General features: G+C 73.2%; 42 protein-coding genes (1 of these 42 cut by a window edge). 24 read left to right on the top strand and 18 right to left on the bottom strand.

Going from position 1 to position 57,671, the window contains the following annotated elements:
• On the top strand, positions 1-415 hold the 3' portion of the coding sequence (locus ACZ6BB_RS24015) for an Lrp/AsnC family transcriptional regulator (RefSeq protein ID WP_471617214.1). It extends 77 nt beyond the left edge of the window; only the last 415 of its 492 coding nucleotides appear in the window; its start codon lies off the left edge, out of view; the stop codon is at positions 413-415.
• Positions 416-718: 303 nt separating this feature from the next.
• Here ACZ6BB_RS24015 and paaE read toward each other — a convergent pair whose 3' ends face one another.
• The 5 genes from paaE to paaA all read right to left on the bottom strand — a co-directional run bounded on the left by paaE (position 719) and on the right by paaA (position 4,613).
• Complete coding sequence (gene paaE / locus ACZ6BB_RS24010) at positions 719-1,894, bottom strand: 1,2-phenylacetyl-CoA epoxidase subunit PaaE (protein ID WP_471617213.1); 1,176 nt, start codon at positions 1,892-1,894, stop codon at positions 719-721.
• Positions 1,894-2,400 (bottom strand): 1,2-phenylacetyl-CoA epoxidase subunit PaaD, encoded by a 507-nt coding sequence (paaD, locus tag ACZ6BB_RS24005; protein WP_471617212.1) that lies wholly within the window; start codon positions 2,398-2,400, stop codon positions 1,894-1,896. Before paaD ends, paaE begins: the two co-directional genes overlap by 1 nt.
• Complete coding sequence (gene paaC, locus ACZ6BB_RS24000; protein ID WP_471617211.1) at positions 2,394-3,221, bottom strand: 1,2-phenylacetyl-CoA epoxidase subunit PaaC; 828 nt, start codon at positions 3,219-3,221, stop codon at positions 2,394-2,396. Before paaC ends, paaD begins: the two co-directional genes overlap by 7 nt.
• Positions 3,222-3,231: 10 nt before the next feature.
• A complete protein-coding gene (gene paaB, locus ACZ6BB_RS23995; protein ID WP_028796737.1) occupies positions 3,232-3,498 on the bottom strand; it encodes a 1,2-phenylacetyl-CoA epoxidase subunit PaaB in 267 nt (88 codons plus the stop codon).
• Between the two features lie 110 nt (positions 3,499-3,608).
• Entirely contained in the window at positions 3,609-4,613 is a 1,005-nt protein-coding gene (gene paaA, locus ACZ6BB_RS23990; protein WP_471617210.1) for a 1,2-phenylacetyl-CoA epoxidase subunit PaaA, read from the bottom strand.
• Positions 4,614-4,810: 197 nt separating this feature from the next.
• Here paaA and paaK point away from each other — a divergent pair, with 197 nt between their 5' ends.
• Positions 4,811-6,142, top strand: a complete 1,332-nt coding sequence (gene paaK / locus ACZ6BB_RS23985; RefSeq protein WP_471617209.1) for a phenylacetate--CoA ligase PaaK — start codon at positions 4,811-4,813, stop codon at positions 6,140-6,142.
• A 389-nt stretch (positions 6,143-6,531) separates the two neighbouring features.
• Here the strand turns inward: paaK and ACZ6BB_RS23980 are convergent, their stop codons facing one another.
• Complete coding sequence (locus ACZ6BB_RS23980; RefSeq protein WP_471617208.1) at positions 6,532-8,103, bottom strand: amidohydrolase; 1,572 nt, start codon at positions 8,101-8,103, stop codon at positions 6,532-6,534.
• Positions 8,104-8,160: 57 nt separating this feature from the next.
• Positions 8,161-9,654 (bottom strand): APC family permease, encoded by a 1,494-nt coding sequence (locus tag ACZ6BB_RS23975; protein ID WP_471617207.1) that lies wholly within the window; start codon positions 9,652-9,654, stop codon positions 8,161-8,163.
• Between the two features lie 140 nt (positions 9,655-9,794).
• On the opposite strand from ACZ6BB_RS23975, the gene ACZ6BB_RS23970 reads away from it, so the two are divergent.
• Together ACZ6BB_RS23970 and ACZ6BB_RS23965 are read left to right on the top strand one after the other, a co-directional pair.
• Complete coding sequence (locus ACZ6BB_RS23970; protein WP_471617206.1) at positions 9,795-10,412, top strand: TetR/AcrR family transcriptional regulator C-terminal domain-containing protein; 618 nt, start codon at positions 9,795-9,797, stop codon at positions 10,410-10,412.
• Positions 10,413-10,489: 77 nt separating this feature from the next.
• On the top strand, positions 10,490-12,661 hold the full coding sequence (locus ACZ6BB_RS23965; protein WP_471617205.1) for a TerD family protein: 2,172 nt from the start codon (positions 10,490-10,492) through the stop codon (positions 12,659-12,661).
• Positions 12,662-12,775: 114 nt separating this feature from the next.
• Here the strand turns inward: ACZ6BB_RS23965 and ACZ6BB_RS23960 are convergent, their stop codons facing one another.
• Positions 12,776-13,639, bottom strand: a complete 864-nt coding sequence (locus ACZ6BB_RS23960; RefSeq protein ID WP_471617204.1) for a fructosamine kinase family protein — start codon at positions 13,637-13,639, stop codon at positions 12,776-12,778.
• A gap of 895 nt (positions 13,640-14,534) precedes the next feature.
• Here ACZ6BB_RS23960 and ACZ6BB_RS23955 point away from each other — a divergent pair.
• From ACZ6BB_RS23955 to ACZ6BB_RS23945, 3 genes are all read left to right on the top strand, one after another.
• The gene (locus ACZ6BB_RS23955; protein WP_471617203.1) at positions 14,535-15,962 is read left to right on the top strand and encodes a family 2B encapsulin nanocompartment shell protein; all 1,428 of its coding nucleotides are present in this window, start codon (positions 14,535-14,537) and stop codon (positions 15,960-15,962) included.
• Positions 15,959-17,023 (top strand): family 2 encapsulin nanocompartment cargo protein terpene cyclase, encoded by a 1,065-nt coding sequence (locus tag ACZ6BB_RS23950; protein WP_471617202.1) that lies wholly within the window; start codon positions 15,959-15,961, stop codon positions 17,021-17,023. Before ACZ6BB_RS23955 ends, ACZ6BB_RS23950 begins: the two co-directional genes overlap by 4 nt.
• A 103-nt stretch (positions 17,024-17,126) precedes the next feature.
• Positions 17,127-20,720, top strand: a complete 3,594-nt coding sequence (locus ACZ6BB_RS23945; protein ID WP_471617201.1) for a tetratricopeptide repeat protein — start codon at positions 17,127-17,129, stop codon at positions 20,718-20,720.
• Between the two features lie 61 nt (positions 20,721-20,781).
• Here ACZ6BB_RS23945 and ACZ6BB_RS23940 read toward each other — a convergent pair whose 3' ends face one another.
• Positions 20,782-21,747, bottom strand: coding sequence for a peptidoglycan-binding domain-containing protein (locus ACZ6BB_RS23940; RefSeq protein ID WP_471617200.1), 966 nt, complete (start codon positions 21,745-21,747; stop codon positions 20,782-20,784).
• Positions 21,748-21,960: 213 nt separating this feature from the next.
• Between ACZ6BB_RS23940 and ACZ6BB_RS23935 the strand changes: the two genes are divergently transcribed.
• Positions 21,961-23,358: a phospholipase gene (locus ACZ6BB_RS23935; protein ID WP_471617199.1), complete on the top strand. Its 1,398-nt coding sequence runs from the start codon at positions 21,961-21,963 to the stop codon at positions 23,356-23,358.
• Here ACZ6BB_RS23935 and ACZ6BB_RS23930 read toward each other — a convergent pair.
• From ACZ6BB_RS23930 to ACZ6BB_RS23910, 5 genes are all read right to left on the bottom strand, one after another.
• On the bottom strand, positions 23,302-23,610 hold the full coding sequence (locus ACZ6BB_RS23930) for a hypothetical protein (protein WP_471617198.1): 309 nt from the start codon (positions 23,608-23,610) through the stop codon (positions 23,302-23,304). The genes ACZ6BB_RS23935 and ACZ6BB_RS23930 overlap by 57 nt on opposite strands.
• Positions 23,611-23,745: 135 nt before the next feature.
• Positions 23,746-24,936, bottom strand: a complete 1,191-nt coding sequence (locus ACZ6BB_RS23925) for an XdhC family protein (RefSeq protein WP_471617197.1) — start codon at positions 24,934-24,936, stop codon at positions 23,746-23,748.
• Positions 24,929-27,049 carry a xanthine dehydrogenase family protein molybdopterin-binding subunit gene (locus tag ACZ6BB_RS23920; protein WP_471617196.1) on the bottom strand — a complete coding sequence of 707 codons (2,121 nt, stop codon included), beginning with the start codon at positions 27,047-27,049 and terminating at the stop codon, positions 24,929-24,931. Before ACZ6BB_RS23920 ends, ACZ6BB_RS23925 begins: the two co-directional genes overlap by 8 nt.
• On the bottom strand, positions 27,046-28,038 hold the full coding sequence (locus ACZ6BB_RS23915) for an FAD binding domain-containing protein (RefSeq protein WP_471617195.1): 993 nt from the start codon (positions 28,036-28,038) through the stop codon (positions 27,046-27,048). The genes ACZ6BB_RS23920 and ACZ6BB_RS23915 overlap by 4 nt, the downstream gene beginning before the upstream one ends.
• Positions 28,035-28,601 carry a (2Fe-2S)-binding protein gene (locus tag ACZ6BB_RS23910; RefSeq protein WP_471617194.1) on the bottom strand — a complete coding sequence of 189 codons (567 nt, stop codon included), beginning with the start codon at positions 28,599-28,601 and terminating at the stop codon, positions 28,035-28,037. Before ACZ6BB_RS23910 ends, ACZ6BB_RS23915 begins: the two co-directional genes overlap by 4 nt.
• 210 nt (positions 28,602-28,811) lie before the next feature.
• On the opposite strand from ACZ6BB_RS23910, the gene ACZ6BB_RS23905 reads away from it, so the two are divergent.
• Entirely contained in the window at positions 28,812-29,396 is a 585-nt protein-coding gene (locus tag ACZ6BB_RS23905; protein ID WP_471617193.1) for a TetR/AcrR family transcriptional regulator, read from the top strand.
• Between the two features lie 314 nt (positions 29,397-29,710).
• On the opposite strand, the gene ACZ6BB_RS23900 is transcribed toward ACZ6BB_RS23905, so the two are convergent.
• Positions 29,711-30,901 carry a right-handed parallel beta-helix repeat-containing protein gene (locus ACZ6BB_RS23900; protein WP_471617192.1) on the bottom strand — a complete coding sequence of 397 codons (1,191 nt, stop codon included), beginning with the start codon at positions 30,899-30,901 and terminating at the stop codon, positions 29,711-29,713.
• A gap of 318 nt (positions 30,902-31,219) precedes the next feature.
• Here ACZ6BB_RS23900 and ACZ6BB_RS23895 point away from each other — a divergent pair, with 318 nt between their 5' ends.
• Complete coding sequence (locus ACZ6BB_RS23895) at positions 31,220-32,356, top strand: GDSL-type esterase/lipase family protein (protein WP_471617191.1); 1,137 nt, start codon at positions 31,220-31,222, stop codon at positions 32,354-32,356.
• A gap of 165 nt (positions 32,357-32,521) precedes the next feature.
• Positions 32,522-34,198: a cellulase family glycosylhydrolase gene (locus tag ACZ6BB_RS23890; RefSeq protein ID WP_471617190.1), complete on the top strand. Its 1,677-nt coding sequence runs from the start codon at positions 32,522-32,524 to the stop codon at positions 34,196-34,198.
• 30 nt (positions 34,199-34,228) lie between these two features.
• Here ACZ6BB_RS23890 and ACZ6BB_RS23885 read toward each other — a convergent pair whose 3' ends face one another.
• Positions 34,229-35,713 carry an MFS transporter gene (locus ACZ6BB_RS23885; RefSeq protein ID WP_471617344.1) on the bottom strand — a complete coding sequence of 495 codons (1,485 nt, stop codon included), beginning with the start codon at positions 35,711-35,713 and terminating at the stop codon, positions 34,229-34,231.
• A 299-nt stretch (positions 35,714-36,012) separates the two neighbouring features.
• Between ACZ6BB_RS23885 and ACZ6BB_RS23880 the strand changes: the two genes are divergently transcribed.
• The 13 genes from ACZ6BB_RS23880 to ACZ6BB_RS23820 all read left to right on the top strand — a co-directional run bounded on the left by ACZ6BB_RS23880 (position 36,013) and on the right by ACZ6BB_RS23820 (position 51,899).
• Positions 36,013-37,473, top strand: coding sequence for a hypothetical protein (locus tag ACZ6BB_RS23880; protein WP_471617189.1), 1,461 nt, complete (start codon positions 36,013-36,015; stop codon positions 37,471-37,473).
• Positions 37,474-37,590: 117 nt separating this feature from the next.
• Positions 37,591-38,853, top strand: a complete 1,263-nt coding sequence (locus ACZ6BB_RS23875; RefSeq protein ID WP_471617188.1) for an AAA family ATPase — start codon at positions 37,591-37,593, stop codon at positions 38,851-38,853.
• Complete coding sequence (locus ACZ6BB_RS23870) at positions 38,850-40,184, top strand: vWA domain-containing protein (RefSeq protein ID WP_471617187.1); 1,335 nt, start codon at positions 38,850-38,852, stop codon at positions 40,182-40,184. Before ACZ6BB_RS23875 ends, ACZ6BB_RS23870 begins: the two co-directional genes overlap by 4 nt.
• Before the next feature lie 141 nt (positions 40,185-40,325).
• Entirely contained in the window at positions 40,326-41,582 is a 1,257-nt protein-coding gene (locus tag ACZ6BB_RS23865; RefSeq protein WP_471617186.1) for an ATP-grasp domain-containing protein, read from the top strand.
• The gene (locus ACZ6BB_RS23860) at positions 41,579-42,457 is read left to right on the top strand and encodes a Rossmann-like domain-containing protein (protein ID WP_471617185.1); all 879 of its coding nucleotides are present in this window, start codon (positions 41,579-41,581) and stop codon (positions 42,455-42,457) included. The genes ACZ6BB_RS23865 and ACZ6BB_RS23860 overlap by 4 nt, the downstream gene beginning before the upstream one ends.
• Positions 42,454-43,545: a PLP-dependent cysteine synthase family protein gene (locus ACZ6BB_RS23855; protein ID WP_471617184.1), complete on the top strand. Its 1,092-nt coding sequence runs from the start codon at positions 42,454-42,456 to the stop codon at positions 43,543-43,545. The genes ACZ6BB_RS23860 and ACZ6BB_RS23855 overlap by 4 nt, the downstream gene beginning before the upstream one ends.
• Complete coding sequence (locus ACZ6BB_RS23850) at positions 43,542-44,705, top strand: mandelate racemase/muconate lactonizing enzyme family protein (RefSeq protein WP_471617183.1); 1,164 nt, start codon at positions 43,542-43,544, stop codon at positions 44,703-44,705. The genes ACZ6BB_RS23855 and ACZ6BB_RS23850 overlap by 4 nt, the downstream gene beginning before the upstream one ends.
• A complete protein-coding gene (locus ACZ6BB_RS23845; protein ID WP_471617182.1) occupies positions 44,689-45,951 on the top strand; it encodes an MFS transporter in 1,263 nt (420 codons plus the stop codon). The genes ACZ6BB_RS23850 and ACZ6BB_RS23845 overlap by 17 nt, the downstream gene beginning before the upstream one ends.
• Positions 45,948-46,730 (top strand): class I SAM-dependent DNA methyltransferase, encoded by a 783-nt coding sequence (locus ACZ6BB_RS23840; RefSeq protein ID WP_471617181.1) that lies wholly within the window; start codon positions 45,948-45,950, stop codon positions 46,728-46,730. Before ACZ6BB_RS23845 ends, ACZ6BB_RS23840 begins: the two co-directional genes overlap by 4 nt.
• Positions 46,731-46,772: 42 nt before the next feature.
• Positions 46,773-48,356, top strand: coding sequence for an ABC transporter substrate-binding protein (locus tag ACZ6BB_RS23835; protein ID WP_471617180.1), 1,584 nt, complete (start codon positions 46,773-46,775; stop codon positions 48,354-48,356).
• Between the two features lie 83 nt (positions 48,357-48,439).
• Entirely contained in the window at positions 48,440-49,372 is a 933-nt protein-coding gene (locus ACZ6BB_RS23830; protein ID WP_471617343.1) for an ABC transporter permease, read from the top strand.
• Positions 49,369-50,262, top strand: coding sequence for an ABC transporter permease (locus tag ACZ6BB_RS23825; protein ID WP_471617179.1), 894 nt, complete (start codon positions 49,369-49,371; stop codon positions 50,260-50,262). The genes ACZ6BB_RS23830 and ACZ6BB_RS23825 overlap by 4 nt, the downstream gene beginning before the upstream one ends.
• The gene (locus ACZ6BB_RS23820) at positions 50,259-51,899 is read left to right on the top strand and encodes an ABC transporter ATP-binding protein (RefSeq protein ID WP_471617178.1); all 1,641 of its coding nucleotides are present in this window, start codon (positions 50,259-50,261) and stop codon (positions 51,897-51,899) included. Before ACZ6BB_RS23825 ends, ACZ6BB_RS23820 begins: the two co-directional genes overlap by 4 nt.
• A 135-nt stretch (positions 51,900-52,034) precedes the next feature.
• Here the strand turns inward: ACZ6BB_RS23820 and ACZ6BB_RS23815 are convergent, their stop codons facing one another.
• Both ACZ6BB_RS23815 and ACZ6BB_RS23810 read right to left on the bottom strand, forming a co-directional pair.
• Positions 52,035-55,415, bottom strand: coding sequence for a pyruvate carboxylase (locus tag ACZ6BB_RS23815; protein ID WP_471617177.1), 3,381 nt, complete (start codon positions 55,413-55,415; stop codon positions 52,035-52,037).
• Between the two features lie 121 nt (positions 55,416-55,536).
• Positions 55,537-57,189, bottom strand: a complete 1,653-nt coding sequence (locus ACZ6BB_RS23810) for a serine/threonine-protein kinase (protein WP_471617176.1) — start codon at positions 57,187-57,189, stop codon at positions 55,537-55,539.
• Between the last annotated feature and the right edge of the window lie 482 nt (positions 57,190-57,671).

Genomic DNA, 57,671 nt, shown 5'->3' with positions numbered 1-57,671 from the left:
CCGCATCCTCGGCGTCGCCCGGGGCACGCTGCAGGCCCGCCTCGACCGGCTGGAACGCGAGGGCGTGATCACGGGGACCGGGCCGTCCCTCTCCCCCGCCGCGCTCGGCCACCCCGTGCTGGCGTTCGTGCACATCGAGGTGACACAGGGACACCTGGACGACGTGGGGGACGCGCTGGCGGCCGTACCGGAGATCATCGAAGCCTTCTCGATCACCGGCGGCGGCGATCTCCTGACCCGGGTCGTGGCCCGGGACAACGCGCATCTGGAGGACGTCATCCAGGCGCTGATCAGCCTTCCGGGGGTCGTGCGCACGCGCACGGAGGTCGCGCTCAGGGAGCGGGTGCCCCACCGGCTGTCGCCGCTGGTGGAGTCGATCGGCGCGGCGGCGGGCCGGGCGGCGACGCGGAACTGAGCGGCCGCGGGCGGGGGTGAGGGGTGGTGGGTTCGTTCGTTCGGGTGCGGGTCCGGTGGGGGCTGGTCGCGCAGTTCCCCGCGCCCCTGAAAAGCAGGGGCTGCGCCCCGTGTCTTTCGGGGCCCGTAGGGCCGTGTCTTCCAGGCCCGCAGGGGCCTGGGCTTCCAGGCCCGCAGGGGCTGATGCTTTTAGGGGCGCGGGGAACTGCGCGAGAAGCCCCACCGGACCCGCACCCGAACCACGACCGGATCCACCACCACCGACCCGACCCGCCCCGCCCCCGCCCCCGACCCCGCCCCACCCTCACGTGTCGAAGTCGACCGTCAGCGTCTCCGACACCGGGTACGACTGACAGGTCAGGACATACCCCGCCGCCACCTCCGCCGGTTCGAGCGCGAAGTTGCGGCGCATGTCGGCCTTCCCGTCGGTGACCAGCGCCCGGCAGGTTCCGCAGACGCCGCCCTTGCAGGCGAACGGCAGGTCGGGGCGGGTGCGTTGGGCGCCTTCCAGGATGCTCCGCTCGCGGGGCAGCGCGGCGGTGGTGGAGCGGCCGTCGAGGGTGACCGTGACCTCGCTGACGGGCCCCTCTACGGCGGCCTCCTCGTGCCGGGCCTCCCGTACGGGCTCGTCGTCGGCGTAGAACAGCTCCTGGTGGACACGGTCGTCCGGCACTCCGAGTCCGGCCAGGACCTCCTGGGCGTCACGGACCATGCCGTGCGGACCGCACAGCCACCAGTGGTCGGCGGTGCCGACGTCGACCAGGGAGCCGATCAGCGCCGAGAGCCGGTCGGCGTCCAGGCGGCCGGAGAGCACCTCGGCCTCACGGGGTTCACGGGACAGGACGTGCGCGAGCTGGAAACGGGCCGGGTACAGGTCCTTCAGGTCGGCCAGCTCGTCGGCGAACATCACCGTGCCGCTGCGGCGGTTGCCGTAGAAGAGGGTGACGGCCGAGGAGGGGTCGGCGGCCAGCACGGACTCGGCGATGGAGACCATGGGCGTGATGCCGGAGCCCGCCGCGATCAGTACATGGTGGCCCGGGGTGGCGAGGTCGGGGGTGAAGGACCCGGTGGGGCCCATGACCTCGACGGTGTCGCCGGGCCGTACGTCGCCGACGAGCCACGACGAGAACAGCCCGCCCGGCACGACCCGTACACCGATGCGCGGCGTCGTACCGGCCGGCGAACAGATCGAGTACGAGCGGCGTTCGTCGCGTCCGTCGATCTCGCGCCGCAGGGTCAGCGACTGTCCGGGCGCGAACGCGAACTCCTGCGCCAGTTCCGCCGGGATCGCGAACCCGACGGCCACGGCGTCCTCGCAGAGCGGCTCCACGGAGGCGACCCGCAGGGCGTGGAAGGCCGGACGGCGGCGGGTGCGTACCGCCGGGGTGACGGAACCGGCCGGCACCGGCGCGGAGGGAACGGCCGGGGCGGGCGCCCCGGCCCGCGGGCCTCCCGTCGGTTCTTCCTTGAGGCCTTCCATCAGATCTCCTTGACGTGCTCGAACGGCTCGCGGCAGGCGCGGCAGCGCCACAGGGACTTGCAGGACGTGGCGGCGAAACGGGAGGTCTCCTCGGTGTCCGCCGAGCCGCAGAGCGGGCAGGCCACCGACCGCCGGGTGGGTGACAGCAGGAGGGGGACCGGGCCCCGGGGTGCCGCGCCGGGTGGGGCGATGCCGTGTTCGGTGAGTTTGCGGCGGCCCGTGTCGGTGATCCAGTCGGTGGTCCACGGGGGGTTCAGGACCGTGCGGATCTCCACCCGCGCGTACCCGGCGGCGCTCAGCCGGGCCGCCACGTCGGCGCGCATCTCGGCCATGGCCGGGCAGCCGGAGTAGGTCGGGGTCAGACTCGCGACCACCGTGCCGTCCTCCGTCAGCTCGACGTCCCGCAGGACGCCGAGGTCGGCGAGGGTCAGCATGGGCAGCTCGGGGTCCGGCACCTGCTCGGCGATGTGCCGGGCGCGCCGTGCCTCGGTCGGCGTGGTCACCATGTCGCCTCCGGATGGGCGCGGGCCACGCTCTGCAACTCGGCCAGCAGCGGCGCCAGATGCTCGGTGTGGTCGCCGGCGCGTCCCGCGCCCGACAGCGGCCGGTACACCGGCATGGGCAGCCCGGCCGCCTCGGTGACCTGGCGGAGCACGTCGACGACCTCGTCCCGTACGTCGTGGGCGGTGAACAGCTCGCCGAAGTACGGGGCGGCCTGCTCCATAGCCCGGCGCATCCGCCGGTGCGACTCCTGCGTGCCGTCGCCCAGGCGAACGGCCCATTCGGCGGCGTACTGGCGGTGGTAGGTCAGCTCCTTCACGCCCTTCGCCGCGATCGCCGCGAGCACCGGGTCGGGGTGCTCCGCCAGTTGCTCGAAGTGCGCGAGGCGCCAGCTGGACAGCACGAGCAGCCGGACGATCGAGAACGCGAAGTCACCGCAGGGGAGTTCGGCGAGGCGGACATTGCGGAAGTCGCCGGCGTCCCGGAAGTAGGCGTACGCGTCCTCGTCGCGGCCGGTGCCGTCGACCTGGCCCGCGCGGGAGTACAGCAGACGGGCCTGGCCGAGGAGGTCGAGGCCGATGTTGGCGAGGGCGACCTCCTCCTCCAGTTCGGGCGCGCGGGTGGTCCACTCGGCGAGCCGCTGGGCGCTGACCAGCGCGTCGTCGGCCAACGACACACAGAGCGCGGCCAGTTCCCCGGCGTCCACGCCCTCGGGCACCGTGGTGTCCACGCCGTGCAGCGGGTCCTCGAAACCGGTCCCGTACGCCCAGCGGGCGTCGTCCTCGTGTCCCTCGGCGAGGGACAGGTAGACGTGGTCGTCACTCATACCCTGCTCCTCAGATGTGCGGGACGTCGTCGGGGATGTCGTAGAACGTGGGATGGCGGTACACCTTGTCGGCGCTGGGCTCGAAGAAGGGATCCTTCTCGTCGCGGGTGGAGGCGGCGATGTGCTCGGAGCGCACCACCCACAGGGAGACGCCCTCGTTGCGGCGGGTGTAGAGGTCGCGGGCGTGGGTGAGGGCCATCTGGTCGTCGGCGGCGTGCAGCGAGCCGACATGGACGTGGTTGAGGCCGCGCTTGCCGCGCACGAAGACCTCGTACAGCGGCCAGTCGCCCTTGTCCGGGCCGGCCGCGCCCGCGTCGTTCGCGGGGGCTGTGCCACCGTCGCCCGTACGGGCCGCGCCTTCGCCGCTCGTACCGGTCGTGCCGCCGTTCATGCCGCCGTCCCCTTCCGGGCTCGTTCGTTCTGCCGGGCCGCGTGGGCGGTTGCCGCCTCGCGGACCCAGGCACCTTCCTCGTGGGCGGTCCGCCGCCGTTCCACCCGCCGCTCGTTGCACGGCCCGTCACCGGTGATCACGCGCTTCAGCTCCTCCCAGTCGGGGGTGCCGAAGTCGTGCCGGCCGCGCTCCTCGTTCCAGCGCAGTGCGGGGTCGGGCAGGGTCACGCCGAGCTTCTCCGCCTGCGGGACGGTCATGTCGACGAAGCGCTGGCGCAGCTCGTCGTTGCTGTGCCGCTTGATCTTCCAGGCCATGCTCCGGGCGGAGTTGGGCGAGGCGTCGTCGGGCGGGCCGAACATCATCAGCGAGGGCCACCACCAGCGGTTCACCGCGTCCTGGACCATCTCCCGCTGGGCGTCGGTGCCGCGCATCATCGTCAGCAGCAGCTCGTACCCCTGCCGCTGGTGGAACGACTCCTCCTTGCAGATCCGCACCATCGCACGCGCGTAGGGTCCGTACGAACTCCGGCACAGCGGCACCTGGTTGCAGATCGCCGCGCCGTCCACGAACCAGCCGATCACGCCCACGTCGGCGAAGCTCGCCGTCGGGTAGTTGAAGATCGACGAGTACTTCTGGCGGCCCTCGATCAGCCGCCGGGTCAGGTCCGCACGGTCCGCGCCCAGGGTCTCGGCCGCCGAGTACAGGTACAGCCCGTGGCCCGCCTCGTCCTGGACCTTGGCGAAGAGGATCGCCTTGCGGCGCAGTGAGGGCGCCCGGGTGATCCACTCGCCCTCCGGCTGCATGCCGATGATCTCCGAGTGGGCGTGCTGGGCGATCTGCCGGACGAGCGTCCTGCGGTAGCCGTCGGGCATCCAGTCGCGCGGCTCGATCCGCTGATCCCGCGCGATCGTCGCCTCGAAGTGCTCCAGCAGCGCGTCCTGGGCGTCCGGGGCTCCCTCGGCGTCCTGGGACGTCGCCCCGATGGAGTCTGTCGTCGTCATCGATACCAGCTTCCCAACCGACCATTCGTTCGGGAACAGTGTGACGTGATTCGAGCGGGCAGGCAAGACCCGTCCGCCTCTCGCCCGCGATCAGTGCCCTTCTTGACAGGCCCCGGCGCCCCTGGATTACATGACCGTGACGCACAGCAACCGAATGGTCGGTCGGCTCACGGGGCGGTGGGCACGAAGGAGTCGCGATGAGCAGCAGCCTGGGCGAACCACTCCCCCGCGACCTGCTGGACGAAGGCGAGCGCCTCACCCCCGAGCAACTGCGGGAACTCCAGCTCGACCGCCTGCGGGCGACCCTGCGGCACGCCTACGACAACGTCGAGCTGTACCGGAAGAAGTTCGACGCGGCCGGGGTCGGCCCCGACGACTGCCGGTCGCTCGACGACCTCGCCCGCTTCCCCTTCACCACGAAGGCCGATCTGCGGGACACCTACCCCTTCGGCATGTTCGCGGTGCCCATGTCCGAGGTACGGCGCGTGCACGCCTCCAGCGGCACCACCGGGCGCCCCACGGTCGTCGGCTACACGGAGAACGACCTCTCCTGCTGGGCGGACGTGGTCGCCCGCTCGATCCGGGCCGCCGGCGGGCGCCGGGGGCACAAGGTGCACGTCTCCTACGGCTACGGCCTGTTCACCGGGGGGCTGGGTGCGCACTACGGGGCCGAGCGCGCCGGCTGCACGGTGATCCCGGCCTCCGGCGGCATGACCGCCCGCCAGGTCCAGCTCGTCCAGGACTTCCAGCCCGAGATCATCATGGTGACCCCGTCCTACATGCTCACGCTGCTGGACGAGTTCGAGAAGCAGGGTGTCGACCCGCGCTCCACCTCCCTGGAGGTGGGCATCTTCGGGGCCGAGCCGTGGACGGAGGAGATGCGCCGGGAGATCGAGGAGCGGGCGGGTCTGCACGCGGTCGACATATACGGCCTGTCGGAGGTGATGGGCCCGGGTGTCGCGCAGGAGTGCGTGGAGACCAAGGACGGTCTGCACATCTGGGAGGACCACTTCTACCCCGAGGTGGTCGACCCGCTCACGGACGCCGTCCTGCCTGAGGGCGAGGAGGGCGAGATCGTCTTCACCTCCCTCACCAAGGAGGCCCTGCCGATCATCCGGTACCGCACCCGCGACCTGACCCGGCTGCTGCCCGGCACCGCCCGCCCCGCGTTCCGCCGGATGCGCAAGGTCACCGGCCGCTGCGACGACATGATCATCCTGCGGGGGGTGAACGTGTTCCCCAGCCAGATCGAGGAGATCGTGCTGCGCACACCCGACGTGGCCCCGCACTTCCAGGTCCTGCTGACCCGGCGGGGCCGTATGGACCACATGACGGTCCGGGTCGAGGCACGGCCGGGCACGGGCGCCGACGGCCGGGATGCCGCGGCCGCGGCGATCGGCCGGGCGGTCAAGGACGGGGTGGGCGTGACGGTGGAGGTGACGATCGTGGACCCGGAGACCCTGGAACGCTCGGTCGGCAAGATCAAACGGGTGAAGGACCTCCGCGACGTCCCCGGCTCGCCTGGCTGACGACTCCGGGCCGGGGGTGAGGGGCGACGGGTCGTTCGTTCGAGTGCGGGTCCGGTGGGGGCTGGTCGCGCAGTTTCCCCAGGCCCTGGAAGCCCAGGCCCGGCGAGCCTGGAAGCCCAGGCCCTGCGGGCCTGAAGGACACGGCCCTTCGGGGCCTGACAAGACAGCGGCCCTTCAGGCCCGGAAGACGACGGCCTTCAGGCCCGGAGGACGACGGCCTTCACGCCCGGAGGACGACGGCCTTCGGGCCTGAGAAGCACGGGGCGCAGCCCGCGCTTTTCAGGGGCGCGGGGAACCGCGCGACCAGCCCTCACCGACCCGCACCCGACCCGCACCCGACCCGCGACCGGATCCGCCCCCGCCCCGCCCGACCCCGCCCGCCCCCTCGCTCAGAGCCCCCGGTGCACCACATGCCCGCCCGTCACGGTCAGCAGCACGGGCGCCTCCCCGACCTCGTCGGCCGGCGCCTCCACGGGGTCGACCCCCAGCGCGGTGAGGTCGGCCCGGAAGCCCACGGCGATCCGGCCGGCGACATCGGCCTCCCCCGCGGCCAGCGCCGCGTGACTCGTGCAACCTTCCAGCGCCTGCATCCCGGTGAGCCCCGCCGCGGAGGACGCCGCGCCCCGCGGCTCGCGGGCCGTCGCCAGCACGGCCCGCGCGTCGTAGTGGGCGATGGGCCAGTCCGACCCGAGGGCGACGACCGCGCCCGCGTCCCGCAGATCCCGCAGCCGCCACGCCCGCACCGCGCGTTCCTCACCGAGCCGCAGGGACCACTCGTCGCTCAGGTCGGCCCGCGTGTAGTCCGTGTGCGGGGGCTGCATGGAAGCGATGACCCCCACCTCCGCGAAGCGCGGCACCAGTTCGTCCGGCACCGACTCGATGTGCTCCACCCGGTGTGCGAGCCGCCCGCTCGGTCCCAGGGAGGCGACGGTGTCGAGGACGTGCCGCACGGCGGCGTCCCCGATCGCGTGGGTCGCCGTGCGGACCCCGGCACGGTGCAGTTGCCGTACCGCGTCGCTGTAGGCGGCCGGGTCGGGCCAGAACGCGTCGGTGCCCTGGCCGTGGCAGTCGGGGTGGTCCAGCCAGGCGGTGCCGCCCTCCACGGTGCCGTCCATGAAGAACTTCACGCCGCCGACCTGCCAGTGCCGTCCGCCCCTGCCCTGGAGCCCGACGAGTTCCGCGAGGTCGTCCGCGTCGGCGCCGGGCATGCACCAGGGTGCGAACCGCAGCCGGAGCGGCAGCACCGACTCCTCTGCGACCGCGGCCACCAGGTCGAGGTCGCCGAGATCCATGACATGGGCGCCGGTGAGGCCGGTGGCGGCCATCGCGCCGAGCAGCTCGGCCAGCCGGGCGCGTCGCTCGGCGTAGGAGGGCCGGGGCATGACGGGCTGGAGGAGTTCCATCGCGGCGTGCTCGACGAGGTGGCCGGTGAGCCGTCCGTCGGCGTCGACGACGATGTGCGAGCGCTGCTCGAAGGCGCGCGGCCCGGTGATGCCGGCGGCCTTGAGGGCGGCCTCGCTGACGAGGGCGGAGTGCCCGTCGTACAGGCGCAGGAACGCGGGGGCGCCGTCAAGGACGTCCTCGACGAGGGCGCGGTCGACGCTGCGGCCGCCGAAGACGTTGTGGTCCAGGCCGTGGCCGATCACCCAGCCGTCGAAGCGTTCTCCCGAGGCGAGCGCGGCGCGCAGTCCGTCGAGGTCGCGTACGGCGGTGAGGTCGATGCCGGTGGCCATGTCCAGGCCCCACACGGGGTGGCTGTGGCTGTCCACCAGACCCGGCACCAGCCGGGCGCCGCCCAGGTCCACGATCTCGGTGCCCGGTCCGTGCCAGTCCCGCAGGTCCGTCTCCTCGCCGACGGCGGCGATCAGTCCGTCGCGCACGGCCAGCGCGGTGGCGTGGGGCCGCCGGGGGTCGAGGGTTCGGATTCGGGCGCCGGTGATGACGAGGTCGGCGGTGGGCATGGAGAGGTTCTCCTCCGATGGTGGTGGCGAAGGTGGCGGCGGTCGGCTCGGGCGTGGTCAGGGCCCGGTGTCGGCCGGGGGTTCGGCGGCGAAGTTCGCGTAGACCTCGGGGCGGGCCCGGCGCAGCCACCGGGCGAGGACGAGGCCGATGACGAGGACCGCGGGGACGAGGGCCGCCAGGACGGTGTTGACCGTGGCGGAGGCGCCGGTGAACTGGTCGAGGTGGCTGACGACGAGGGCGATGGCGCCCGCCAGGAGCACCGCCGCGACCACGGGGGCGACGACCGTGCGCAGGACGCCCTCGGAGTGGGTGATCCGCCGGAAGTAGAAGGGCACGGCGAGCGCGGCGAGCAGTTGCAGCAGCATCAGGGCGAGCATCCCGGGGGTGTTCACCCACAGGAGCAGCTGCATGTACGGGTCGGCGCCGGCCGCGGCGAAGGCCAGGACGACGATCGCGCCGAGCACGGTCTGGGCGATGCCCGCGACGTACGGGGAGCGGTGGCGCGGGTGGACGCGGGCCAGGGCCTTGGGCAGGATCCCTTCCTCGGCGAGGGCGAGTCCGTAGCGGTTGATGGCGTTGTGGAAGGCGAGCAGGGAGGCGAGGACGCTGGTGACGATGAGGATCCGCATCAGGTCCGCCGCCCAGGGGCCGACGTAGGTCGTGATGGCGGAGAAGAACAGGGCCGCCGGATTGGTGCCGGCCGCCGCGATGACCTGGGCGTCGCCGAACGCCTGGATCACGGTCCAGACGATGAAGGCGTAGAACAGGCCGAGGAAGCCGATGGCGAGGTAGGTGGCGCGGGGCACCGTGCGGGCCGGCTCGCGGGCCTCGCGGCGGTAGATGACGGTGGACTCGAAGCCGGTGAACGCGGCGAACGCGAAGGCCAGGACGGCCACCATGCCCGGGACCATGACGTTGTCCGGCGCGAAGGAGGCCACGGAGAGGCCGCCGGCGCCGCCCTTGACCAGCACCGCCCCGGCGAGCAGGACGAGGATGCCGGTCTCGGCGACGAGCAGGACTCCGAGGAGTTTGGCGCCGAAGTCGATGGACCGGTATCCGGCCCAGCCGATGAGCACCAGGCCGACGAGGGAGACGGGGAGCCACGGGACGCGCGCGCCGAACAGGGCGTCCGCGGTGTCCCGGGCGGCGGTGCCGAGGAGGCCGTAGACGCCGATCTCCATGCCGTTGTAGCCGACGAGCGCGAGGAGCGCGGCGCCGATGCCGGCCCGGCGGCCGAGGCCCCGGGTGATGTACGCGTAGAAGGCGCCGGCGCTGCGGACGTGGCGGCTCATCGTGGTGAAGCCGACGGCGAAGACGGCGAGCGTGAGGCCGGCGACGAGATAGCCGACCGGAGCGCCGATGCCGCCCATCAGGATGGCGAGCGGGGCCACGCCGGCCATCACCGTGAGCGGGGCGGCGGCCGAGACGACGAAGAAGGCGATGTCGGTGGTGCCGAGCGAGCCGGAGCGCAGGGACGGCGCCGGGGAGTCCGCGCCTGCGGCCGAGGCGACGGTCGCGTCGGGGGCGGTCGCGTCGGGGGTGACGGTCATGGGAAAGCCCTTCTGCTGCGGGCGGGGGCGGGATGGCGGGCCGTGCGGGATGACCTGGACCCGTAAACCTAAAGGCTTTCGGTTTTTGCAATGTAGCCTTCACATGGACCGCTGGGAAGACCTCGGAGGGGACGGACGACATGGGACGGCCGCGCACACCCCTGCTCGACAGGGAGCGCATCACCACCACCGCGCTGGAACTTCTCGCCGCGCAGGGCGAATTCAGCGTTCCGCAGATCGCACGACGGCTCGGGGTGCAGACCGGCTCGGTGTATCACCATGTGGACGGCCGGGACGGCATCGTGGAACTGCTGCGCGAGCGGGTCGCGGAGGGCATCGACGCCGCCGCCCTCGACCTCCGGCCCTGGGACCGCGCCCTGGAGACCTGGGCCCGCTCCTACCGCGCCGCCTTCGCGGCCCACCCCCGGGCCATCCCTCTGCTGACGACCTCGCCGGTACGGGCTCCGCACGTCCTCGAACAGTACGAGCGGGCCGTCACCCTGCTCCTCGACGCGGGCTTCCCCCTCCCGGACGTGATGCCGGTACTGGTCGCGCTGGAGAACGTGGTCCTGGGCTCGGCACTGGACCTCGCCGCCCCCGTGGCCATGTGGGAGATCACCGACGAGTCCGCGGCTCCGCGCCTGGCGCGGGCCCTGGACGCGGTGGGCGACGGCCGCGCGGACGCCGCCTTCGAGTTCGCCCTCGACGGCTTCCTCGCCCACGCACGGAGAAGGCTGGAGGCGGCCGCACAGGTCTGACGGGACCCGTTGCGGGCCGGGCGGCGCACGGCGAAACTCCGGTGCGCCGATTCGCACACCTCTGCGATCATCCCGCAATGACGCAGAGTCTCGCATCGCTGGTCATCCGGCACACCCACCGCCTGCCCGCCCCCGAAGGGTCCGCCGGCGACGGCACCGCGGCCGCGCGGCAGTTCGACGCCGCCCTCATGGGCGTGGGCTTCAAGCTCTCGGCGGAGCTGCTGGAGCGGCTGTCGGGACTGTCCGAGGCGGCCGTCCTGCACACCGCGCGGCGGACGCTGCGGACCGTGCGGGAGATGGTGGGCGACCACGTCCGCCACAACTCCTACTTCATCGACTTCCCGGCGAACGTGCCGGACACCGAGGAGTTCTGGACGCGGTGCGTCGCGCAGGCCCTCGGCGACGAGAAGTCGCGCGAGAACGTGCTGACCCAGCTGGCGAACGGGGTGCTCGACCTGCTGAGCCTGCCCACGTACGGCCGCTACCAGCACACCTACGAGGAGATGCTGGCCTCCCAGGACGAGCTGATCGCCTCGGCCGGCGACCGGGTGACCGTCCTGCACGCCGGCCGGGCCCTGGACGACGAGCTCACCGACCTGTACCTGGCCCTGGCGGGCAGCACCACCCCGCTGGGCGAGGAGCACCTGGCCGACCTCCGGCTGCTCGCGGAGCGGTGCGCGCCCGGCCCCCAGCCCGAGAGGATCCCGGTGCGGGAGAACCGGGCGGTCGTCAACACGGCCCGGCTCGGCGTCGGCGCGGACCTCCTCCTCGACACCGTCACCGACGTGCTGCGGCTGGCCTGCGCGCTGTCCGGCGGTGACGTGACGCTGCAGGAGCCGACCCGGTTCCGGCCGCTCGCGCGTCCGGTGCGCCGGGCCCTGCTCGCGGGCCTGGACGCCGTGGTCGCGGCGAACCCCGCGAAGCTCGCCGACGTGCATGCGCACCGGGAGCCCTTCAAGCGGCTCGGTGAGCGCCTGCACCCGCACGAGTACCCGCGCTGGCCGCACGCCGCCGACGTGTTCGCCGTCGCGCGGGGCGAGAAGGAGGCACGGTCCTTCGGCAGCCGGTTCGAGCAGCTGCTCGACAGGTCCGACGTGCTCGGCGCGGTGAGTCTGCTGGAGTCCGCTCCCGGCAGGCTGTTCCGCGCCCTGGACCTGCTGCTGCGCGCCGCCGCCGACCAGACGGAGCGGGACGCGGTGGTGGACGCCGCGGTGCGGGCGGCGCCCGGGGTCTCCGCCCGGGTCGTGCTGTCGGTGCGCGAGCACCTCCACAACCGCGAGCGGGAGAGCGACCGGCCGCGCATCTTCGTCAACCGCCGGGGCCGCGCCTGGGTGACTCCGGACCTGCGGCCGCCCGTCCCGGCCGCGGACCGCGACCGGCTGATCGACGCGCTCGACGCCGAGATCCGGCGCCGGCTGCCGGTGCCCGGCCGGCTGCTGGTCGACCCCGACGTCGTCGATGTCGCGCTGCCGCTCAGCGGCCGGGCGACCTCGGCCGGGCTCGGGGTGCTGCCGCGCGGGTCGGTCTCGGCGGTCGAGGGCGAACTGCTGCGTTTCTTCGTGTACTGGAAGGAGACCGAGCGGCGGACCGACTACGACCTCTCGGCCCTGCTCCTCCGGGCCGACTACAGCACCGACTCCTGGCTCTCCTACACCTCCCTCACCGCCGTCGGGGGCGAGCACTCGGGCGATGTCACCGAGGCGCCCGACGGGGCCTCGGAGTTCATCAACCTCTCCCTGGACCGGGTGCGCACCCCCTTCGTCGTTCCGCAGGTCAACATCTACGCGGGTGAGGGGTTCGAGGAGGCCGAGGAGTCGTTCTTCGGGTTCATGCTCCGCGACGGCGAGCAGAAGGGCCGGCCCTTCGAGCCGCGCACGGTGCGGATGAAGTCGGAACTGCGCGGAGTGGGCCGGGTGGCGCTGCCGCTGGTGTTCCGGCGCGGGGACGACGGCCGGTGGCGCGCCAAGTGGCTGCACCTGTATCTGAAGGGCATCACGGAGGCCAACCGGGTCGAGGAGAACCAGGTGTCGGTGTCCAAGGTGGTGCGGGCCGTCGTGGAGCGCGAGCAGCTGACGGTGGCGTATCTGATCGACCTGATGTCCGACGGCGACACGGTCGTGGACCTCTGGGACGGCCGGTCGGTCCCGGACGAGCCCGTGACCTACCTCGGTCTCGAACGGCCCGAGGGGCTGCACCCGGACTCCCGGATCATCACCCTCGAAAATCTGCGCGACCTGATCCCGGACTGAGTGCTAGCGTTGGCCGCGGCGAGGCCATGGAGGGGCTTCCTTCTCATTCACTCCAAATGACTCAAGTCCTTCCGCTCTCCTCGCCACCGACGTCGGACCGGGCGGCGCCCGCGCTCATCGCGCGAGCGCCGCCCGTGCCGTTGCCAGGGCCTGTTCCGCGTAGCCGCGGCCGAACAGCACCGCGTGCACCAGCAGCGGGAAGAGCTGGTGCAGGCCGACGCGCTGCCGCCAGCCGTCGGCGAGGGGCGCGGCCCGCTCGTAGCCCTCCAGCACCCGGTCCAGGTGGGGGCAGCCGAAGAGGGCGAGCATCGCCAGGTCGGTCTCGCGGTGGCCGCCGTGCGCGGCCGGGTCGATGAGCCGGGCCCGTCCGTCGGCGCCCCACAGCACGTTGCCGTTCCAGAGATCGCCGTGCAGCCGTGCGGGCGGCTCGGCCGGGCCCGCGAGGGCGGGCAGCCGCGCGCAGACCTCCTCGACGGCAGCGGCCTCGGCCGCGCGGATCGTGCCGTCGTCGACCGCGCGGCGCAGATACGGCAGCACCCGGTGCTCGGCGTACCAGGCCGGCCATGCGGTGCCGGGAACGTTCCGCATGGGGGCGCGCCCGATGTACGCCTCCCGAGGGCCGCCGGGGGGCGGCGCGCCGAAGGAGGGCGCGCCGCAGGCGTGCAGGGCGGCCAGATCGGCGCCGAGACGGGTCGCCGCCGCACCACTCGGTGCCCCCTGTTCCACCCGGCCGATCACCAGCCGGTCCTCGTCGTGGCCGTACACGGCCGGCACGCGGACCGTGTCCGTCGCGGCGAGCCAGCGCAGTCCGGCCGCCTCGGCGCGGGCCGCGCCGGGGCCCTCACCCAGCTTGACCACCACCAGCCGGCCGTCGTCGAGGGTGACCTCGACGAGCGTCCCGGAGAGCCGGCGCTCACCGGTCGCCGAGCGGCCCGTGAGCCGCGCCGCCAGGGCGCCGGGTGCCGTCCGTTCGGTCACGGCGCATCACCTCCGGATCTCGGGTCCTCGGCCGGCCGGCAGCATGCCTACCCTGCCGGCCCCACCATCCTGCACACCTGCCCGGAGACCGGCCGGGGCCGGGTGCGCCGGTCAGGGCCGGGTACGCCGGCCGGGGCACGGTACGCCGGCCGGGTGCGCCTCGTTGGTGCGCGGGGCCTCGGGCGCGCGCCGTTCAGCCGACCGAGGGCGCCCGGCCGGTGAAGGCGCCGAGGATGCCGCGTCGGCGCGCCGAGCGCACGCGTGGCACCGGTGAGCCGTCGGGGAGCGGAGCGCCGGTGCGTCTGGCGAGAGCGCGGCTGCCTGCCGGCCCACGGCCGCGAGCAGGGTGCCGCGCTTGCGCAGAGACCGTCGCCGGGCGGGCGCCGCCGATGAGCAGAGACCACCGCCGGGTCGGCGCCGTTCCGTTCGCGTCGGGTCGCGCGCGCCCTGCACGCCGGTCGCGCGGGACGGACGACCGGCGCGGAAGCACGCGACAGCCGATGGCCCGCCCCGGTCGACGGTTCGCGCATCCCGGGGCCGCGAAGCCGCCCCCTCCGCGCGGTACCCGAGGGGCCGTCCCACCTGCTTGGCTTGGACCTCGACGCGCCGCCCCTCGTACGCGCCGCCACCTCGTCGCCGCACGTGCCGCCTCGCGTCACCGTTCCGGCGTCCACGCCTCGGAATCCGCCCACGACCAAGTCGTCAGCGCGCCGACCGAGTTCCGCGCCACCCCAGTTCCGCGCCACCCCAGTTCCGCGCCACCCCAGTTCCGCGCCATCCGCGTTCCGCCGCCTCAGCGTTCGACGTCACCGGATATTTCTCGTCTCGACAGCACCAGCCGCACGCCCGTGTCCGGGCGCGCCCACGCACATCCGCTCACCCCTCGGGAGGAAATGTGACCGCCCCCGTAAGCTCCTCCGAAAGCGCACCCGAACCCGCCGACGAACACCGGTTCACCAGCCTCAGCACCCGGGCCGCGCGGCAGCTCGCGACGACCACCAAGTCCGAACCGCAGATGCAGGCCATCACCTCGCGGTGGCTGCTCAAGGCCCTGCCGTGGGTGGACGTCAAGGGCGGCACCTACCGGGTCAACCGCCGTCTGCAGCTGCGGATCGGCCGGGGCCGGGTGCAGTTCGACCAGAACGGCGCCGACGACGTCAGGGTCATCCCGGAGACACTCACCGAACTCCCCGCGCTGCGCGGCTACACCGATCTCGCGGCCCTGCGCGAGATCTCCACCCGGTTCCGGGTGCGTGAGGTACGCGCCGGCCAGGTGCTGGTGGACGCCGGCCAGCCGGTGACCGAGGCGTATCTCGTGGTGCACGGCCGGTTCACGCGCTACACCACCGGCAAGTACGGCGAGGAGGAGGTCCTCGGCGTCATCAGCGACGGCGACGGGCTGGGCGACGAGGCGATCGGCCACGTCGACCCGCTGTGGCTCAGCTCGGTGCGGGCCGACACGGCGGGGGTGGTGCTGGCGCTCAACTGGGACGTGCTGACGGCGTTCGTGGAGCGTTCGCCGTCCCTCGCGGCCCAGTTCGCGGCGTTCGCCGAACGGCAGAGCATGCCCATGAACCGCAAGGGCGAGGCCGATGTGCCCCTGGAGGCCGGGCACGTGGGCGAGCTGACCCTGCCGGAAGGCTTCGTCGACTACGACCTCGCGCCACGCGAGTACGAACTCTCCCTCACCCAGACGGTGTTGCGCGTCCACACCCGGGTCGCGGACCTCTACAACCACCCGATGAACCAGACGGAGCAGCAACTGCGCCTGACCATCGAGGAGATCCGTGAGCGCCAGGAGTGGGAGCTGGTCAACAACCGCGAGTTCGGTCTGCTGCACAACATCGACTACGGGCAGCGCGTCAGCACCTTCTCCGGCCCGCCCACCCCGGACGACATGGACGAGCTGCTGTCCATGCGCCGCAGGACCAGGCTCTTCCTGGCCCATCCGAAGGCGATCGCGGCCTTCTTCCGGCAGTGCAACCGGCGCGGACTGGTACCCGGGACCGTGAACGTCGACGGACACGAGGTGCCCGCGTGGCGCGGGGTGCCGCTCTTCCCGTGCAGCAAGATCCCGATCACCCCGGAGCACACCACCAGCATCATCGCGCTGCGCACCGGAGAGAAGGACCAGGGTGTGGTCGGGCTCCACCGGACAGGGCTTCCGGAGGAGTTCGAGCCGTCGCTGAACGTGCGGTTCATGGGCATCGACACCACCGCGATCATGAGCTATCTGGTCACCGCGTACTACTCGTTGGCGGTCCTGGTGCCCGACGCGGCCGGGATCCTGGAGAACGTGCAGGTCGGGTGGACGGCGGAATGAGCGAGCCGTCAGTGGCCGACGCGCCGCCCCGCACCCGGCTGCCGGGGCCGCCGAGTCCGGCCCGTTCGCGGCGGGCACGTGAGGGGGGCGCGGTCCCCGGGCTGCGGCACCGCCCCGCCGTGCCCGCCGATCCGGCCAAGGCCGCGGAGGTCGACCGGAGGCTGGAGGCATGGGCCGAGCGGCTGGACCTGTTCCCGCGGGAGTGGCAGGGGCAGTTCGCGCGCTTCGCACTGGGCCGGGCGATCGTCCTCGCGCATCCGGGCGGCGTCGGCCTCGAACACCTCACCGCCGCCGGGAAGTTGCTGCTCGCCGAGCACCTGGTCGACAACCTGTACTGCGAGGTCGACGAGGGCAAGGGCGGATCGCCGCGCGGCCTCGGGGCCCGGCTGCTGATGGCGCAGTCGGCACTCGACCCGTTGCACAGCACCCCCGAGACGGAGGAGGGGTGGAGGCGCGGCGTACGGGCCGACGGGCCGCTGCGCTCGTACCACCACGCGCTGCGCGACTACGCCGTCCTCGCCACCCCCAGTCAGACCGACCGGCTCGTGCACGATCTCGCCCGACTGCATCTGGGGTATCTCGGCGAGGCCGCCTGGGCCGAGACCGGTCACGTCCCGCAGGTCTGGGAGTACCTGGTGATGCGGCAGTTCAACAACTTCCGGCCCTGTCTGGCGGTCGTCGACGCCGTGGACGGCTGGGAGCTGCCGGCGGCCGTCCACGCCCGGCCCGAGGTCCAGCGGATCACCGCGCTGGCCGGGAACGCGGCCACGATCGTCAACGACCTGTACTCCTTCACCAGGGAGATGGCGAACGACCCCGGCCACCTCAATCTGCCCATGGTGATCGCCGCCAACGAACGGTGCGGGCTGAAGGCGGCCTATCTGGAGGCCGTGGAGATCCACAACCGGATCATGGACTCGTTCGAGGAGGAGTCCGCGGCCCTGTCCGCCACCTCCCCGCTGATCGGGCGCTACGCCACCGGTCTCGCCGCCTGGATGGCCGGCAACCACGAGTGGCACGCCACGCACACCGACCGCTACAGCCTGCCCGACTACTGGTGAGCCCCCGCCCCGAGGCCCGGAATTGCCGCCGCGGTGTTCCGGGCGCACGCTGGAACGAGGAGGGGGTGGCGGACAGCGGGCGCCGGCAGAAGGGCGCGTGGTCATGCCCTCGTTCAAGCATCTCGTCCGGGAGACCGGCCGTGTCGTCCGGGCCTGGCCACCGGCGGGAGCCCGTCGGGGTCGGCGGATCGCGGGACTCCTCAGAGCGGCGCTCAGTGCCAACGCGGCGTTCCTGCCGATCGCCGCCGCACTGATCGCGCTCGCCGTGACGGGCGTGGTCCACGACCTGTCCGGGAAGTGGTCCCTGGCGGAGTGGGTCACGCTCGTCCTGGCCCTGGTCCTCGTCCTGCTGGCGGTCAGCCGCAGGAGGTCACGGCCGGTGCGGATCCTCTCGTTCAAGAACCTGGTCGCCGAGGACGACGTCGGTGAGCTGGACCGGGTGGCGGCGGGCTTCGCCGAGTTGCTGCACAGCGAGATCGAGCGGATCTCGGAGCTGGTCAGACAGGAACCGTTCATCACCCCCGCCGACGTGCTCAATCCGGCCGGGGAGCGCGGCGAGATGGTGCTGCGGTCGTCGACGCGGGTGCCGTTCAAGTCCGGTGTCGCGGCGACCGGGCTGCACGGGGACATCAAGGTGACGGAGATCGGCACGGTCGCCCTCGGACCGCTCCAGCTCCAGGTCGGCACCCTGCTGACGCTCGTGGAACGCACCTTCGGCCGCACGCTCCAGGGTTCGCTGGTGGAGGCCGAAGGGGTCCTGCGGGTCGTCGCCTCCCAGTCCGGGCACGGCGGCCGCACCTGGTCCGCGCAGACGGACATCGTCTCCGGCGACGTACGCCGGGCCAGCGCGTCGCTCGCCCGCGAGCTGGCCCACCGCATCGAACTGGAGCGGCCGGGGGCCGCGGAGTCGGGGGCGGACGTCGACAGTTTCCAGCGTCTGGTGGACGGTCTGGAGAGCTATCAGCGCTTCCAGCGGGAAGGGCTCCTGCATCATCTCGACGCGGCGGAGGAGCACTTCCGCGCGGCCCTCTCGCACAGCCCCGGTTACGCGGCCGCCTATCACAACCTCGGCCTCGTCTACCGGGAGCAGCGCCGGATCCGCACCGACATCGGGCTCCGGGCGTCCACCGTGGTGCGCAGCGCGGCCACCCTGATGTGGCAGAAGGCGGTCGCCCTCGATCCGGCCCTCGCCCCGGCCCGGGTCCAACTCGCCCGGGCGGCCCTCGAACAGGCGGAGCATCCGGACGTCGACGCGGCGAAACGCGCCGAACTCCTCGACCAGGCCGCCCAGTCGGCCCGTAGTGCCCTGCGGCACGCCTGCGGCGGTCATCCCATGGACGGCGCGCTCGCCGCGTACTGGCTCGGGGTGGCGTTGCTGCGGCAGGAGGCGGAGACGGGCCGCACGGCGGAACGGGGCCGGAGGCCGGAGCCGTTGCGCGGGGCGGAGCCGGGCCGGCGGCCCGGGCCGGAGCCGGGAGGCGGGGCGGGAAGCGAGGCGACCCGCGGGGCCGAAGGAAGACGGGCCGACAGCAAGGTCCGGGAAGCCCTTCGTCTCTTCCAGCGCGCCGAGCGGGACCTGATCGACGAACGGGCCCGCCGGCTGGTCGAGGAGGGCGACGAGGCCGCGGTACGGCCGTTGACGGAGCGGATCGCCCATGTGGTCGCCATGCGGTCCGAGTGCTGGTTCCGGCTGGCCAGGGACGCGGACGACCGCCCGGGGCGCCGCGCCCGCGCGAAGGCGGACCGATGCCTGCGTACGGCCATCCGCTGGGCCCCCGACATGGCCGAACTGCACGCGCTGCGGGGCCGCATGCTGCAGCGGCACAACCGTGAGGGCGCGCTCTTCGCCTGTCTGGAGGCGATCCAGCGGGACCCGCAGAACCATCATGTCGCCGTCCGTGACGTCGGCCTGTTCGCGGTGGGTTCGCCGGAGTCCGGGGACACGCACGAGCTGGCCACCGCCCTGTTCACCGTCGCCGCGCACCAGCATCCCGACGACGCCGAGGCCTGGCTCCTGCTGGCCGTCAACCAGATGTTCTGGCGGGGGAACAGGACGGCCGCCCGGGCTCTCGCGGGCATGGCACTGACCCTTGAACCCGGCCGGGAGGACGTGCGCCGGATCGTCGACGCGTACTGGCCGTCGCCCAACGGCTCCGGCGGCGCGGACAGCAGGCCCTTCGTCCTGCGCTGGGCCCGCGCCTGGGTCCATGCCCGGGAGGCGCAGCAGCATTTCGACGAGGTCGGGCTGCGGGAGGCGTTGTCGGAGATCGACTCGCTGCGGGGCTCGCCGGGGGCGTGCGCCTCCGAGGTCTCCCTGGCCGCGCGGGAGATCGGTCTGCTGCACGGGGCGCTCGCCGGTCTGATCCTGCCCTCGGACCGGCAGCGCCGGCACTGGGCGGCGGCGGTCGAGGAGCTGACCCGAGCGGTGCGCGCAGGGCTGCCCGCCGGGCTGGAGAGCCCACCGCAGTGGAACGTCGAGCTGGGTGACGCGCACGCGGCCCTCGGCGACTCCCTGGCCGAGGCGGATCACCGCGGTCCGGCCGGGCCGAGCTACCGGGACGCGGTGGCACAGTACGACCTCGTTCTCGACCGGCCGCCGAAGACGGTCTGTCCTCGGTACCGTTCGGGGCGGCGTGGCCAGGAGCGGCTGACGGTGCTGTCCGCCGAGCCGCCGGACCTGCCCACGCGGGCCCGGGCCCTGGCGGGGCGCGCGGCGGTGTACCTACGGCAGGGGCGGACGAGCGACGCGGTGCGGGACTGCCGGGACGCGTTGAAGCTCGCGCCCCTGTACGCGTATCCCCGCTTCACCCTGGCCCGGCTGTACCGCGACCACCGGGCGCAGTACGACCTCGCCGAGCAGACGCTGTTGCGGTTGATCGAACTGCTCCCGGCCGGGGAGCAGCGGGACCTGGCACGTCTGGAGCTGGCCGTCACTCACCGCGAGCAGGCGGAGACCGCGCAGGGCGACGAGCGCGCGGGGCTGCTGGAGCGGACCCGGGAGGAGTTGGTGGACGCCACGCGGGAGGCCTCGCTGAGCGCGGATCTGGAGGCCCGGATGCACGAGGAGCTGGCCAACGTCCTGGATCTGCTGGGCCGTTCGGACGACGCGGTCGTCGCGCTGCGCTCGATCGGCGGCTCGGTCCGGCAGCCGGGCGCCGGACGGCACCATGAATGGATCGCCCATCTGATCGCCGGGCGTGAGCAGCCGTGGGAGGTGGAACAGGAGCTTCTGGAGGCCCAGGACGCCTGCGCGGCCCGGCTGACGACGTTCCGCGGCACGGACGAGGAGACTCCCCTGCGGGCCGCGCTGGTCATCCTCACGGCACGGCTCGCCATGTTCTACGCGGAGCAGGGCATCCGGCTCGACGAGGCGCGTCTGCTGGCGGAGGGCGCGCTGAAGAGTGCACGCCGGGTGCTGGAGCCGAGCCGGATGGCCGTGTGCGAGGACGCCTGCGGCTGGGTCGCCTTCCGGCAGGGCCGCCTGGACGAGGCCGTCGACCTCCTGGAGGACGCCGTCGAGCACTCCGGCGGCCATGCCCAGCAGTGGGCCCACCTCGCGCAGGCCCTGGAGGCCCGCGACGATCCCGAGGGCACCGACCACGCCCGCGACATCTGGCAGCAGATCGCCGAGCAGTTCCCCCACAGCAAGACGGCGGAACAGGCTCACCGCCATCTCGGCCTGCTCGCACAGGACTGAGCCTCCGCACAGCGCGGTGCCGTCCGGCGCGGGGCGGGCGACGGGCCCGGGGCCCGCGAGGTCAGGGGGAGGGTTCCGAGGTCTCGGATTCGAGCGAGGCGCGGGTCGCCTCGCCGTAGACGCCCGACTCGTCCTCCAGGAGGACGCGGGTCAGCTGGTAGCCGCGGACCGCGCTCTGGACCTCGCGGTCGTAGTCGCCGTCGGCGTCACCGTTGTAGAAGCCCACCTGGTTCAGGCGGAGTTGGAGTTCGGTCACCTCCGCTCCCCGGTCGCCGAGGCCGAGGACGGGCGGCGCCGTGTCGGACGGGGTCGGCGCGGGGGCACCGGTGACGGTGGCGTCGCTGCCGGACGAGGTCCTGCTCGGGGTTCCGGAGCCGGTGGGGGTGGCCCGGCTCTCGGTCGGGGTCGCCTCCGGCGAGGTGGACTCACTCGCGGACGGGGACGCCGAGGACGTCGTACGGGAGGGGGCCACCGACGAAGGGACCGTGCCGGCCGCCGCCTGCGGGAGGTCGGCCCTGATGTCGCCGGGGCCCGAGCCGTCCCGCGAGGGGGCCTCGTACGAGAAGAGGCCGCCGATGACCCCCGCCGTCACGAGGACGGCAGCCGCCGCGACGCCCGCCCCGGCTGCCAGCAGCACCCGTCGCCGCCTGCGGCCGCCCCGGGCGGGGGCGGCGGGAGGCTCGTCACCGGGAAGGGGCTCGTCGTCGTGCAGGAACTCGCCGGCCAGGGGCTCGTCGTCGAGAGGGGGCTCGTCGAACGGGGCGGTCCGCGTGTGGCGCGGCTCGGTGGAGGCGGGCGGCTGCGGTGTGTCGCCGTCCGCCGAAGGGCCCGGCGGCGGTCCGTCCTCGCCGACCTTCACGAACGGCCGAATACGTACCGGGTCGAAGTCCTCCGCGGCCTCCGCCTGCGCGGTACGAATGTCTCGGTGAGCTTCCGACGCGAGCCGGCCGCAGGAGCAGGCCGGGGTGCCGTCCGTCGCCCGGGGCGTACCGCACTGCGGGCAGGCAGGGGCTGTCGGTTCACTCACGCGTGGTCCTCTTCGAACGGATTCCAGAATTCAAACAGGTCTTCTGCACAGAATCCCCAAGACTTGCTTGAATCTCAAACTTTTGTCGGCCAAGTCCCGTGGTGTGCGTGCGAGTTCGGACAGGTCTTCATGCGACAGGGCTGGTGCGCGACCCGGCGCTCGGTGTGTCATGCCTCTGACATCAATCCGGTGTGCCGGAGTGGAAGGAACCCCGTGAGCCTGTCCCGTCCCCATCCCCGTCCCCGTACGCGCCCTCGCGCCCGCGCCCGTGCTCTGGGCACGGTCGCCGCGCTCGCCCTGGGCGTGCCCTTCGCGATGCCGGGGACCGCCACCGCGGCGGCCCCCACGCACTCGGTCTATCTGCAGAACTCCGTGACCGGGCTCAACGCGGCGGACAGCGGCGGTACGGTCGCCGCGCACGATCCCAAGGGCAACGAGGACCACCAGCAGTGGACGCCGGTCGCCGTCGGCGGCGGCCACCAGCTGCGCAACGCCGACGAGCCGGGGATCTGCCTGGGCCGAAACGGCGCCTCGGCGGTGACGGCGGCCTGCGGCGCGGACGGCACCACGTGGACGGTCACCGAGGCGGCGAACAGCACGTACACGATCGGCGTGCCCGGCACGGCGCAGTACCTGACGGGCGTCTCCTCGGACTCCTCCCTCGTACGGATCGGGTCGAACGGGGACCAGGCCCGCTGGTACCTCACGCCGGTCGCCCACGCCACGACGGCCATGCCGTCCCCCGGCACCCGGACCCTCGACCAGGTCTCGTTCCTCACCTCGCACAACGCCTTCGCCAACGGCGCCGACGGGAACTTCGCCTCGTTCCCCGTCAGCCTCTTCCCCAACCAGTCACGAGGCGTCAGCCGTCAACTGGCCGACGGCGTCCGGGGGTTCATGCTCGACGCGTACACCGTCTCGGGTCAGGCCGTCCTGTGCCACAACAGCTGTGACGGGGTCGGCAGCCCGGTACCGCTCGCCACCGACCTGCAGCGCATGGTCGATTTCCTGAAAGCCAACCCGGGCCAGTTCGCCACCGTCTTCCTGGAGGACTACACCTCCTCCGACGTGCTGAAGGCGTCCCTGGCCTCCGTCCGCGGCCTCTCCGACGTGCTGTACCGGCCCGACCAGGAAGGCGTGGCCACGAACGGCTGGCCGACCATGGCCGACCTCGCCGCCCGCGGAAAGCAGTTGCTGGTCTTCAGCGACCGCACCCGCGCGAGCGACACCTCCGCCGGCCAGGCCACCCGGAACACCTTCGGGGTGATGTACCAGCGCGAGTGGACCGTGGAGAACTACTGGTCCATGGGCGGCGGGCTCGGCGGCTCCGACTGGTCCTGCTACAGCCGCTGGGGCACGAGCAGACCCCTCACCACGGACTCGGCCGCCTTCCACCCGCTGTTCGTCATGAACCACTTCCGCGACTACACGATCAGCGGAACCGCCGAGACGGACAACGCCAAGCTGGGCAACCGGGCGCAGAACTTCTGCACCCCGGCCGCCCGCAAGAAGCCCAACTACCTCGCCGTCGACCGCTACGAGCTGGGCTCGCCGTCACCGCTGACGACCGTCGCCAACCTCAACACGTACGTCCTCTCGGCGGGTCAGTAGCCGCCGACCCCACCTGCGGGGCACCGTAGGGATGCCCCGCAGGACGGGCAGATGGCTCCGGGACAGCTTCGCCCGCTCCCCGCCGCCCGCGATCAGGGCGTTGACCGACGCCATCGGGTCACCGCCGGCCGACCGCGCCACCAGCGCGCCGACCACCAGTGGCAGCAGCACCACCGCGAGGGCCGAACCGGTGGCGGTGGCCGTTGCGGTGACGTTGCGGAGGGGGCGCGGGCGCGAGGAGTGCGTGTCCATGAAGACAGTGCACCAGCGAGCGGCGGGACCCGGCATCGGACCGGGTACTCAGTCACCCCGGCCGACGTACTCAGACCCGCGTGCACACGGACCTGGGGATGCCCGGCCCCGTGCGTCCCGCCCGCCCGCGCGTGGTCAGGCCGCCGCCACGGCCCCCCGCTCCCCCGCCTCGCGATGGATCGGCGTCCCCGACCCGGTCAGCGGTACACCCGTGCCGCCGCGGCGGGCCGCGACGATCTCCGCCGCGATGGACAGGGCCGTCTCCTCGGGCGTACGGGCGCCGAGGTCGAGCCCGATCGGGGACCTGAGCCGGGCCAGCTCCCGTTCGGTGAGGCCGGCTTCGCGCAGGCGCCGTTCGCGGTCGGCGTGGGTACGGCGCGAGCCCATCGCCCCCACGAACGCGACCGGCATCCGCAGAGCCGCCGTCAGCAGCGGGATGTCGAACTTGGCGTCGTGGGTGAGCACGCACAGGACCGTACGCCGGTCGGTCCCGGTGCGCCGCAGATGGCGGTGCGGCCAGTCCACCACGATGTCGTCGGCCTCGGGAAAGCGGGCCCGCGTGGCGAAGACGGGACGGGCGTCGCACACGGTGACGTGGTAGCCGAGGAACTTGCCCGCGCGGACCAGCGCCGCCGCGAAGTCGATCGCCCCGAACACGATCATGCGGGGCGGCGGCACCCTCGTCTCCACGAGAAGCGTGAGACCGCCGGGGCAATGCGATCCGTCCGCCGACAGCTCGACGGTGCCCGTGCGTCCGCCGTCCAGCATGGCCCGCGCCTCGGCGGCCGCCGTCCGGTCCAGGTCGGGGTGCCCGCCGAGCCCGCCCTCGTGGCCCGCCTCGGCCGTCCCGTCGTACGCCTCGCCGACGGGCCCGTCCCCGGCCCCGTCGGCCCGTACGAGCAGGGCCTGCCCGAGGAGTTCGGCCGGGCCCCGGACGACGCGGGCGACGGCCGTCGGTTCGTCCCGGGCGGCCGCCGCGAGCGCGGCGCGCAGGACGGCCCGGGCCGGTGACGCGGCGGTGACGGGCGTGACCAGGATGTCGATGACGCCGCCGCAGGTCAGGCCGACGGCGAAGGCGTCCTCGTCGCTGTAGCCGAAGCGCCGCAGCACGGTCTCGCCGTCCGCCAGGGCCTGTCGGCACAACTCGTACACCTCGCCCTCGACACAGCCGCCGGAGACCGAGCCCACGGCCGTGCCCCCGCTGTCGACGGCGAGGGCCGCGCCGGGTCCGCGCGGGGCGCTGCCGCTCACCGCCACGACGGTGGCGACGGCGAAGTCGCGGCCCTCCTCGGCCCACGCGCTCAGCTCGGTGGCCGCGTCAAGCATCCCGGCCCGCCGTCAGGACGCGATCGGGCCTGATGGGCAGATGGCGGTGGCGTACGCCGGTGGCGTGCCAGACCGCGTTGGCCACGGCGGCCGCCGCGCCCACGATGCCGATCTCGCCGATGCCCTTGATGCCGACGGGGTCGTCGGGGTCGAGGTCGTCGACCCAGTCGGCCTCGACGGCGGGCACGTCGGCGTGCGCGGCCACGTGGTAGCCGGCGAGGTCGGCGCCGTAGTGGCCGCCGGACGCCCGGTCGCGTACCGCCTCCTCGTGCAGGGCCATGGAGATGCCCCAGATCATGCCGCCGACGAGCTGGCCTCGGGCGGTGAGCGGGTTGACGATCCGGCCCGCCGCGAAGATGCCGAGCATGCGCCGTACGCGGACCTCGCCGGTGGCGGGGTCCACGGCCACCTCGGCGAACTGGGCGCCGTAGGAGTGGCGTTCCTTCTGGGCGAGGGCGCCGATGGCGGCGGTGGTGTCGGAGCGGACGGTGATGCCCTCCGGCGGGATGTCGGCGCCGAGGGCGAGCCTCTCCCGCACATCGCGGGCGGCGAGGGTGACGGCCCAGGCCCAGGAGCGGGTGCCCATCGAGCCGCCGGCGATCATGGCGGGCCCGAAGTCGCTGTCGCCGATCCGTACCCGGACCTGATCCGGTGCCACCTCCAGCGCGTCGGCGGCCACCAGGGTGAGCGCGGTGCGGGCGCCGGTGCCGATGTCCGCCGCGTTGATCCGCACGGTGAAGGTGCCGTCGGCCTCGGCGGTCACGGCCGCCGTGGACGGCGCGGCGCCCGCGCCGAAGGAGGCGGCGGCCGTGCCGGTGCCGAGCAGCCAGCGGCCGTCCCGGCGCAGGCCCGGGCGCGGGTCGCGGTCGGCCCAGCCGAACCGGCGCGCGCCCTCACGGAAGCAGGCGTGCAGGTTGCGGCCGGCGAACGGCAGCCCGGAGACGGGACCCCGCTCGGGTTCGTTGCGGACCCGCAGCTCGATCGGGTCGATGCCCAGTTTCTCGGCGAGTTCGTCGACCGCCGACTCCAGCGCGAAGGAGCCCGGCGCCTCGCCGGGCGCGCGCATCCAGGTCGGGGTCGGGACGTCGAGCCGTACGATCCTGCTGGCCGTGTGGTGGGCGTCGGCGGCGTACATCACACGGGCGGGGCCCGCGGCCGGCTCGATGAACTCGTGGACGGTCGAGGTGAGGCTCTGCGAGCGGTGCTCCAGGGCGCGCAGCCGTCCGTCGGCGTCGGCACCGAGCCGCACCCGCTGGGCGGTGGGGCTGCGGTAGCCGGCGAGGGAGAACATCTGACGCCGGGTCATGACCACGCGGACCGGGCGCTGCAGGACGGTCGCGGCCATGACGGCGGCGACCTGGTGCGCGCGGACTCCCTTGCTGCCGAAGCCGCCGCCGACGTGCTCGGAGCGGACGCGCACCGAGGCCGGGTCGAGGGAGAACAGGTTGGCCAGTTCGCCCGCGACCCACATGGTGCCCTGGTTGGAGTCGAGGACGTCGAGCCGGCCGCCGTCCCAGCGGGCCGTCACCGCGTGCGGCTCCATCGGGTTGTGGTGTTCCTCGGGGGTGGAGTACTCGGCGTCCACGACGACGGCGGAGGCGGCGAGTTCGGCCTCAAGGTCGCCCTTCTCGATCACCGCGGGCCCGAAGGCGTCCAGCGCGTACGCGTCCGGGTCCCCGGCGGTGAAGGCGATGTCGTGCGTCTGCTGTTCGTAGTGCACGACCAGCGCCTCCGCGGCCTCCCTGGCCTGCTCGGAGGTCTCGGCGACGACCAGCGCCACCGGCCAGCCCCGGTGCGGCACCCGGTCGTGCTGGAAGACGGCGGTGGTGGGGTCGGGCTTCGTCCCCATGAGACCCGCGTAGTCGGTGTCGACGCGCGGGGCGTTCTCATGGGTCAGGACGGCGAGCACGCCGGGCATCCCGAGCGCGTCGGCGGTCTCGATCGCGCGGATCCGGCCGCGGGCCACCGTGGACAGCGCGAGCCAGCCGTGGACGAGTCCCGTGAAGGGGATCTCCCCGGCGTAGCGGGCGGCGCCGGTGACCTTGTCGCGGCCCTCGATGCGGGTGTGCGCGGTGCCGACGGCGCCCTGGCGCGCCGTGGGGGCGGTGGTCATCGGGTGGCCTCCTCGGCCAGTTCGGACAGGACGGCCACGACGAGGTTGCGCATGAGGGTCACCTTGTATCCGTTGTGCGGCAGCGGCTCGGCGGCGGCCAGTTCGGCGTCGGCGGCGGCCGCGAAGGTCTGTGCGTCGGCCGGGGCACCGGTCAGCGCGCGCTCCGCCGCGTGGGCCCGCCACGGCCGGGACGCGACCGCCCCGAAGGCCAGCCGTACCTCGTGCACGAGGCCGTCGCGGACGTCGAGCGCGGCGGCGATCGAACCGATGGCGAAGGCGTACGAGGCGCGTTCGCGGACCTTGCGGTAGCGGGAGTGCGCGGCGACGGGGGCGGGCGGCAGGACGACGCCGGTGATCAGGGCGCCCGGCGGCAGGGCCGTCTCGACGTGCGGGGTGTCGCCCACCGGCAGGTAGAGGTCGGCCAGGGGTGACTCGCCGCGCCCGTCGGCCGTCTCGTAGGTCACCACCGCGTCGAAAGCGGCCAGCGCCACGCCCATGTCGGAGGGATGGGTGGCCACGCAGTGCCCCGACGCGCCGAGGATCGCGTGGTTGTGGTGCTCGCCCTCGATCGCGGGGCAGCCGCTGCCGGGCAGGCGCTTGTTGCAGGGCTGGGTGACGTCGGTGAAGTAGCCGCAGCGGGTGCGCTGCAGGAGGTTGCCGCCGACGGTGGCCATGTTGCGCAGCTGACCGGAGGCGCCGGCCAGCACGGCCTGGGTCAGGGCGGGGTAGCGGCGGCGGATCTCGGGGTGGGCCGCGAGGTCGCTGTTGGTGACGGTCGCGCCGATGCGCAGTCCGCCGTCCTCGGTGGACTCGATCTCGTCGAGGGGGAGTTCACGGACGTCGACGAGCCGGGCGGGCCGCTCGACGCCGGTCTTCATCAGGTCGACGAGGTTGGTGCCGCCGCCGAGGAAACGGGCCTCGGGGTCGGCGCCGAGCAGGGCGACCGCGCCGGAGACGTCGTACGCCCGCTGGTAGTCGAACTCCTTCACGCCACGCTCTCCTCGGTCCTCGCGGTGCTGCCGGCGGCGGCGCGGGCGACGGCCTCGACGATCGACACGTAGGCGCCGCAGCGGCACAGGTTGCCGCTCATCCGCTCGCGGATCTCCTCGGGGCCGAGCGGTGGCGCTCCCGCCTCGGGGCGTACGTCATCGGTGGCGGCGCTGGGCCAGCCCGCCGCGTGTTCCTCGATGACCGCGATGGCCGAACAGATCTGGCCCGGGGTGCAGTAGCCGCACTGGAAGCCGTCGAGGTCGAGGAACGCCTGCTGTACGGGGTGCAGTTCGTCGCCGTCGGCGACGCCCTCGATGGTGGTGATCTCGCGCCCCTCGGCCGCGACGGCCAGTTGCAGGCAGGAGACGGCCCGGCGTCCGTCGACGAGGACGGTGCAGGCGCCGCACTGTCCCTGGTCACAGCCCTTCTTGGTGCCGGTCATGTCGAGCCGCTCGCGCAGGGCGTCGAGCAGGGTGGTGCGGTGGTCGACGGAGAGCGTGTGCTTCTCGCCGTTGACGTTCAGGGTGATGGCGCTGTACGTCGAGGAGGTGGCTGGGGACATGATCAGCCTTCTTTCGCGTATCCGGAGCATGTCGAAGAGACTCGCTCCGGCCGGCGGTCTGGTCAGGTATGTGGACAGCAGAGGTTGCCTTCGCCGGCCGGGCCGACGCTACGATGACACAACCGGACAGCTGTCCCCTCCGGAAAACCTAATGGACACCTGTCCGCTTAACAAGCACGGGTTTCGGCCAGGGACCCGCGAGGAGGACCCGTGGAACGGAAGAAGGACGCCTCCCTGCGCTCGGACGCCCAACGCAACCGAGAGCGCATCCTGGCGGTCGCACTGACCGAACTGACGCGCTGCGCGGACGCACCGTTGAGCGGGATCGCCAGGAAGGCGTGCGTCGGGCAGGGCACGTTCTACCGCCATTTCCCCACCCGGGAGGACCTGGTCATGGAGGTCTACCGGCACGAGATGCGGCAGGTCGCCGACTCCGCTGTCGAACTGCTCGCCACGCGCGAGCCGGACCGGGCGCTGCGCGAGTGGATGGACCGCCTCGCCCGGTTCGCCATGACCAAGGCTGGTCTCGCGGACGCGATCCGCCAGGCCACCTGCCGCCCCGACGGCCCCGACCGGCCGGCGCACACCCCGGTGACCGAAGCCGCCGAACTCCTGCTCCGCGCGGGCGAGAAGGCCGGCACCCTCCAGCCCGGAGTCACCGCGGACGACTTCTTCCTCGCGATCGCCGGCCTCTGGCAACTGGCCGCCCAGCCCGACTGGCGACCCCGCGCCACCCGCCTCCTCGACCTCGTCATGGACGGGCTGCGCGCGGGGGCTGCGGGGGCGGAGGGGTAGGGGGCGGTCGGGTGGGCGGGGCGACGGACGGGGGTTGCGCCGGGCGGCCTCGGCCGGATCTGCGGGACTGCATTCCCGAGTGCGGGTGTTACGGCGCGGGCTTCCGCGAGCACCTCGAAGCCGTCCTTCACGCGCTGCCCAGGAGAAGCGCGCGTGAGTTGCGCGCCCCTGTGCGGGCCCTGGACGAGAAGATCCTGACAAGGGCCAAGGTCATACCGGCCGACAGCATGGACGAGCCCTGGTGGCGAGGTCGGTTCTAGGACCACGAACGGCGGAGGAATGCTCGTGGTGTCCCGCCGGGACACCACGCTCCCTCAGAACCGAGCCCCCGCATCCGCCCCGCTCGCAGGCCGAAGGAACACCGACGTCGGGATCGAGCCGTTCGCCGTCCTCGCCCCCGTGATCGAGGTCGCGTCCGTGCTCGCGAAGGTCCAGGTGCCGCCGAGGTTCCAGGAGTTGCCGCTGCCGCCCGAGTTCGAGCCCAGCGAGACGTTCGTACCGTTGGCCACCGAGAGGTTCTTCGTCAGCGTGCCGTCGGCGTCGGCGAAGTCGAAACCGGCGCCCTTGTTGCGCCAGGCCGTGCAGCGCTCGGCCACCAGCGCGCCGGGGTTGGCGTTGTCGATGAAACCGCCGGCCGAGTTGTCCCACGCCATGCTGCCGCGCACCACGTGCGCCGCGGGCCGGTCCTCGTCGCCGCCACCGAGCTTGTAGCCGTTGCCGTCACCGGTGTAGTCCGGCAGGTTCCAGCGGTTGTAGCCGTTCCCGTAGGCGACGCTCCCCTCGATCGTCACCGGCGAGAGGAACTCCCAGAAGTCCAGCCCGTCGTCGGCGTTGTTCCACAGCCGCGCCCCGCGAACGACGTTGCCCGTCCCGGAGCCCTCCTTGATCGCCAGACCGTCGGCGCTCTCGCCGTTCTTGCGCGGGTCCCGGTTGCCGTAACTGTCCAGGTCGATGATCTGGTTGGCGCCGGACGCGCCCTGGAGGTGCACCCCCGACTCGTAGTTGTTCCGTGTGACCAGCCGCTCGAAGACATTGCCGCTGGTGTCCACGCCGAAGATCCCGTACGGCCCGTTGACGATCTCCAGCCCGCTCAGCCGCCAGTACTCACCCTCGATGTGGATCGCGCCCCGCTGCGCCCGCGGAATGCTGGAGCCGACCGCGCCGGGGGTGTACGGCATTCCCTCGCCGTCGATGACGACACGCTCGCCGTTGTAGTTGCCGAGCCGGATGGGCTGACTCGCCGTACCGCTCTTCAGCAGCTGGATGTTCGCGGTCGGCGCGTAGGTCCCGCCCCGGATCAGGATCGAGTCGCCCGCCCGCGCGAGGTCGACGGCCCGCTGGATGGTCCGCAACGGGGCCGCCAGGGTGCCGGGGTTGCCGTCGTCGCCGTTGGTCGAGACATGGAGGGTGCCGGCGGCGTGCGCGGCGGGGGCGGACAGGGCGATGAGGCCGCCGGCGAGGACGCTCAACAGGCTTACGCACGCGGTGAATCGCTGTGGACGCATGGTTCGTCTCCCGGACACCGAGGGGGAAAGCGCTTTCCATGACGGAAGCTAGAGGTGCTGTCCCGAGCACGTCAATAACCATGCACGTGATTGCTGTTCTCGTTCATGAATCATCGCGGAGTGGGGAGCGAGGGACGGGCTGGGGCATGAGGGGGCAGGTGGGGACGTGGGGACGGAAGCTCGATCACGGTCCTGCGCGCACGGTCGCAGACACGCAACCCCGCGGAAGATGTGCACGCAGCCATCTTGACGTGTAAATGACAACGATGGCATGTTCACCTGGGAGCGCTCCCATCTCACTCAGGGAAGGGACCATCCATGCGCAACACCCACCACTCCCCCTTACCACCTCTGCCGCTTCTCGGCCTGGTGGCAGCCCTGTTCGTCTCCCTCGCACTGACACTCGCGGCGCCCGCGCCACCCGCTGCGGCGGCAGCGTCGGCGGACGCCGCCGCCACCGCGGCCCCCGTACGCGTCATGCCGCTCGGCGACTCGATCACCGGTTCGCCCGGCTGCTGGCGGGCGGTGCTGTGGAACGGCCTGCGGAACGCCGGGTACACGGACCTCGACTTCGTCGGCACGCTCCCCACCCAGGGGTGCGGGCAGGAGCACGACGGCGACAACGAGGGCCACGGCGGCGAACTCGTGACCAATGTCGCCGCCCAGAACCTGTTGCCCGCCCGACTGTCGGCGACCCGCCCCGACATCGTTGTCATGCACTTCGGTACGAACGACGTGTGGAGCAGCATCTCCCCGGACCGCATTCTCGCCGCGTACACCAAGCTGGTCGGCCAGATGCGCGCGTCCGACCCGCACATGCGGATTCTCGTGGCACAGCTCATCCCCATGAACCCCGGCAGTTGCACGGGTTGCGCGCAGCGTGTCGTGGACTTCAACGCACGGATCCCCGCCTGGGCCCGGGCGACGAGCACCGGCGACTCGCCGGTGACCGTGGTCGACCAGTGGACGGGGTTCAGCACGGCGACCGACACCTACGACGGGGTGCACCCGAACGCCGCCGGCGACGACAAGATCGCCGCCCGCTGGTATCCGGCACTGAGGGCGGTGCTGGACGCGGGGGTACCGGGTGATCCGGGAGGCCCGGGCGATCCGGGTGGCGGTCAGCCCACGTGCAGCGCGGTCTTCCGGGCCACCAACGTCTGGCAGGGCGGCTACCAGGGCGAGGTGACGGTGACGAACACGTCGTCGTCCGCCGTGGCGGGCTGGACCGTGACGGTCGTACCGGCCGGCGGGGCCCGTCTCACCCAGGTCTGGAACGGGACCTCGGCCACGGCGGCCGACGGCACGGTCACGGTCACCGACGCCTCGTGGAACGGCACGCTCGCACCGGGCGCGAGCGCCACGTTCGGGTTCGTCGCCGCGGCCCCGACGACGGCCGGGACGCCGTCGGCGACGGTCGGCTGCACGGCACGGACGTCGGCCGCCTCCTCGTAATCGACGGCTCATCACCGGGCCGTGGCATCGGCCCGGCCGACTCGTCGGCACCGGCCCTCAGCGGTCGGCACCGGTCGGCACCGGTCGGTGCGGGCCGGTCGACAAGAGCTCTCCCCTGCCCCATTGCCCCGCTCCCCTCTCCCTCTCCCCCTCGCTGGAGCCGCCATGAGAGCCCCCACGCACACGACAGCCCCCACCCGCGCACCTCGTACGACCCGTAGGCGCCGAGCGTCGCGAACCGCCACCCTCGCCGCCGCCCTCCTGGGCCTGCTGCTCCCCTTGTTCGCCTTCGGCACGCCGGCGCACGCGGCGCCGCCCGGTTTCCGGATCGAGAAGGGCCGGCTGCTGGAGCGCTCCGGCAACGACTTCGTGATGCGCGGGGTGAACCATGCCCACACCTGGTACGCGGACCGGATCGGCTCGCTCGCCCACATCAAGGCCAAGGGCGCCAACACCGTGCGCGTGGTCCTCTCCAGCGGTGACCGGTGGACCCGTAACGACACCGCCGACGTGGCGAACGTCGTGACGCAGTGCAAGCGGAACCGGCTCATCTGTGTCCTGGAGGTGCACGACACCACGGGGTACGGCGAGCAGAGCGGGGCGGTGACGCTCTCCCGGGCCGCCGACTACTGGATCGATGTGCAGAGCGCGCTGACGGGCCAGGAGGACCACGTCGTCGTCAACATCGGCAACGAGCCGTACGGAAACAACAACTACGCGGGCTGGACGGCCGACACCAAGGCGGCGATCCAGAAGCTGCGTGCCGCCGGATTCGACCACACGATCATGGTCGACGCCCCCAACTGGGGCCAGGACTGGGCGTTCACGATGCGCGACAACGCGGCCTCCGTCTTCTCCGCCGACCCGGACGCCAACACGATCTTCTCCATCCACATGTACGGCGTCTTCGACACGGCGGCGGAGGTGAACGACTACCTCAACCGGTTCGTGCAGGCCGAACTGCCCATCGTGATCGGCGAGTTCGGGCACGACCACTCGGACGGCAACCCCGACGAGGACGCCATCCTCGCCACCGCTCAGCGACTCGGCCTCGGTTACCTCGGCTGGTCCTGGAGCGGCAACGGCGGCGGCGTCGAGTACCTGGACATGGTCACCGGCTTCGACCCGAACCGGCTGACGAGCTGGGGGCAGCGCCTCTTCAACGGCGCGAACGGCATCGCCGCCACGTCCAAGGAGGCCGCGATCTACGCCCCCTCCGGCGGCGACACCACTCCCCCGACGGCCCCCGGCACCCCGACCGCCTCCGCGGTGACCTCCTCGTCCGCCACCCTGACCTGGGCCGCCGCCACCGACGCGACGGGCGTCACCGGCTACGACGTGGTCCGTCTCAGCGGCACCACCGAGACCGCCGCGACCACCACGACGGGCACCTCCGCGACGCTCACCGGGCTGACTCCCGCCACCTCGTACACCTTCGCGGTGTACGCGCGGGACGCGGCCGGCAACCGCTCGGCACGCTCGGGAACGGTGAACGTCACGACCGCCTCCGGCGGCTCCACGGCGGCCTGCGCCGTCGCTTACCGGGTGACGGGCGAGTGGTCCGGCGGGTTCCAGGGCGAGATCGTCATCCGCAACACCGGCACCTCGGCCGTCGACGGCTGGACCCTGCGCTGGACGTTCCCCGGCAGCCAGCGCGTCTCCAGCCTCTGGGGCGGTACGGCGGCCCAGTCCGGCGCGGCCGTCACCGTCACCGCCGCCTCGTACACCGCGAAGATCCCGGCCGCGGGTTCGGTCACCCTCGGGTTCACGGCGAGCCGTGGCACCACCAACCCGGCGCCGACCGCGTTCACCCTCGACGGGGCCTCCTGCACGACGACGTGACCCTCTGTGCCCCGCCTGGCTCTCGGCAGCTCAGCCCGGGCCCGGCCCGACCCCGCCGCCCTTCAGCCGCTCCAGGTCGGAGGGCCGCACCTGGATGGCCAGGACGGCGATCAGGGCGGCGACGACGGTGAAGATCGCGGCCATGACGAAGGCGGCCGAGACGCCTGCGGTGAGCACCTCGTCGGACCAGGGCGGCGGGAGCTGCCCGGTCTGTTCGAACCGCAGGCGCTCGGCCGGCGTCGCCTGGGAGAGGAAGTCCGGGACCTGCTCGGCCGCCTCGTCGGTGCTGGCCGTGCCGTACATCGTGACGAGGATGGAGAGGCCGAGCGAACCGCCGACCTGCTGGGTGGCGTTGAGGAGCCCGGAGGCGGCGCCGGTCTCCGGGGTCGGGACGTCGGAGAGGGCCATCAGGGTCAGCGAGACGAACTCCATCCCCATGCCGAGGCTGAAGACGAGCATCGGGCCGAGGACACTGCCGGCGTAGGTGGAGTGGACGTCGGTCAGGGTCAGCCAGCCCAGGCCGGCGGCCGCGAGGATCGCGCCGCCCACCATGAACGGTTTGGGCCCGTACACGGGCAGGAACCGCGAGGCCAGCCCGGCACCGACCGCGATGACGGCGCTGACCGGCAGGAACGCCAGCCCGGTGGCCAGCGGGCTGAAGTCCAGCACGTTCTGGGTGAACAGCGTCAGGAAGAAGAACATGCCGAAGATCGCGGCCGCCAGGCACAGCATGATGCCGTAGGTCCCGGCGCGGTTGCGGTCGGCGAACATGTGAAGGGGAGTGATCGGCTGGCGGGAGCGCTTCTCCACCAGCACGAACGCCACCAGCAGCACGACGGCCCCGGCGAACGAGGCCAGCGTGAGCGCGTCCCGCCAGCCCTCCTGCGCGGCCCTGATGAAGCCGTACACCAGGAAGACCATGCCCAGGGTGGAGGTCAGGGCGCCGGTGACGTCGAAGTGCCCGGGTGTGCGCGCGGACTCCCTGATCCAGCGCGGTGTCGCCAGCACGATCAGCAGTCCGATCGGCACGTTGACGAACAGCACCCACCGCCAGTTCAGCCACTCCACGAGGACGCCGCCGGCGAGCAGCCCGATCGCGCCGCCGCCCGCCGAGACCGCCGCGAAGACACCGAACGCCCGGTTGCGTTCGGGTCCTTCACGGAACGTCGTACTGATCAGGGCGAGGGAGGTCGGCGAGGCGATGGCTCCGCCGACGCCCTGGAGGGCGCGGGCGGCGAGGAGTTGGGGCTCGTTCTGGGCGAGGCCGCCGAGGAGCGAGGCCAGGACGAACAGCAGCACACCGAAGACGAAGACGCGCCGCCGGCCGAGGATGTCCCCGGCCCGGCCGCCCAGCAGCAACAGCCCGCCGAAGGTCAACGTGTAGGCGTTGACCACCCAGGCGAGGCTCGTGGTGGAGAAGTCCAGTGAACGCTGGATGTCCGGCAGGGCGATGTTCACGATGGTGATGTCCAGCACCACCATCAGCTGGCACGAGGCGATGACGAACAGCGCCATCCCGTTGCCACCACCGCCCGTTTCCCGGGTGGTGGTGAGTTCTGGGGAGGCCGGCCGAGGATCGCTCATGGCATGTCGCAAGCTCCGGGTCCGGCGAACGGTTCCGTCCGCCGCCGCGTTCCACTGTTCGACGGTACGCCGGTGACCTGGGCGTCACCACTCGGGCTCGATCGGCATGCGTCGCACGCACCGGATCGGAAATACAGGTGCGGGATCGCGGGGGGTGGCGCTACGGTCGCCGCGATGACTACTCACTCCCTCGGCAGAATGGGGGTCCCGTCCGAGCAAGGTGAGCGCTGATGCTCACTGACGCCGCGAACGGGGATCCCCGCCTTTCCTTCTGGTTGCGCGTGCGCGAGTTCGCCGTGCCACCCTCCATGGTCGAGACCGCGACCGCCCGCCGCTCCGTCGGCGACTGGGCCGGTGCGTGCGCCGCCGCAGGCGTCGACATCGACCTCGACATGCGTTCCGTGGCACACGGGTACGGCCGGGAACTCCAGGCCCGGATCCGGGCCGATCTCCGCCATCTGGCTCCGGACCTGTTGCGCTGGCACATGCCGAGGATCGCCCCCGACGGACTGCTGCGGCCCGGCCTGACCCTCACGCTGGCCCGGTACCGAACGGACGGGCGCGACGGCCCGGGTGCCGTGCACCTCGTGGTCCGGACTCCGCCGGCCTGGGCGGACGCCGGGCAACGGATCAGCCTCGCCCTGTGGGACGGCTCCCGCTCCGGCCCCGGTGCACACGCTCATCCGCACCCGCGCCCCAGCCGTCGGTACCGACTCGATCTGCACCGCCACCTGTGGGACGCGCGCAGGGCGGGCGAGCTGCGCGGCCGTTGCGGAGCGGACCTGCCGCCGGGGCCGCGTCCGCCCGGGCCGGACGTGTGGGGGACGCCGGCCGCGGAACTCGGCTGTGCCGTCGAGCGGTGGGCGGACGAGGCGGCGATCGTGCTCCGCGCCGAGGGGCGGTCCACGGGGACCGTGCTCGTACGATGCGGCGTCCGACGCCGTCTGCTCCTGGACCTGGGCGCGGGCCGGGAACCGGCGGCGGGCCAGGGCCGGGGTGCGGACACTCACCGAGGTCACTGCGGCGACGGCGGTGGATCACCCACGCTGCGGATCACGAACGCACCCGGCGACGACGGGGCTTTCACCTCCCTGCCGGTCCTCCCCGACGCGGCGACCTGGGCGCAGCCCGATCTGGAGCTGATCCGTGCCGGTGCGCTCGACGCCGAGCGGCTGCATCCGCTGGTCGCGTCGGCGCTCGTACCGGATCACGAACGGTCCGGGTCCGGGCCCCACGATGCCCCGGACCGCGCGGGCCGGCCGCGCATCGTGGAGTGCCGGGGGGAGCGGCACCGGATCGGCATGGTCGACGGGACTCTGACGGCCCTCGACCATGACCCGGCCGAGCTGCGGCGCGAGGAGCTGCTGGTCCACCTGACCGGTACTCCCCTCCCCTGCCTACGGGCCATCGACGAGGCGCACCGCCGTCCGGACTGCCTGTCCGGTGTGCGCGAACGCCTGGACCACGGGGACGTCGCCGGTGCGCTGGCCGTCGTCGAGGGGCTCCTCGGGCCCGAGGCGGTGCTGCGCGACGGCCCTCTGCGGGACGAACTGGAGTCGGCCGCGCGCCGGCGGATCGTCTACGGCCTGTACCGCGCCGGTATCGCCGAACCGCTCCCCGGACGGGTCCGCTCCGACGTCGGCCGCCGCCCTCCGCGCCACCGCCGCCCCCGCGACGCGACCTTCTTCTGACGGAGGCCGGGGCCGGGGACTCCAGCCTCTGGCTCCTGGCTCCTGGCTCCTGGCCACATCTGCACCTACATCTACACCCACCAGGTCTTGACCCCCTACACCCAAAGGTGACCCCAGATGCCCACATGCACCCCGTTCGCCCTGCCCACCGCGCACTCCGAGCCCGGACTCGTCTCCCAACTCGACGTAGCTGCCGACCTGTTGAACCTGTTGCGCACGACGACCACCGAACTCCGTCCCGACGCCCAGCTGGAGGCGCTGACGCTTGCCGTCGCCGCCGACCTGCCCGTGCTGCTCTGGGGTGAGCCCGGGATCGGCAAGACCGCGGCGCTGACACAGCTCGCGGCCGCCCTGGACCTTCCGCTGACGACCGTGATCGCCAGCGTGCACGAGCCGTCCGACTTCTCGGGGCTGCCGATCGTGGGAGACGACCCGGCCGAGCAGGGAGTGCCGATGGCCCCGCCGGACTGGGCGGTGCGGCTGGTGCGCGCGGGCCGGGGGCTGCTGTTCCTGGACGAGCTGTCGACGGCGCCGCCCGCGGTTCAGGCCGCGTTGCTGCGCCTGGTGCTGGAGCGGAGGATCGGCGCTCTGCGACTGCCGCCCGGCGTGCGGATCGTGGCCGCCGCCAATCCCCGTTCCTCGGCGGCGGACGGCTGGGAGCTGAGCCCACCGCTGGCCAACCGGTTCGTGCATCTGCAGTGGACGCACGACCACGAGGTCGTCGTACGGGGTCTCGGCGGGACCTGGCCGCGGGCCACCCTGCCGCGGCTCGCGCCGGAGCGGTTGCCGGAGGCGGTGGACTTCGCCCGGCGCGCGGTGTGCGCGCTGCTGGCAGCGCGGCCCAAGCTCGTGCATCAGCTGCCGAACAGCGAGAGCCGCCGGGGCGGGCCGTGGCCGTCCCCCAGGAGCTGGGAGATGACGCTGCATCTGATCGCCTTCGCGACCGCCGCCGACGTCTCGCGCGATGTGCTCTCCCAGTTGGTACGAGGCACCGTGGGCGACGGTCCGGGGCTGGAGCTGCTGGCCTCCCTGGACCGGCTCGACCTGCCGGATCCCGAGACGCTGCTCGCCGACCCGGCGGGGGCGGACCTGCCCCGGCGGGGGGATCTGCGGCAGGCGGTGCTCGACGGTGTGGTGGCGGCGGTCCGGGCACGGCCGGAGAAGGACCGCTGGGACGCGGCGTGGGCGCTGCTGGTGCGTGCGCTGGAGACGGGGGCCCCGGATCTGGTGGTCGTCCCCGCGACCACGCTCGCGTCACTGCGCCGCGACGACTGGGACGTACCGGCCGCGATCGAGAGCCTCGCCGGAGTGGTGACCCTGTCCCGGCGCGCGGACGAGGCGGCGTCCCGCGCCGAGCGGGCGACGAGGACCCGCCGATGAGAGGCGGATCGAGCGACCGGGAGGCCGCGGCGACGGGTGCGACGGCCACCGGGACGGGTGCGCGCGGCGCCGACACGCGCGCGGGGGCGAGCCTCGACAACGACGCGCGCGGGCTCGACTTCGACAAGCTGTACACCGCCCGGCTGCAGGCGGCGCGGGCCCGCCCCTATCTGGCGACGGCGCTGTTCGCGCTGCACGTCGTCGAGTCCCGGCGGGTGCCCACCATGGGTGTCGACCGGTACTGGCGGTGTTACGTCTCCCCGGACTTCGTGCACCGCACGCCGGTGGAGGAGCTGGCAGGGGTGTGGGTGCACGAGGTGTCGCATCTCCTGCGCGACCATCACGGGCGCAGTGACCGGGTCGCCAGGGAGCGCGGTCTGACCGGGCCCGGGGAGCGGCTGCGGATGAACATCGCCGCCGACTGCGAGATCAACGACGACGCCTTCGGCGACGGCCTGGTCAAGCCGGAGGGCGTCGTCGATCCGGCGTTCCTGCGGCTGCCCGAGGGACAGCTGATGGAGGACTATCTGCGCCAGTTCCAACTGGGGGCGCAGACCGGCGAGTTCGCGTGGCTGGACTGTGGCAGCGGCGCCGACGGTCTGGAACGGGAGTGGGAGCTGGGGGCGGACGGGGCGCACGCCCTGAGCGAGCAGGAACGGGACGCGGTCCGGTTCCGGGTGGCGCAGGGCATCACCGGCCGTCCGGGGTCGGCGTCCGCGGGCTGGAAGCGCTGGGCGGAGGAGGCGTTCCATCCGCCCCAGGCGTGGCGCGAGCTGCTGGGCGCGGCGGTCCGGTCGGCGGCGTCCGCGCCCGGCGCGGGCGAGGACTACAGTTACGGTCGGCCGTCGCGGCGTTCGGCCGGTGTGCCGGGAACCGTGTTGCCGAGTCTGCGGCGCCGGCCGCCCCACGTCTCGGTGATCATCGACACCTCCGGGTCGGTGAGTGACGCGGAACTGGGCAGTGCGCTCCTGGAGGTCGCGGCGATCTCCCGTGCCGTGGGCGGCCGACGGGACCTCGTCACCGTCGTCCCCTGCGACGCGGCGGCCCGGATCGCCCACCCGCTGTGCAAGGCCGAGGGCATCCCCCTGGTGGGCGGCGGCGGGACGAACCTGCGCGCCGGCTTCACCCGGGCGCTGCGCGGCCACCCCAGGCCCGACGTGATCGTGGCCCTCACCGACGGACAGACCCCCTGGCCCGCCTCCCGGCCGCCGTGCCGGACCGTGGTCGGCCTGTTCCCCCGGCACTCCCGACGCAACACGTGGAGCGAGGACGACCCCGACCACGTACCCCACTCACCCCCGGACTGGGCCCGCGTGGTCCAGATCGGATGAGCCCCGTCGATCTCCCGGAACCCACACATGACAATGAAAACGATTATCGATAAGGTGAGCATGTCAAGCCGGGCGCCCCCTCCGCAGGGGGCGTCGTCGGGCTGCCCCTACGCCGATACGCACCGCACGAAAAGGGGAGCTGTGGCTCATCTGTTGGTGGTCGAGAGCTGGGTCGGATCGATGAGCAGACTGCTGCCACGAGCCGTCCTGGAAGGCGGGCACGAGTTCACGTTCCTCACCCGCGACCTGCACCACTACCTGCGCTCCGCCCCCGAGGGCGCGGCCCATCCGCTCCTCGGCGCGCGGAACGTGGTCACGGCCGACACCAACGACCTCGACACGCTCCTGCCGGAGGCGGAGCGCCTGCACGGAGTGTTCGGCTTCGACGGGGTGATCTCCTCCTGCGACTACTACCTGCCGGCGGTCGCCCGCATCGCCGGCCGCCTCGGCCTCCCGGGGCCGGGTCCGCAGGCCGTCGAGGACGCCTGCCGCAAGGACGCCACCCGTCGCGTCCTCGCCGACGCCGACGTGCCCGGCCCCCGTTTCGCCCTGCACGAGGAGTGGGCCGATCTCGCCCGCGCGGCGCGCGGGATCGGCTACCCGCTGGTCGTGAAGCCGGTCGACCTGTGCGCGGGCATGCTCGTACGGCGCGTGGACAACGAGACCGAACTTGCCGCCGCCGTGCGGTCGTTGGCCGACTTCCCGCTGAACGCGCGCGGGCAGCGACGGGTGCCGGCCGTGCTGCTCGAAGAGCTGCTGACCGGTCCCGAGGTGAGCGTCGAGACCGTGTCGCACGCGGGGGCCGTGCACGTCGTGGGCGTGACCGACAAGAGCGTCGGCGGGGCGCCCGCGTTCATCGAGACCGGGCACATGTTCCCCGCCGCCCTGACCGGCGCCGACACCGAGGCCGCCGAACAGACCGCGCTGAGCGCGCTCAAGGCACTGGGACTGACCGACGGCCTCGTGGCCCACACCGAGATCAAGCTGACCCCGGCCGGTCCGCGTGTGGTCGAGGTCAACCCCCGGCCCGCCGGGAACCGCATCACCGAGCTGATCCGTCATGTCACCGGCATCGACCTCGCCGCGGCCGCCGTGGAGGTCGCCCTCGGCCGTGAGCCCGATCTGCGCCGCCGGGAGACCGGGCTGCGCAGCGCCGCCGTCGGCTTCCTCGTGCCGGAGACGTCGGGCACGCTGGAGGCGCTGGACGGCGGCCGGCTCACCGACGCCGCCGGAGTGCTGGAGGTGCAGCTCGCCGAGCCGGGCCGTCAGGTCAGGTCGGCCGGCAGCAACAACGAGTACCTCGGTCATGTCATGGTGGGCGACCCGGCCGGGCCGGGCGCGCGCGAACAGGTCGAGGCACTGCTGTCCGGGCTGCGCGCCGGGCTGGTGATCCGGTGACCGCCGTGGCGCGGGCGGACGGTGCCGCCACCACGTACGAGAACCTGCTGGAGCGTGCTCTGGAGGGCGAACTCGGCCCGGATCCACGGACGTTGCGCATCGCGGTGGCATTCGTGACGCGGCAGGCGGTGCGGCACGACGGACGGGGCACCGGCTATCGCAACGAGGTGCTCAGTCTGCGCCTCGCCGGTGCCGTGGGGTCCTGTGCGGTCGAACCCGGCGCCCTGCCGGACTCGGCGGTCGACGACTGCGCCGGCGCCGACGTCGCCCGGCTCCTCGCGCATCCGCTCCTCCCCGTGCGGGTGGCCACGCTCGACGCCTATCTGATGCACGCCGGCCCGCACACGCCGGAACACGGGGCACACCCCTTCCCGCTGCCGGCCGGTACCTCGCTGGAGAAGTCACGGGCGCGGGCGCAGGCCGTCGTCGAACTGCTCGATCTGCCGCAGGGCGCCACCGTGCTCGTGGTGGGGGTCGTCAACTCCCTTCTGGAAGCGCTGCGTTCGCGTGGACTCCGCTATGTGCCGTGCGATCTCAAGGGAGGCGTCACGGAGTGGGGGGAGCCGGTCGTCACCGACGCGCTCGGGGCCGCGGAGTCGTGTGACGCGCTGCTGGTCTCCGGGATGACCCTGGGCAACGGCAGCTTCGAGCCGCTGCGGCGGCACGCGGTGGCGCGGGTCAAGCAGTTGGTGATGTTCGCACAGACCGGCAGTGCGGTGCTGCCCCGGTTCCTCGGTCATGGGGTGAGCGCGGTGTGCGCGGAGCCGTACCCCTTCTTCTGGCTGGACGCGGGACCGGGCACCCTGCACCGCTACCGCTCGGACGGAACGGCCCCCGGCCGTGGTGCCTGTCCGCAGGCGGGAGAGCACCGGTGACGTCGACGACCGTCTCGCGCACCGTCGTCGCGCGCCCGGAGTTGCTGTCCCTGGTGGGGCGGACACCACTGGCGCGCATCACCGCCGACCTGCCCGGCCCGCAGCCCGGGTTCTGGGCCAAGCTGGAAGGGCTCGCGGCCGGCGGTATGAAGGCGCGGGCCGCCGTGTCCATGCTGCTGGGCGCCCGGGAGCGGGGTGAACTGCGGCCCGGCGCGCCCGTGGTGGAATCGACCTCCGGCACGCTGGGCATCGGGCTGGCCTTCGCCGGACAGGCGCTCGGCCATCCGGTCGTCCTGGTCGGCGACAACGAACTGGAGCCGTCCATGCGGCAGTTGCTGCGCTCCCACGGCGTCCGGCTGGAGCTGGTGGACCGCCCGGCGGCCCTCGGCGGCTGGCAGGCGGCCCGCCTCGCGCGACTGCGGGAACTGCTCGCCGTGCTGCCCGGGGCGTACTGGCCCGACCAGTACAACAACCCCGACAACACCGCCGGCTACGCCTCGCTCGCCGCCGAACTCGCCGTGCAGCTCGACCACATGGACGTCCTGGTGTGCAGCGTCGGCACCGGCGGGCACAGCGCGGGGATCATCGGCCCGCTGCGGCGGCACTGGCCCGCGCTGCGCCTCGTCGGCGTCGACTCCACCGGCTCGACGATCTTCGGCCAGCCGGCCCGGCCGAGGCTGATGCGCGGCCTGGGCAGCAGCATCCACCCGCGCAACGTCGCCTACGACGCCTTCGACGAGGTGCACTGGGTCGGCCCGGCCGAGGCCGTCGACAGCTGCCGTCGCCTCGCGCGGGGCAGCTTCGTCAGCGGCGGCTGGAGCACCGGCGCGGTCGCGCTCGTCGCCGCCTGGGCGGCCCGCGTCCACCCCGGTGCCGTCGTCGCCACCGTCTTCCCGGACGGCCCGCACCGCTACCTCGGCAGCGTCTACGACGACGACTTCGCCGCCGCCCACGGCATCGACCCGGCCTCCGCCGCCGTCCGCCCGGTCGAGATCCCCCATCCCGGCGCGACCGAGGCCGTCGGCTGGGTCCGGTGCGGCAGGGTCCGCGACCCGCTCCAGGTCCCCCGTCCGGAAGAGAGACTGTGAAGGTCACCCGGCGCACCGTACGCCTCGCCCTCGCCGAGCCGTTGCGCATCTCCCGCTCCACCATGTCCGCGCGTGACGCGGTCTGGCTGACCGTCGAGGACGCCGACGGGCGGCACGGCCACGGTGAGGCCGTCACCAGCGTGTACTACGGCCTCGACGCCGGCACCCTGGACCGGCTGTTCGCGGACGTGGCCGTGGACCTCGGCCGCTTCCGCGATCCGGAGAGCGCCCTGGAGGCCCTGTGCGGTGGCGAGTGGGCAGGCGCCCCGCAGACCCCACCGGCCGTGACCGCCGCCGTCGGCGCCGCGCTCCTCGATCTGGTGGGCAAGCGGTCGGACAGCCCCGTCCACCGTCTGCTGGGCGCCCCGTCCGCTCCGGTGGCCGCGACCGCCCGGACCATCGGCATCACCTCACCGGCCCGCGCCGCGGCCGAGGCGCGCCGCCTGGCCGCGCGTGGCTTCGGCGTCGTCAAGGTGAAGGCCGGGGCCCCGGACCCGGAGGAGGACGTCGAGCGCGTACGGGCCGTCCGTGCCGCCGCGCCCCGCGCCCGGCTGCTCCTGGACCCCAACGGCGCCTGGACGACGGCCCGGGCCGAGGCCCTGCTGCCGCGCTTCGCGGAACTCGGGGTGGAGGCCGTCGAACAGCCCCTCGGCCCCGGTGACCCGGAGGCGCTGGCGGCTCTCGCGGAGCGTTCGCCGCTGCCCGTCATCGCCGACGAGGACGCGGTGGGGCTGGAGGACGTACGGCGGCTGGCGGGACGGGTGCACGGTGTCAACGTGAAGCTCGCCAAGTGCGGCGGCGTCCACGCGGCCCTGCGGATCGCCGAGTCGATCGAGGGCAGCGGCACCGAGCTGATGCTCGGCTGCCTCACCGCCAGCAGCCTCGGTCTCGCCCCCGCCGTCCATCTCGTCGACCGGGCCCGCTGGGTCGACCTCGACGGGCATCTCCTGCTCGCCGCCGACCCATGGACCGGAATCGGCGGCACCGACGGATACGTACGGACAACCGGGCGCCCCGGGCTGGGAGTTCGGCGCCGCCCGACCGGCGGGCACGACGAGGACGAAGCCCGCACCGACGGGAGCCGGCCGCTCGACACCGCAGCCGCGGCGAACGGACCGCTCGGCGCAACGGAGGAGACACGCCGTGCAGACATGGCATGAGATACGCACCTTCCCGTTCGCCGTCCGCCTCCTCCTGGTCAACCAACTCGGCGTCAACATCGGCTTCTATCTGCTGATCCCCTACCTCGCCACCCACCTCACCGAGAACCTGGGCATGTCGGCGGCCGTCGTCGGCGTCGTCCTGGGCGTCCGGAACCTGAGCCAGCAGGGCCTGTTCATCATCGGCGGCTCCGCCTCGGACCGGCTCGGCGCGCGGGGCGTGATCATCGCCGGCTGTGCGCTGCGGACCGTCGGGTTCGCGCTGTTCGCGCTCGGCGACGGGCTGCCGGTGCTGCTCGCCGCGTCGGTGCTCAGCGGGCTCGCCGGGGCGCTGTTCAACCCGGCGGTGCGGGCGTACCTGTCGCAGGAGTCCGGGGAGCGCAAGGCGGAGGCGTTCGCGCTGTTCAACGTCTTCGCGACGACGGGGGCGCTGATCGGACCGCTGCTGGGCAGCGCGCTGCTGCTCGTGGACTTCCGTACGTCGGCTTTGACCGCCGCCGGGATCTTCGCGGTCCTCACCGTGGCGCAGGCCCTGGTCCTGCCCGCGCGGAAGGTCGAGCCGAGCGGCGGCGGTGTCCTCGGGGACTGGCGGGAGGTGCTCGGCAACCGTGCCTTCCTGGCGTTCGCGCTGGCCATGGTCGGCATGTTCACCCTGGAGAACCAGCTGTACCTGCTGCTGCCCACGGGGGCCAGGGAGGCCACCGGCTGGGACGGCGCGGCCGGCCTCGTCCTCCTCGTCGGCACGCTCGCCAACCTCGCGCTGCAGCTGCGCATCACCCGATCGCTCGCGTCACGCGGGGACAGGCCCCGCTGGATCGGTGTGGGGCTCGCCGTGACGGGCCTGGCCTTCCTGCCACCGGCCGTGGCGGCGGGTCTCGGGGTCCCGGGACGGCTCGCCGTCGTGCCCGTCCTGCTCGGGGCGCTGCTCCTCCACCTCGGCCTCATGATCGCCTCGCCGTTCGTGATGGAGCTGATCCCCCGTTTCGGGCGCGAGGAGCTGACCGGCACGTACTTCGGCATCTTCTACGTCGTCTCGGGCGTCGCGGCGGCCGTGGGCAACACCGTCGTCGGGTGGGCCATGGACGCCGGAGGGCGGGGCGGCCACCCCTGGCTGCCCTGGGTGTGCTGCGCCGTGTTCGGGCTTCTCTCGGCGGCCGGCGTCCGATGGCTGCACCGGCTGGGGGCGCTACCCACGCGCCCTGCCACGGCCGCCCCCACCCCGGCCGGTGAGCGGAGCAGCGCATGACCGGCGCCAACCTCCTCACCGACAACCCCGCGCTGTACGAGGCCCGCTTCCCCGATCCCGGGCGGCTGGCCGGGCGTTGGGCCGAGGACTGCCTGCGGCGTCACGGGACCGGCCCCCGCGTCCTGGACATGGGCTGCGGCACCGGGCGCGACGCCGCCCATCTGCACCGCGCCGGCCGTACGGTGACCGGCGCCGACGTCTCCGAGGCGATGCTGGCCCACGCCCGCGCCCGGCACCCGGGACCGGAGTACGTACGGGCCGATCTGCACGGCTTCGACCTGGGCCGGGCCGCCTTCGACGCGGTGGTCTGCCTGGACAGCTCGCTGCTGTACTGCCACACCGCCGCCCAGCTCGACGGCTTCCTCTCCTCCTGCCGCCGGGCGCTCACCGTCGGCGGGCTGCTGGTCGCGGAGATGCGCAACGGGGCCTACTTCCTGGGCCGCACCGACCTGCTCGACACCCCGGCCGTGCACGCCTTCACCTGGCAGGGCACCGCCTACCGGTCCACCACCACCCTCACCGTGGACCGCACCGCCCAACTGCTGCGCCGGGTCCGCGTCTGGACCTCGGACGACGGCACACCGCAGGCCGAACAGCGGTCCGCCTGGCGGCTGTTGTTCCCGCAGGAGCTGCGCCACGTCCTGTCCGCGCACGGCTTCGAGGTGCTCGAACTGCACGACGGGCCCGGCCCGCGCACCGAACCGCCCTGGCAGGAAGGCCGGTTGCCCGGCAACACGGCCGAAGCGGACCGTCTGCACGTCGTCGCCCGCCTCGCCTGACGCTCAACTCGCTTCTCGTCTCCTCACACCCAAGGAACCCTCATGCACGACGAACGTCTCCCCGGTCTGCGCCGACGCGGCTTCCTCGCCGCCACCGGTGCCGTCGCACTCGGCTCGCTCGCCCTGACGGGATGCGGCGACGACGGCGGCACGGACGCCGAGGCGGGCGGCGGTGAGGGCGGACCGAAGCGCGGCGGACGGCTGCGCGCCGCGTTCGCGGGCGGCGGCGCCAGTGAGACCCTCGACCCGCATCTGGCCAGTCTCTTCGCCGATGTCGCCAGGGCCAAGGCCCTGTTCGACAAGCTCGCCGACTACGGCGCCGACCTGTCGGCTCAGCCGCGTCTCGCGGTGAAGTGGGAGTCCAACAAGGCCCTGGACCGCTGGCAGGTCACCCTGCGCGAGGCCACCTTCCACGACGGCAGCCCGGTCACCGCGAAGGACGTGCTGTACAGCTACCGCCGTATCGCCGACCCGAAGAAGGCGTTCCGCGCGAAGGCGTCCCTGGAGCCCATCGACCTCGACGCCAGCCGGGCCACCGGGGAGCGGGCCGTCGAGTTCGTCCTCAAGCGGCCCACCGCCGAGTTCCCCAACGTGCTGGCCGCGTTCGGCGCCTACATCGTCCCCGAGGACACCGCCGACAACGACTTCGACAGGAAGCCGATCGGCTCCGGCCCGTTCCGCTTCGTGTCCTTCGCCCCGGGCCGCTCGGCCGTCTTCCGCCGCTACGACGCCTACTGGGACGGCGCCCCGCACCTGGACGAGGTCGAATTCGTCGTCGCCAACGAGGAGTCGGCCCGGGTGAACGCGCTCCTCGGCGGCCAGGTCGAGTACGCCCACGAACTGAACCCCGCCACCGCCCGCGCCCACGAGGGCAAGGGACAGATCGAGATCGTCCGGCTGCGCAACAGCGCCATGCAGGCGTTCTGCATGAAGACCGACCGGCCGCCCTTCGACGACAAGCGGGTGCGGGAGGCGTTCTTCCTGATCGCCGACCGTCAGGAACTCGTCGACGGGGCCCTGTCGGGGGCGGGCGTCGTCGGCAACGACCTGTTCGGCAAGGGCTACGAGTACTACGCCGCCGGCCTCCCGCAGCGCGAACAGGACCTCGACCGGGCCCGAGCCCTGCTGAAGCGGGCCGGCGCCGAGAAGCTGAAGGTCACCCTGGACACCTCGGCCGTGGCCGCCGGATTCACCGAGGCGGCCGGCATCTTCCGCGACCAGGCAGCGAAGGCGGGCGTCACCGTCGACGTCAGGATGGGCAGCAAGGACTCCTACTGGAGCGACATCCTCGACTCCGGGACCCTCTCCTGCTACCGCTCCGGCGCCATGCCCATCGAGGCGCACTTCTCGCAGCGGCTGCTCACCGACTCCACCACCAACGCCACCCACTGGCGCCACAGGGACTTCGACGCGCTGTACCGGCAGGCGCAGTCCACCCGGGACAAGGCGGAGCGCGGGGCGGTCTACGAGCGGATGCAGCGTCGGCTGTACGCCGAGGGTGGCTTCCTGATCTGGGGATTCGCCGACTGGATCATCGGAACGGGCCAGAGGGTGAAGGGAGTCCGGACCGAGGCGCCCGCCAACACCCTCGACTGGGCACGCTTCGACAGGGTGTGGCTGGCGTGACGACGAGCGCCCCGAAGGGGCGCGGGGAACTGCGCGACCAGCCACGACGGCGCAGCCCTCGCCCGGCGGCCCTTCTCCCCTTCGTGGCCCGGCGCCTCCTGCTCGGCGCGGCTCAGATCGTGGCCGTCGTGCTGCTGGTCTTCGCGCTCACCGAGGCGTTGCCGGGCGACGCCGCGGTCGCCCTGGCCGGTGACCAGCCCGACCCGGCGCGCGTCGCCGCCATCCGCGAGGCGATGCACCTGGACCGGCCCGTGCACGAGCGGCTGGCCGACTGGGTGCTCGGCCTGCCGCACGGCGACTTCGGGACCTCCCTCACCTCCGGCCGCCCGGTCGGCGGGTACATCGCCGACGGCTTCGGCCCGACCCTGCTGCTCGCCGCGCTCACCGTGGCCCTGCTCGTGCCGATCGGCTTCGGGCTGGGCGTCCTGGCCGCGCGGCAGGAGGGCGGGCCGGTCGACCGTCTGGTCAGCTCCGTGACGCTCGCCGTGTACGCGGTGCCCGAGTTCGCCCTCGGGGTGCTGCTGGTGACCGTGTTCGCGCTGCGGCTCGGCTGGCTGCCGCCGACCGCCGTCGGCTACGGCAGCGACCTGCTCGCCCATCCGGCCGCGCTCGTCCTGCCCGTCCTCGTCCTGCTCTCCCGGCCGGTCTGCTCCCTCGCCCGCCTGGTCCGCGCGGGCATGGTCGACGCTCTCGCCTCCCCGTTCGTCGCGCATGCCCGCCGGTACGGCATCCCGGGCGCGCGCGTCCGCTACGCCCACGCGCTCCCCCACGCGCTCGCCCCCGCCGCCCAGCAACTCGCCCGCACGGTGGACTGGCTGTTGTGCGGCGTCGTGGTGGTGGAGGCCCTCTTCGTCATCCCCGGACTCGGTACCGTCCTCCTCAACGCCGTCGCCGAACGTGATGTCCCCGTCGTCCAGGGACTCGCGGTGGTCTTCGGTGTCCTGACCGTCGTCCTCAACCTGGGCGCCGACGTGGTCGCCCGGCGTCTGGCCCCCCGGGCGGGGGTGGCCGCGTGAGGCGGGGCACCGATCCCGGCGCGGGCGCCGTCGCCCGTGCCCGGGGGCGTGCGGGACGCTTCGCGCTCGGCGTCGCGGTCATCGCCGTTCCCGTTCTCCTGGCCCTCCTGGGACCGGTGTTCGCGGGGGAGCCGGGGGCGCGGGCCACCTCCTTCACGCTCGGCGACGGGCACTGGCTCGGCACGGACTTCGTGGGCCGGGACGTGTGGCAGCAGGTGCTGCACGGCGGCCGGCCGGTCGTGCTGACCGCGCTCGGCGCCGGAGCGCTCGCCTATCTGGTCGCCCTCCCGGTCGGCCTGCTCGCGGCGCTGACGCACCGCCGGTGGCTGGAGGAGCTGCTCATGCGGCCCCTTGACGTGCTGATCTCCGTCCCGTCACTGCTGCTGATCCTGCTGGTGGCGTCCGTGTTCACCCCCGGAGCCGTGGGCCTCGCCCTCCTCGTCGCGCTGGTCAACGTGCCGGACGCCGCCCGCCTCGTGCGCGCCGCCGCCACGGCGGCCGCCGCCCGGCCGGTCGTCGAGGCGCTCCGTCTCCAGGGCGAGACGTGGTGGCGTACCGCCGTGGGTCATGTGGGCCGCAGCATCCTGCGCACCCTCGGAGCGGACGCCGGCACGCGGCTCACCGGCGTCCTGTACCTGGTCGCCACGGCCGCGTTCCTCGGTGTCGGGGTGGCCCCGGACGCCGCCGACTGGGCGGTCATGGTGGACCGCAACCGTACGGGTCTGTTCGTGCAGCCCTGGGCCGTGGTCGTCCCCGCGCTGCTGATCGTCGCGCTGACCACGGGCACGAACCTCCTCTTCGACGCGGCGCTGGAGAACCCGGGTGGGGGCGCCGGGCACCGCGTCCGGGGTGCGGCACGGGTGCGAGTACGGAAGGAACCACGTTCGTGACGCGGTACGACGACGGAACCGGCCGGGCCGCCCCGGCCCCCTTGGCCGAGATCACCGGCCTGCGGGTCGAGGTGGGCGGCCGGGCGATCGTGGACGGGGTGGACCTGCGGGTGCTGCCGGGCCGGATCACCGCACTGGTGGGTGCCTCCGGCAGCGGGAAGACGACCACCGGGCTGGCGCTGCTCGGCGAGTACCCGGCGGGGGCGCGCGTCACCGGCGAGGTCCGTCTCACGACGGAGGGCCCGGTCGGGTACGTGCCCCAGCATCCGGCGGCCGTGCTCAACCCCGCCCGCCGGATCAGCGCCCTGCTCACCGACATCGCCCGCGCCCAGGTACGCCCTCTCCCCCGGCGTGCCCGCCGCACGGCCGCCCGGGAACGTGTACTGCGTGCCCTGGCTCAGGCACAACTCCCGGGCGGGAAAGCTCTGTTGCGGCGCCACCCGCACCAGCTCTCCGGCGGTCAGCAGCAACGGGTGGTCCTCGCCCAGGCCCTCCTGCTCGGGGCCCGGGTCGTCGTCGCCGACGAACCGACCACCGGCCAGGACACGTTGACCAAGCGTCTCGTCGTCGAACAACTGGCGGCTGTCGCGGCGCGCGGCATCGCGGTCGTCCTGCTCAGCCACGACCTCGACGTCGTCCGCGCGCTCGCCGACGAGGTCCACGTCATGCGGGCGGGGCGGGTCGTGGAGTCGGGTCCCACCGCACGGGTGTGGGAGGCGCCCCGGCACGAGTGGACCCGGCAACTCCTGTCCGCGCGACCGTGTTTCCCGGGGACAGGGCCGGCGCCCCGGGCGAGCGAGGGCACCGCCCCGGGCACGGGACCCCACGCCCGGGGCGCACGGACCGCCACCGCGCCCGTCCTGCGGGTCCGCGATCTCACCGCCCGTCACCGCGACGGCTCGCGCGGCACGGCGGTGACCGTGCACGCCGACGAACTCGCCCTGCACGCGGGTGAGTTGCTGGCCGTTGTCGGACGGTCCGGCAGCGGCAAGACCACGCTCGCCCGATGTCTCGCCGGGCTCCACCGGGACCTCGACGGCGAGATCCTCCTCGACGGCACCCCGCTGCCGCGCAGCCTGCGCGATCGCGACCGGCGACAGTTGGCGGCGGTGCAGTACGTCTTCCAGGACGCCCGCGCCGCCTTCGACGAGCACCGGCCGGTACTGCCCCAGATCGCCCGCACGGCGGTCCGGCTGCGCGGGCTGGACGCGGGGGCGGCCGAAGCGGAGGCACTGACGACCGCGGCGCGCCTCGGTCTGCCACCGGAACTGGTGCGCCGTCGCCCCGCCCGGCTCTCGGGCGGGGAACTCCAGCGCGCCGCCCTGGCCCGCGCCCTCCTCGCCCGTCCTCGCGTCCTGCTCTGCGACGAGATCACCTCGGGCCTGGACACCGTCACCCGGCGCGGCATCCTCGATGTCCTCACCGACCTGCTCGGCGACACCGAGCGTGCCGGACCGGCTCTCGTCCTGATCACCCACGACCTGGACACCGCCGCCGTCGCCCACCGCATCGCGGTCATGGACGCCGGGCACCTGGTCGAACAGGGCCCCGCCCACCGGCTCCTCACCGCCCCGCAGCACGCCTTCACGGCTCAACTGGTGTCGACGACGCGATGGTCGGCCGAGGCGGCGCACTGAGGGGAGGGCCCTGACGGTGCGGCGCGCCGGGGCGCCGCCGGGGCGGGCGGGCGCCGTTCCGGTGGGACCGGGCCCCGTCGCAACGACGGGGCCGGGGTCCGGTCGACCGGGACGGTGTCCGCCCTCGCGCGGAGGTCAGACGATCTCGACCAGCAGGTCGCCGCCCTCTACCTGCTGGATCTTGTTGATGGCCAGGCGGGAGACCCGGCCGGCCTTCGAGACGGTGATGGTGGCCTCCATCTTCATCGCCTCGATGGTGGCGACGGTCGCGCCCGCCGCGACCTCGTCGCCCTCGGCGACCGCGAGGGTGACCACCCCGGCGAACGGGGCCGCGACGTGCCCCGGGTCGGAGCGGTCGGCCTTCTCGGTGACGGGGATGTCCGAGGAGGCGGCCTTGTCACGGATCTGGATCGGCCGCAGCTGGCCGTTCAGGGTGGACATCACCGTGCGCATTCCGCGCTCGTCGGCCTCGCCGACGGCTTCCAGGCCGATGAGGAGCCGCACACCGGGCTCCAGGTCGACGGCGTACTCCTTGCCGGGGCCGAGGCCGTAGAAGAAGTCCTTGCTGTCGAGGACGCTGGTGTCGCCGTAGGTCTGGCGGTGGGTCTCGAACTCACGCGTCGGGCCGGGGAACAGCAGCCGGTTGAGGGTGGCGCGGCGGTCCTTCTGCAGCCCCTCACGGTCCTCGGCGTTCAGGTCCTGGACGGGCTTGGCGTCCGCGCGGCCCTGGAGGGCCTTGCTGCGGAACGGCTCGGGCCAGCCGCCGGGCGGGGTGCCCAGCTCGCCGCGCAGGAAGCCGATGACGGAGTCGGGGATGTCGAACCGGTCCGGGGTGGCCTCGAAGTCGGCGGGCGCCACACCGGCGCCGACGAGGTGCAGTGCGAGGTCGCCGACCACCTTGGAGGAGGGGGTGACCTTCACCAGGTGGCCGAGGATGCGGTCCGCGGCGGTGTACATCGCCTCGATGTCCTCGAAGCGGTCGCCGAGACCGAGCGCGACGGCCTGAGTGCGCAGGTTGGAGAGCTGGCCGCCGGGGATCTCGTGGTCGTAGACCCGGCCGGTCGGGGAGGCGAGTCCGGCCTCGAAGGGGGCGTAGATCCGGCGGACGCTCTCCCAGTAGGGCTCCAGGTCGCCGACGGCCTGGAGGTCGAGGCCGGTGGGGCGGTCGGAGTAGTCGGTCGCGGCGACGATCGCCGACAGTGACGGCTGCGAGGTGGTGCCCGCCATGGACGCCACGGCCCCGTCGACGGCGTCGGCACCGGCCTGGATCGCGGCGAGGTAGGTGGCGAGCTGGCCGCCGGCCGTGTCGTGGGTGTGGATGTGCACCGGGAGGTCGAACTCGCGGCGCAGGGCGCTCACCAGCTTGGTGGCGGCCGGGGCGCGCAGCAGGCCCGCCATGTCCTTGACGGCCAGGACGTGGGCGCCCGCCTCGACGATCTGCTCGGCGAGCCGGAGGTAGTAGTCGAGGGTGTAGAGCTGCTCGGCGGGGTCGGAGAGGTCGGAGGTGTAGCAGAGGGCGACCTCGGCGACGGCCGTGCCGGTGGCGCGTACGGCGTCGATGGCGGGCCGCATCTGGCCCACGTCGTTGAGCGCGTCGAAGATCCGGAAGATGTCGATGCCGGTCTCGGTGGCCTCCTGGACGAAGGCGTCGGTCACCTCGGTCGGGTACGGCGTGTAGCCGACGGTGTTGCGGCCGCGCAGCAGCATCTGGAGGCAGATGTTGGGGGCGGCGGCACGGAAAGCGGCCAGGCGCTCCCAGGGGTCCTCGGCGAGGAAGCGCAGGGCGACGTCGTAGGTGGCGCCACCCCAGCACTCCAGGGAGAGCAGCTGCGGGAGGGTCCGGGCGACCACGGGGGCGACGGCGAGCATGTCCTTGGTACGGACCCGGGTGGCGAGCAGCGACTGGTGGGCGTCCCGGAAGGTGGTGTCGGTGACGCCGATGGTCGGCGACTCGCGCAGCCAGCGGGCGAAGCCCTCCGGGCCGAGTTCGACGAGCTTCTGCTTCGAACCGGCCGAGGGCTCGGCCGCGGCGGGCGTGGGCCTCGGCAGCTTGGTCGCCGGGTCGACGAGGTCGGGGCGCGGGCCGTTCGGCTTGTTCACGGTCACGTCGGCCAGATAGGTGAGCAGCTTCGTGCCCCGGTCGGCCGAGTGGTGGGAGGTGAGCAGGTGCGGGCGCTGCTCGATGAACGAGGTGGTGACGTTGCCGGACTGGAAGTCGGGGTCGTCGAGTACGGCCTGCAGGAAGGGGATGTTGGTGGAGACGCCCCGGATGCGGAACTCGGCGACCGCGCGGCGGGCCCGGTTGACGGCGGTGGTGAAGTCCCGGCCCCGGCAGGTCAGCTTGACCAGCATGGAGTCGAAGTGGGCGCTGATCTCCGTACCGGCGTGGGTGGTGCCGCCGTCGAGGCGGATGCCGGAGCCGCCGGGCGAGCGGTAGGCGCTGATGCGGCCGGTGTCGGGACGGAAGCCGTTGGCGGGGTCCTCGGTGGTGATACGGCACTGGAGGGCGGCGCCGCGCAGGGTGACGGTCTCCTGGGAGAGCCCGAGGTCGGCCAGGGTTGCCCCGGCGGCGATCCGCAGCTGGGACTGGACGAGGTCGACGTCGGTGACCTCCTCGGTGACCGTGTGCTCGACCTGGATGCGGGGGTTCATCTCGATGAAGACGTGGTTGCCGTCGCGGTCGAGGAGGAACTCGACGGTGCCCGCGTTGCGGTAGCCGATCTCGCGGGCGAACCGGACGGCATCGGCGCAGATGCGGTCGCGCAGGGCCGGGTCGAGGTTCGGGGCGGGCGCCAGCTCGATGACCTTCTGGTGGCGGCGCTGCACCGAACAGTCGCGTTCGAAGAGGTGGATGACGTCGCCGTGGCCGTCGGCGAGGATCTGCACCTCGATGTGGCGGGGCTCGACGACGGCCTTCTCCAGGAAGACGGTGGGATCGCCGAACGCGGAGGCGGCCTCGCGGGACGCCGCCTCGATGGCGTCGCGCAGCGCGGCGGGGTCCTCGACACGGCGCATGCCGCGTCCGCCGCCGCCGGCGACGGCCTTGACGAACACGGGGAAGCCGATGCCGTCGGCGGCGCGGACCAGTTCGTCGACGTCGGTGGAGGGCTCGGAGGAGCCGAGGACCGGTACGCCGGCGGCGCGGGCGGCTGCCACCGCGCGCGCCTTGTTGCCCGTCAGCTCCAGGATGTGCGCGCTGGGGCCGACGAACGTGATGCCGGCCTCCTCGCACGCCCGGGCCAGTTCAGGGTTCTCGGACAGGAACCCGTAGCCCGGGTAGACGGCGTCGGCGCCCGCCAGGCGGGCGGCGCGCATGATCTCCTCGACGGAGAGATAGGCCCGCACGGGGTGGCCCGGTTCGCCGATCTCGTAGGCCTCGTCGGCCTTGAGCCGGTGCAGCGAGTTGCGATCCTCGTGGGGGAAGACGGCGACCGTCCGCGCGCCCACTTCATAGCCTGCGCGGAACGCGCGGATCGCGATCTCGCCGCGGTTGGCGACCAGTACCTTGCGGAGCATTCCGGATCCCTTCGGCCTGCCTGGTGAGGAACACCATGGTCGCGGCAATGCGGCCGACGTGCCATGAGAGTCCCGTCACTGACAGGTGATCGGAGGTCTGCCGCACGTGACAGGGCCATGGTCAGCTTGTCACCGCGAACTGGCTCCCCGTCTTCTCACCGTCGTCCGTGACCGCCGCGGCCACACAGCGGAAGACCCGCAGGCCCTTGTCCCACTGCGCCGTCGACGGCGGGACGATGTCGATGTTCCACTCCTTCGCGACATCACGGCCGCCTGCGGTCATGGTCGCGGCCATGACCTTCTGCGAGCACAGCGCCTTGACGTCCGGATGCCTGATCAGGTCGCGCGCGTTGTTCGTCGTGCCGTCCTTGGGCAGCGGGGCGATCGCGAAGGTCTCCCACACGTGCTTGGTCTGACAGTCGGCACGGCTGACGGTGACGATGCCGGAGATGTCGACGATGCCGCTCCAGCACTCCGGGGTGGCGACGCACCGGCCGCCCACTGCGGCGATCTCGGTGGCGGGGCAGTTCTCCGCCGTGGTCGCCACCTCGAAGCCCGAGGCCCCCGCGCCCTCGGCGGTGCCTCCGGCGGACGGCGAGGCGGAGGCGGAGGCGGAGGAGCCGCCCGCCCCGGTGCCGGCGCTGTCGTCACTCCCGTACTTCACGACGGTCACCGAGACGCTCACGGAGACGGCCACGGCCGCGAACCCGGCGATCACCACAGGCCGCCGCCGCGCCGCCTTCCGCCCGCCGCCGTCGGGCCCGGGCACCACGGTCGTGCCGCCACCCGGCGGCACGACCCCGTACGGCGGCACGGTCGTGGGCGGGACGCCCTGGTACGGCGGTGCGGTCGTGGGCGTCGCACCCGGGTGCGACGGGACCGTCGTCATGGCGGGCGCCGGGCCGAACGCTCCCCCGCCGCCCTCTCCTCCGCCCCCGCGCAGGTCCACGGTGTCGAGGTCGACCGCGGCGAGGGCGTCGCGGAACGCGCCCGCGTCGGACAGCCGCCCGGCGGGGTCGGCCACGAGGGCGTGCCGGAGCGCCGCGTTGAGGGCGGGCGGCACCCCGGGAAGGTCGGCGTAGGGCCAGGTGTGACGCACGATCAGTTCGGCGAGGCTGAGCTGGGTGCCGTCCTCGGGGTGGTGCGGCGGGCGGCCGCACAGCAGGGCGTGGACGGTCGCGGCCAGGGAGTACACGTCGCCGGCCGGGCTGGGCTCCGCCATGTGGAACGCCTCGGGCGGCGCGTACGCGGGGGTCAACGCCTCCCGGGTCACGGACAGTTCGCGTCCCGGCCGGGGCATGGCGGCGAGGCCGAAGTCGGTGAGGGCGACGCCTCCGTACCGGTTGACCATGACGTTGCCGGGCTTGATGTCGCGGTGCAGCACTCCGGCGGCGTGCGCGGCGGCCACCGCGTCGGCCAGGCCCACGCCGATGTCGCGTGCCTCCTTGACCGGGAACGCGCCCTGCCGGTGCAACCGGTCGCCGAGCGAGCCGCCGGGGCACAGCTCCAGCACCATGTAGGGGCGGTCGTCGGCGAGGACCCCGGCGTCGTACACCGGGACCACGTGGGGGTGGCCGGACAGCTGCCCGGCGGCCGTGACCTCGCGCAGGAAACGTTGCCGGTCGCGTGGTGTGGACAGCACCCGGCTGTCCACCTTCAGCGCGACCTCGCGGCCCACGGCCAGTTGCCGGGCCCGGTAGACCGTGGCGAATCCGCCTCGGCCCAGGACCTCCTGGATCTCGTAACCGGGCAGGTCCGTTCGTTCGGGCCCCATGGTGCCGTACCCCCAGCGCACAGCCCCGGCCAGGACGTCCGACCGAGGTGAGGCGAGACTCTAGCCGAGCCCGGTGACACCGGAACGCCGGGTTCGTCCGCCCGGTCCGGGTTCCGCGGCGGGGCCGGGGGTGAGCAGCGGAGTACGGCAGGACCGCCGCGGAGAGGGCCACCACGAACGCGATGTCGGCGACACCGGCCTGGGTGAGCGCGCTGTGGACACGCGAGGCCCTGCGCGTCGTCGGCCCGTAGGACCCGTAGGACCCGCAACAGCGTTCCCGGGGTGGCGAATTCGCGCAGCGGGGACGGCACGGGTGGCCTCCGGCGTTTCCGGCGAACGTGGCGAAGTGACGGCCACCAGGGGATCGCGTCCTGACCGGCACCGGCACCGGCCCCGGCCGCGCCGCCGCCGTCGTCCTCCCGCCGTTCAGGCCCGGTGGAGCGGTACGCGAGAGCTGGATTAAAACGTTTCATTCCTCAGGA

The sequence above is a fragment of the Streptomyces sp. NPDC041108 genome (assembly GCF_055592645.1).
The sequence above is the reverse complement of the archived record's forward strand: the minus strand, read 5'-3'. Positions and strand labels throughout refer to the sequence as shown.

Excerpts from the sequence above, each read along its gene's own strand:
- ACZ6BB_RS23930 (WP_471617198.1), bottom strand. The coding sequence starts at position 23,610 with ATGGACACGCACTCCTCGCGCCCGCGCCCCCTCCGCAACGTCACCGCA.
- ACZ6BB_RS23840 (WP_471617181.1), top strand. The coding sequence starts at position 45,948 with ATGACCGGCGCCAACCTCCTCACCGACAACCCCGCGCTGTACGAGGCC.
- ACZ6BB_RS23975 (WP_471617207.1), bottom strand. The coding sequence starts at position 9,654 with ATGACCGTCACCCCCGACGCGACCGCCCCCGACGCGACCGTCGCCTCG.
- ACZ6BB_RS23950 (WP_471617202.1), top strand. The coding sequence starts at position 15,959 with ATGAGCGAGCCGTCAGTGGCCGACGCGCCGCCCCGCACCCGGCTGCCG.
- ACZ6BB_RS23925 (WP_471617197.1), bottom strand. The coding sequence starts at position 24,936 with ATGCTTGACGCGGCCACCGAGCTGAGCGCGTGGGCCGAGGAGGGCCGC.
- ACZ6BB_RS23945 (WP_471617201.1), top strand. The coding sequence starts at position 17,127 with ATGCCCTCGTTCAAGCATCTCGTCCGGGAGACCGGCCGTGTCGTCCGG.
- ACZ6BB_RS23870 (WP_471617187.1), top strand. The coding sequence starts at position 38,850 with ATGAGAGGCGGATCGAGCGACCGGGAGGCCGCGGCGACGGGTGCGACG.
- ACZ6BB_RS23920 (WP_471617196.1), bottom strand. The coding sequence starts at position 27,049 with ATGACCACCGCCCCCACGGCGCGCCAGGGCGCCGTCGGCACCGCGCAC.
- ACZ6BB_RS23965 (WP_471617205.1), top strand. The coding sequence starts at position 10,490 with ATGACGCAGAGTCTCGCATCGCTGGTCATCCGGCACACCCACCGCCTG.
- ACZ6BB_RS23810 (WP_471617176.1), bottom strand. The coding sequence starts at position 57,189 with ATGGGGCCCGAACGAACGGACCTGCCCGGTTACGAGATCCAGGAGGTC.
- ACZ6BB_RS23980 (WP_471617208.1), bottom strand. The coding sequence starts at position 8,103 with ATGCCCACCGCCGACCTCGTCATCACCGGCGCCCGAATCCGAACCCTC.
- ACZ6BB_RS23910 (WP_471617194.1), bottom strand. The coding sequence starts at position 28,601 with ATGTCCCCAGCCACCTCCTCGACGTACAGCGCCATCACCCTGAACGTC.
- ACZ6BB_RS23890 (WP_471617190.1), top strand. The coding sequence starts at position 32,522 with ATGAGAGCCCCCACGCACACGACAGCCCCCACCCGCGCACCTCGTACG.
- ACZ6BB_RS23895 (WP_471617191.1), top strand. The coding sequence starts at position 31,220 with ATGCGCAACACCCACCACTCCCCCTTACCACCTCTGCCGCTTCTCGGC.
- ACZ6BB_RS23815 (WP_471617177.1), bottom strand. The coding sequence starts at position 55,415 with ATGCTCCGCAAGGTACTGGTCGCCAACCGCGGCGAGATCGCGATCCGC.
- paaC (WP_471617211.1), bottom strand. The coding sequence starts at position 3,221 with ATGAGTGACGACCACGTCTACCTGTCCCTCGCCGAGGGACACGAGGAC.
- paaA (WP_471617210.1), bottom strand. The coding sequence starts at position 4,613 with ATGACGACGACAGACTCCATCGGGGCGACGTCCCAGGACGCCGAGGGA.
- ACZ6BB_RS23880 (WP_471617189.1), top strand. The coding sequence starts at position 36,013 with ATGCTCACTGACGCCGCGAACGGGGATCCCCGCCTTTCCTTCTGGTTG.
- paaE (WP_471617213.1), bottom strand. The coding sequence starts at position 1,894 with ATGGAAGGCCTCAAGGAAGAACCGACGGGAGGCCCGCGGGCCGGGGCG.
- ACZ6BB_RS23970 (WP_471617206.1), top strand. The coding sequence starts at position 9,795 with ATGGGACGGCCGCGCACACCCCTGCTCGACAGGGAGCGCATCACCACC.
- ACZ6BB_RS23835 (WP_471617180.1), top strand. The coding sequence starts at position 46,773 with ATGCACGACGAACGTCTCCCCGGTCTGCGCCGACGCGGCTTCCTCGCC.
- ACZ6BB_RS23885 (WP_471617344.1), bottom strand. The coding sequence starts at position 35,713 with ATGGCGCTGTTCGTCATCGCCTCGTGCCAGCTGATGGTGGTGCTGGAC.
- paaD (WP_471617212.1), bottom strand. The coding sequence starts at position 2,400 with ATGGTGACCACGCCGACCGAGGCACGGCGCGCCCGGCACATCGCCGAG.
- paaK (WP_471617209.1), top strand. The coding sequence starts at position 4,811 with ATGAGCAGCAGCCTGGGCGAACCACTCCCCCGCGACCTGCTGGACGAA.
- ACZ6BB_RS23875 (WP_471617188.1), top strand. The coding sequence starts at position 37,591 with ATGCCCACATGCACCCCGTTCGCCCTGCCCACCGCGCACTCCGAGCCC.
- ACZ6BB_RS23900 (WP_471617192.1), bottom strand. The coding sequence starts at position 30,901 with ATGCGTCCACAGCGATTCACCGCGTGCGTAAGCCTGTTGAGCGTCCTC.